The sequence below is a fragment of the Pseudomonas sp. ACN8 genome (assembly GCF_002303925.1).
In the GTDB taxonomy this organism is placed as follows: Bacteria; Pseudomonadota; Gammaproteobacteria; order Pseudomonadales; family Pseudomonadaceae; genus Aquipseudomonas.
On record NZ_MRCS01000045.1, the window covers coordinates 1 to 54,245 of the forward strand.

General features: G+C 60.4%; 47 protein-coding genes. 26 read left to right on the forward strand and 21 right to left on the reverse strand.

What is annotated here, in order from left to right; translation table 11 throughout:
• Positions 1–138: 138 nt before the first annotated feature.
• The 5 genes from BSF44_RS22575 to BSF44_RS22595 all read right to left on the reverse strand — a co-directional run bounded on the left by BSF44_RS22575 (position 139) and on the right by BSF44_RS22595 (position 5,142).
• A complete protein-coding gene (locus tag BSF44_RS22575) occupies positions 139–840 on the reverse strand; it encodes an ABC transporter ATP-binding protein (RefSeq protein WP_095945384.1) in 702 nt (233 codons plus the stop codon).
• The gene (gene livG / locus BSF44_RS22580) at positions 841–1,608 is read right to left on the reverse strand and encodes a high-affinity branched-chain amino acid ABC transporter ATP-binding protein LivG (protein WP_095945385.1); all 768 of its coding nucleotides are present in this window, start codon (positions 1,606–1,608) and stop codon (positions 841–843) included. It lies immediately after the preceding gene.
• Positions 1,605–2,861: a high-affinity branched-chain amino acid ABC transporter permease LivM gene (locus BSF44_RS22585; RefSeq protein WP_008052917.1), complete on the reverse strand. Its 1,257-nt coding sequence runs from the start codon at positions 2,859–2,861 to the stop codon at positions 1,605–1,607. Before BSF44_RS22585 ends, livG begins: the two co-directional genes overlap by 4 nt.
• Positions 2,858–3,781 (reverse strand): high-affinity branched-chain amino acid ABC transporter permease LivH, encoded by a 924-nt coding sequence (livH, locus tag BSF44_RS22590; protein WP_008052916.1) that lies wholly within the window; start codon positions 3,779–3,781, stop codon positions 2,858–2,860. The genes BSF44_RS22585 and livH overlap by 4 nt, the downstream gene beginning before the upstream one ends.
• Before the next feature lie 233 nt (positions 3,782–4,014).
• A complete protein-coding gene (locus tag BSF44_RS22595; RefSeq protein ID WP_095945386.1) occupies positions 4,015–5,142 on the reverse strand; it encodes a branched-chain amino acid ABC transporter substrate-binding protein in 1,128 nt (375 codons plus the stop codon).
• Between the two features lie 350 nt (positions 5,143–5,492).
• On the opposite strand from BSF44_RS22595, the gene BSF44_RS22600 reads away from it, so the two are divergent.
• The gene (locus BSF44_RS22600) at positions 5,493–5,798 is read left to right on the forward strand and encodes a DUF2288 domain-containing protein (protein WP_095945387.1); all 306 of its coding nucleotides are present in this window, start codon (positions 5,493–5,495) and stop codon (positions 5,796–5,798) included.
• Between the two features lie 295 nt (positions 5,799–6,093).
• Here the strand turns inward: BSF44_RS22600 and BSF44_RS22605 are convergent, their stop codons facing one another.
• Entirely contained in the window at positions 6,094–8,289 is a 2,196-nt protein-coding gene (locus BSF44_RS22605) for a hypothetical protein (RefSeq protein ID WP_057716101.1), read from the reverse strand.
• Between the two features lie 196 nt (positions 8,290–8,485).
• On the opposite strand from BSF44_RS22605, the gene BSF44_RS22610 reads away from it, so the two are divergent.
• Positions 8,486–9,382, forward strand: a complete 897-nt coding sequence (locus BSF44_RS22610) for an NAD(P)-dependent oxidoreductase (protein WP_095945388.1) — start codon at positions 8,486–8,488, stop codon at positions 9,380–9,382.
• On the opposite strand, the gene BSF44_RS22615 is transcribed toward BSF44_RS22610, so the two are convergent.
• Positions 9,339–11,555, reverse strand: coding sequence for a bifunctional diguanylate cyclase/phosphodiesterase (locus tag BSF44_RS22615; protein WP_305887007.1), 2,217 nt, complete (start codon positions 11,553–11,555; stop codon positions 9,339–9,341). The genes BSF44_RS22610 and BSF44_RS22615 overlap by 44 nt on opposite strands.
• A 147-nt stretch (positions 11,556–11,702) precedes the next feature.
• Positions 11,703–12,068 (reverse strand): YkgJ family cysteine cluster protein, encoded by a 366-nt coding sequence (locus BSF44_RS22620; RefSeq protein WP_095945390.1) that lies wholly within the window; start codon positions 12,066–12,068, stop codon positions 11,703–11,705.
• 268 nt (positions 12,069–12,336) lie between these two features.
• Here BSF44_RS22620 and BSF44_RS22625 point away from each other — a divergent pair, with 268 nt between their 5' ends.
• Entirely contained in the window at positions 12,337–13,686 is a 1,350-nt protein-coding gene (locus BSF44_RS22625; protein ID WP_095945391.1) for an MFS transporter, read from the forward strand.
• A 168-nt stretch (positions 13,687–13,854) separates the two neighbouring features.
• Here BSF44_RS22625 and rapA read toward each other — a convergent pair whose 3' ends face one another.
• Positions 13,855–16,701 (reverse strand): RNA polymerase-associated protein RapA, encoded by a 2,847-nt coding sequence (gene rapA, locus BSF44_RS22630; RefSeq protein ID WP_095945392.1) that lies wholly within the window; start codon positions 16,699–16,701, stop codon positions 13,855–13,857.
• Positions 16,702–16,917: 216 nt separating this feature from the next.
• Between rapA and BSF44_RS22635 the strand changes: the two genes are divergently transcribed.
• The 3 genes from BSF44_RS22635 to ccoM all read left to right on the forward strand — a co-directional run bounded on the left by BSF44_RS22635 (position 16,918) and on the right by ccoM (position 17,774).
• Positions 16,918–17,259 (forward strand): aspartate-semialdehyde dehydrogenase, encoded by a 342-nt coding sequence (locus BSF44_RS22635; RefSeq protein WP_095945393.1) that lies wholly within the window; start codon positions 16,918–16,920, stop codon positions 17,257–17,259.
• Positions 17,260–17,358: 99 nt separating this feature from the next.
• Positions 17,359–17,520, forward strand: a complete 162-nt coding sequence (locus BSF44_RS30405) for a hypothetical protein (RefSeq protein WP_095945394.1) — start codon at positions 17,359–17,361, stop codon at positions 17,518–17,520.
• Positions 17,521–17,663: 143 nt separating this feature from the next.
• Positions 17,664–17,774: a cytochrome c oxidase subunit CcoM gene (gene ccoM / locus BSF44_RS30945; protein ID WP_007976669.1), complete on the forward strand. Its 111-nt coding sequence runs from the start codon at positions 17,664–17,666 to the stop codon at positions 17,772–17,774.
• Between the two features lie 276 nt (positions 17,775–18,050).
• On the opposite strand, the gene BSF44_RS22645 is transcribed toward ccoM, so the two are convergent.
• Positions 18,051–19,526, reverse strand: coding sequence for an inorganic phosphate transporter (locus BSF44_RS22645; protein WP_095945395.1), 1,476 nt, complete (start codon positions 19,524–19,526; stop codon positions 18,051–18,053).
• Between the two features lie 376 nt (positions 19,527–19,902).
• On the reverse strand, positions 19,903–20,103 hold the full coding sequence (locus BSF44_RS22650) for a hypothetical protein (protein WP_007986337.1): 201 nt from the start codon (positions 20,101–20,103) through the stop codon (positions 19,903–19,905).
• A 692-nt stretch (positions 20,104–20,795) separates the two neighbouring features.
• Here BSF44_RS22650 and pcaR point away from each other — a divergent pair.
• The 11 genes from pcaR (at position 20,796) to pcaC (ending at position 31,639) form a co-directional block, all read left to right on the forward strand.
• On the forward strand, positions 20,796–21,638 hold the full coding sequence (gene pcaR, locus BSF44_RS22655; RefSeq protein WP_095945396.1) for a pca regulon transcriptional regulator PcaR: 843 nt from the start codon (positions 20,796–20,798) through the stop codon (positions 21,636–21,638).
• A gap of 123 nt (positions 21,639–21,761) precedes the next feature.
• Entirely contained in the window at positions 21,762–23,108 is a 1,347-nt protein-coding gene (locus BSF44_RS22660) for an MFS transporter (protein WP_095945397.1), read from the forward strand.
• Between the two features lie 267 nt (positions 23,109–23,375).
• Positions 23,376–24,233 carry a CoA transferase subunit A gene (locus BSF44_RS22665; protein WP_008054173.1) on the forward strand — a complete coding sequence of 286 codons (858 nt, stop codon included), beginning with the start codon at positions 23,376–23,378 and terminating at the stop codon, positions 24,231–24,233.
• Positions 24,233–25,012, forward strand: coding sequence for a CoA-transferase subunit beta (locus BSF44_RS22670; protein WP_095945398.1), 780 nt, complete (start codon positions 24,233–24,235; stop codon positions 25,010–25,012). The genes BSF44_RS22665 and BSF44_RS22670 overlap by 1 nt, the downstream gene beginning before the upstream one ends.
• The gene (gene pcaF, locus BSF44_RS22675) at positions 25,009–26,214 is read left to right on the forward strand and encodes a 3-oxoadipyl-CoA thiolase (RefSeq protein ID WP_172435386.1); all 1,206 of its coding nucleotides are present in this window, start codon (positions 25,009–25,011) and stop codon (positions 26,212–26,214) included. The genes BSF44_RS22670 and pcaF overlap by 4 nt, the downstream gene beginning before the upstream one ends.
• A gap of 37 nt (positions 26,215–26,251) precedes the next feature.
• Complete coding sequence (gene pcaH, locus BSF44_RS22680; protein ID WP_095945400.1) at positions 26,252–26,956, forward strand: protocatechuate 3,4-dioxygenase subunit beta; 705 nt, start codon at positions 26,252–26,254, stop codon at positions 26,954–26,956.
• Between the two features lies 1 nt (position 26,957).
• Positions 26,958–27,524: a protocatechuate 3,4-dioxygenase subunit alpha gene (gene pcaG, locus BSF44_RS22685; RefSeq protein ID WP_095945401.1), complete on the forward strand. Its 567-nt coding sequence runs from the start codon at positions 26,958–26,960 to the stop codon at positions 27,522–27,524.
• A 193-nt stretch (positions 27,525–27,717) separates the two neighbouring features.
• The gene (locus BSF44_RS22690) at positions 27,718–29,022 is read left to right on the forward strand and encodes an MFS family transporter (protein ID WP_095945402.1); all 1,305 of its coding nucleotides are present in this window, start codon (positions 27,718–27,720) and stop codon (positions 29,020–29,022) included.
• Between the two features lie 45 nt (positions 29,023–29,067).
• The gene (locus BSF44_RS22695; protein ID WP_095945403.1) at positions 29,068–30,432 is read left to right on the forward strand and encodes a 3-carboxy-cis,cis-muconate cycloisomerase; all 1,365 of its coding nucleotides are present in this window, start codon (positions 29,068–29,070) and stop codon (positions 30,430–30,432) included.
• 12 nt (positions 30,433–30,444) lie between these two features.
• Positions 30,445–31,236, forward strand: a complete 792-nt coding sequence (gene pcaD / locus BSF44_RS22700; protein ID WP_095945404.1) for a 3-oxoadipate enol-lactonase — start codon at positions 30,445–30,447, stop codon at positions 31,234–31,236.
• 10 nt (positions 31,237–31,246) lie between these two features.
• Positions 31,247–31,639 (forward strand): 4-carboxymuconolactone decarboxylase, encoded by a 393-nt coding sequence (gene pcaC / locus BSF44_RS22705; RefSeq protein WP_095945405.1) that lies wholly within the window; start codon positions 31,247–31,249, stop codon positions 31,637–31,639.
• Positions 31,640–31,765: 126 nt separating this feature from the next.
• Here the strand turns inward: pcaC and BSF44_RS22710 are convergent, their stop codons facing one another.
• The 4 genes from BSF44_RS22710 to BSF44_RS22730 all read right to left on the reverse strand — a co-directional run bounded on the left by BSF44_RS22710 (position 31,766) and on the right by BSF44_RS22730 (position 39,405).
• Positions 31,766–33,025, reverse strand: coding sequence for an OprD family porin (locus tag BSF44_RS22710; protein ID WP_095945406.1), 1,260 nt, complete (start codon positions 33,023–33,025; stop codon positions 31,766–31,768).
• 597 nt (positions 33,026–33,622) lie between these two features.
• A complete protein-coding gene (emhC, locus tag BSF44_RS22720) occupies positions 33,623–35,083 on the reverse strand; it encodes an efflux RND transporter outer membrane subunit EmhC (RefSeq protein WP_095945407.1) in 1,461 nt (486 codons plus the stop codon).
• The gene (gene emhB / locus BSF44_RS22725; protein WP_095945408.1) at positions 35,083–38,244 is read right to left on the reverse strand and encodes an efflux RND transporter permease subunit EmhB; all 3,162 of its coding nucleotides are present in this window, start codon (positions 38,242–38,244) and stop codon (positions 35,083–35,085) included. Before emhB ends, emhC begins: the two co-directional genes overlap by 1 nt.
• Before the next feature lie 3 nt (positions 38,245–38,247).
• Positions 38,248–39,405, reverse strand: a complete 1,158-nt coding sequence (locus BSF44_RS22730) for an efflux RND transporter periplasmic adaptor subunit (protein ID WP_095945409.1) — start codon at positions 39,403–39,405, stop codon at positions 38,248–38,250.
• Between the two features lie 265 nt (positions 39,406–39,670).
• Here BSF44_RS22730 and emhR point away from each other — a divergent pair, with 265 nt between their 5' ends.
• Positions 39,671–40,303 (forward strand): efflux system transcriptional repressor EmhR, encoded by a 633-nt coding sequence (emhR, locus tag BSF44_RS22735; protein WP_095945410.1) that lies wholly within the window; start codon positions 39,671–39,673, stop codon positions 40,301–40,303.
• Positions 40,304–40,652: 349 nt separating this feature from the next.
• Here the strand turns inward: emhR and BSF44_RS22740 are convergent, their stop codons facing one another.
• Genes BSF44_RS22740 through BSF44_RS22750 form a run of 3 tightly spaced genes read right to left on the reverse strand, consistent with a single transcriptional unit; the run spans position 40,653 to position 43,231 of the window.
• A complete protein-coding gene (locus BSF44_RS22740; RefSeq protein WP_095945411.1) occupies positions 40,653–41,702 on the reverse strand; it encodes an alkene reductase in 1,050 nt (349 codons plus the stop codon).
• 21 nt (positions 41,703–41,723) lie between these two features.
• Positions 41,724–42,893 (reverse strand): MFS transporter, encoded by a 1,170-nt coding sequence (locus BSF44_RS22745; RefSeq protein ID WP_095945412.1) that lies wholly within the window; start codon positions 42,891–42,893, stop codon positions 41,724–41,726.
• Between the two features lie 35 nt (positions 42,894–42,928).
• Positions 42,929–43,231, reverse strand: coding sequence for a helix-turn-helix transcriptional regulator (locus tag BSF44_RS22750; RefSeq protein ID WP_095945413.1), 303 nt, complete (start codon positions 43,229–43,231; stop codon positions 42,929–42,931).
• A gap of 170 nt (positions 43,232–43,401) precedes the next feature.
• Between BSF44_RS22750 and BSF44_RS22755 the strand changes: the two genes are divergently transcribed.
• Positions 43,402–43,980, forward strand: a complete 579-nt coding sequence (locus tag BSF44_RS22755) for an ACP phosphodiesterase (RefSeq protein ID WP_095945414.1) — start codon at positions 43,402–43,404, stop codon at positions 43,978–43,980.
• Between the two features lie 107 nt (positions 43,981–44,087).
• Here the strand turns inward: BSF44_RS22755 and BSF44_RS22760 are convergent, their stop codons facing one another.
• Together BSF44_RS22760 and olsB are read right to left on the reverse strand one after the other, a co-directional pair.
• Complete coding sequence (locus BSF44_RS22760) at positions 44,088–44,879, reverse strand: 1-acyl-sn-glycerol-3-phosphate acyltransferase (RefSeq protein ID WP_095945415.1); 792 nt, start codon at positions 44,877–44,879, stop codon at positions 44,088–44,090.
• Positions 44,879–45,634: an L-ornithine N(alpha)-acyltransferase gene (gene olsB, locus BSF44_RS22765; RefSeq protein ID WP_057400777.1), complete on the reverse strand. Its 756-nt coding sequence runs from the start codon at positions 45,632–45,634 to the stop codon at positions 44,879–44,881. Before olsB ends, BSF44_RS22760 begins: the two co-directional genes overlap by 1 nt.
• 155 nt (positions 45,635–45,789) lie before the next feature.
• On the opposite strand from olsB, the gene BSF44_RS22770 reads away from it, so the two are divergent.
• The 5 genes from BSF44_RS22770 (at position 45,790) to BSF44_RS22790 (ending at position 50,117) form a co-directional block, all read left to right on the forward strand.
• The gene (locus BSF44_RS22770; protein ID WP_090453575.1) at positions 45,790–46,668 is read left to right on the forward strand and encodes an acyl-CoA dehydrogenase family protein; all 879 of its coding nucleotides are present in this window, start codon (positions 45,790–45,792) and stop codon (positions 46,666–46,668) included.
• 155 nt (positions 46,669–46,823) lie between these two features.
• Positions 46,824–47,918: a serine hydrolase gene (locus BSF44_RS22775; protein WP_095945416.1), complete on the forward strand. Its 1,095-nt coding sequence runs from the start codon at positions 46,824–46,826 to the stop codon at positions 47,916–47,918.
• Positions 47,915–48,238, forward strand: coding sequence for an amidase (locus BSF44_RS22780; RefSeq protein WP_095945417.1), 324 nt, complete (start codon positions 47,915–47,917; stop codon positions 48,236–48,238). Before BSF44_RS22775 ends, BSF44_RS22780 begins: the two co-directional genes overlap by 4 nt.
• Before the next feature lie 129 nt (positions 48,239–48,367).
• Positions 48,368–48,958, forward strand: a complete 591-nt coding sequence (locus BSF44_RS22785; protein ID WP_095945418.1) for a YceI family protein — start codon at positions 48,368–48,370, stop codon at positions 48,956–48,958.
• A gap of 1 nt (position 48,959) precedes the next feature.
• Positions 48,960–50,117, forward strand: coding sequence for a phosphatidylserine/phosphatidylglycerophosphate/cardiolipin synthase family protein (locus tag BSF44_RS22790; protein WP_095945419.1), 1,158 nt, complete (start codon positions 48,960–48,962; stop codon positions 50,115–50,117).
• A 141-nt stretch (positions 50,118–50,258) separates the two neighbouring features.
• On the opposite strand, the gene bglX is transcribed toward BSF44_RS22790, so the two are convergent.
• On the reverse strand, positions 50,259–52,550 hold the full coding sequence (gene bglX, locus BSF44_RS22795) for a beta-glucosidase BglX (RefSeq protein ID WP_095945420.1): 2,292 nt from the start codon (positions 52,548–52,550) through the stop codon (positions 50,259–50,261).
• Between the two features lie 263 nt (positions 52,551–52,813).
• On the opposite strand from bglX, the gene BSF44_RS22800 reads away from it, so the two are divergent.
• Together BSF44_RS22800 and BSF44_RS22805 are read left to right on the forward strand one after the other, a co-directional pair.
• Positions 52,814–53,419 carry a LemA family protein gene (locus tag BSF44_RS22800; RefSeq protein WP_095945421.1) on the forward strand — a complete coding sequence of 202 codons (606 nt, stop codon included), beginning with the start codon at positions 52,814–52,816 and terminating at the stop codon, positions 53,417–53,419.
• 37 nt (positions 53,420–53,456) lie between these two features.
• On the forward strand, positions 53,457–54,245 hold a 789-nt coding region (locus tag BSF44_RS22805; RefSeq protein ID WP_256589140.1), incomplete at its 3' end, for a YgcG family protein.

The window sequence follows — 54,245 nt, forward strand, 5'->3', positions numbered from 1 at the left end:
GTGGTTCGACAGGATGGGATTAGTACGTCTCTCATAACCTCAATCTCTCGAACCGCCCGGTGCGGACCCGCATGCCGGGTGGTGTGGCAGGGGAGCGGCCTGTGAAGGCCGTCCCCTATGCCGATTTACCGCAAAGGCTTAGCCACCGAGGTACGCTTCGCGCACTTTCGGGTCGGTCAACAGTGCTTCACCGGTACCTTGCATCACCACCCGGCCGTTCTCCAGAACGTAGGCACGGTCAGCGATTTTCAGCGCCTGGTTGGCGTTCTGCTCGACCAGGAACACCGTCACACCGTCCTTGCGCAGTTGTTCAATGATGTCGAAGATCTGCTGGATGATGATCGGTGCCAGGCCAAGGGAAGGCTCGTCGAGCAGCAACAGTTTAGGCTTGCTCATCAGCGCACGGCCGATGGCGAGCATTTGCTGTTCGCCGCCGGACATGGTGCCGCCACGCTGGGCGAAGCGTTCTTTCAGGCGTGGGAAAAGTCCGAGAACCTTGTCCATCTGTTCCTGATAGTCGCCCTTGGCGGTGAAAAAACCGCCCATGGACAGGTTTTCTTCCACGGTCAGGCGGGAAAACACCCGACGACCTTCCGGCACCACGGCAATGCTCTTGCGCATGATCTGCGAGGATTCCTGGCCGACCAGTTCCTCACCCATATAGCGGATGCTGCCGCTGTGGGCTCGCGGCGAACCGCAAAGCGTCATCAGCAGCGTGGACTTGCCGGCACCGTTGGCACCGATCAGGGTCACGATCTCGCCCTGGCGGACTTCGACGTTGACGCTGTGCAGGGCCTGGATCTTGCCGTAAAAGGTGGAAACGTTTTCGAACTGCAGCATTTACGCTTCCCCCAGGTAGGCTTTGATCACTTCAGGATTGTCGCGGATCTGTTCCGGCGTGCCGTTGGCCAGAGGTGTGCCCTGGTTGATCACGACGATGTGGTCGGAAATGCTCATGACCAGTTTCATGTCGTGTTCGATCAGCAGCACGGTGACGTTGTGCTCTTCACGCAGCATGCTGATCAGCGCCTTGAGGTCTTCGGTTTCCTTCGGGTTCAGGCCCGCGGCCGGTTCGTCGAGCATGAGGATCCGTGGACGGGTCATCATGCAGCGGGCGATTTCCAGGCGACGTTGCTGACCGTAGGCCAGGGTGCCGGCCGGACGGTTGGCGAATGCCGTGAGGTTGACCTTGTCCAGCCAGTACTCGGCGAATTCCATGGCCTCGCGCTCGCTTTTGCGGAACGACGGCGTTTTGAACAGACCGGACAGGAAGTTGGTGTTCAGGTGACGGTGCTGGGCGATCAAGAGGTTCTCGACCGCGGTCATGTCCTTGAACAACCGCACGTTCTGGAAGGTGCGCACCACGCCCTTGAGGGCGATCTTGTGGCCGGGCAGGCCTTCGATGGCCTCGCCGTCGAGCAGGATGCTGCCGCCGCTCGGCTTGTAGAAGCCGGTCAGGCAGTTGAACACGGTGGTCTTGCCGGCGCCGTTGGGGCCGATCAGCGCAACCACTTGTTTCTCTTTCACGCTCAAGGCCACGCCGTTGACCGCCAGCAAGCCGCCGAAGCGCATGCTCAGGTTTTCTACTTTCAGGATCTCGCGGCTCATTTGCGCAGCTCCATGTGAGGACGTTGCATGGGCAGCAGACCCTGAGGGCGCCAGATCATCATCAGCACCATCAAGGCGCCGAACATCAACATGCGGTACTCACTGAACTCACGCATCATTTCCGGCAACAGGATCATCACCGTGGCGGCGAGCACGACACCCAGTTGCGAGCCCATGCCGCCCAGCACCACGATGGCGAGGATGGTCGCCGACTCGATGAAGGTGAAGGACTCCGGTGTCACCAGGCCCTGACGCGCAGCGAAGAAGCTGCCGGCGAAACCGGCGAAGCAGGCACCGAGGGTGAAGGCTGACAGTTTGATGATCGTCGGGTTCAGACCCAGTGCACGGCAAGCGATTTCGTCTTCACGCAGGGCTTCCCAGGCACGGCCCAGAGGCATGCGCAGCAAGCGGTTGATGACGAACAGGGCGAACAGCGCGAGGAACAACGCAACCAGGTAGAGGAAGATCACCTTGTTGATCGAGTTGTATTCCAGGCCGAAGTACTCGTGGAACGTCTGCAGGCCTTCAGCCGCTTTACGTTCGAAGGTCAGGCCGAAGAACGACGGTTTCTCGATGTTGCTGATGCCGTTCGGGCCACCGGTGATGTCGGTCAGGTTACGCAGGAACAGCCGGATGATTTCACCGAAGCCCAAGGTCACGATGGCCAGGTAGTCGCCACGCAAGCGCAGTACCGGGAAACCGAGCAGGAAGCCGAACGTGGCTGCCATCAGGCCGGCAATCGGCAGGCAGATCCAGAAGCTCAGGCCATAGTAATGCGACAGCAGCGCATAACTGTAGGCGCCAACGGCATAGAAACCGACGTAACCCAGGTCGAGCAGGCCGGCCAGGCCAACCACGATGTTCAGGCCGAGGCCGAGCATCACGTAGATCAGCACCAGCGTGGCGATATCCACCGCACCGCGAGAGCCGAAAAACGGCCAGACCAGGGCACCGGCGATCAACGCGATGATGATCCAGCGTTGAGTGGTCGGCAGGGTCAGGAAGTTGCTGGCCTTGGCCGGGATCAGCGGCATGCTTGGCGAAGAGCGCCAGGCCGAGCTGATCTGCTGGTCGAACAGCACACGCAGGAACATCAGCACCGAGCACACCGCGATGGTGATCAGGGTGGCGTCGCTGGTGCCATGAACTTCGAGGTTGATGCCGACGATGGTCAGCTTCAGACCGAGCACCGGGTAGGCCACGGCCCACACCAGCAAAGCGCTGAACAGCGCCTGTTTAAGATTCCTAGTCATACTTTCTCAACCTCCGGACGGCCCAACAGGCCGGTTGGCCGGAACAACAGCACCAGAACCAATAGACCGAAAGCCACGACGTCCTTGTACTGGTCGCCGAAAATGTCGGCACCAAAGGCTTCCGCTACCCCAAGCACGATCCCGCCGAGCATGGCGCCGGGGATGCTGCCGATACCGCCCAGTACTGCTGCGGTGAAGGCCTTGAGGCCGACGAGGAAACCGGCGTTCGGGTTGATCACACCGTACTGCATGCTCAGGAGCACGGCGGCGATGGCCGCCAGTGCAGCACCGATGACGAAGGTCAGGGCGATGATGTTGTTGGTGTTGATACCCAGCAGGTTGGCCATCTTGATGTCTTCGGCGCAGGCGCGACAGGCGCGACCCAGGCGAGAGCGGGAGATGAACAGGGTCAGGCCGAGCATGGCGACCAGGGTCACCACGAACACCACGATTTGCATGTAGGAAATCAGCACTTCATGTGCGCCACCTGGCCCAAAGGCAAAGTTGCCCGGAATCAGGTTGGGGATGGATTTGTCCTTGGAGTCTTGCGCCAGCAGAACGGTGTTCTGCAGGAAGATCGACATGCCGATGGCGGAGATCAGCGGGATCAGACGGTTGCTGCCGCGCAAGGGGCGGTAGGCGATCCGTTCGATGCTGTAGCCGTAGGCACTGGTTACAACGATGGTGGCGAGAAAAGCGGCGGTCATCAACAGCGGCACGCTGTCGAGTCCCAGCATGGCCAGCCCGGCGATGGCGATGAACGCCACGTAGGAGCCAATCATGTACACCTCGCCGTGGGCGAAGTTGATCATTCCAATGATGCCGTAAACCATCGTATAGCCGATGGCGATCAGGGCATACGTGCTGCCAATGGTCAGGCCATTAACCAGCTGTTGGAAGAAGTGATAGATGTCAGGCATTACAGCGCTCCTAAAAACCTGATACGCATTTCACTGGTGGAGTCATTTTCCCGCCCGGGCCCCGTGGATCTGCATCCACTTCGAATCCGGGGTTTGCCAGCGAACCGCTGATGACGGTTTTGAGATTTTCAGGTGGGGAGACTGGCGGATCACGCCAGCGCGGCCCAGATACGTTCGTAAAACAAAGCCCACGGCACGCCGTGGGCTTTGTTGGCAGTCAGTCAGGCAACGCCTTACTGAGGCTTGGCTTCAGTTTTTGGTTTGCCGAAGTGCCACTCGTAAACCACGAACTTGAAGTCTTTCAGGTCGCCTTTCTCGTCGAAGCTCAGATCGCCGGTAGGCGTCTTGAAGGTGCCGGCGTGGATGGCTTCAGCCACTTTGGCGGAGTCTTCGGACTTGGCAGCCTTGATACCGTCGGCGATCACGGTCACAGCCGAGTAGGCCGGGAACACGAACGGACCGCTCGGGTCTTCTTTCTTGGCTTTGAACGCATCAGCCAGGGCAACGTTGGCCGGATCCTGGTCGAAGGATTTCGGCAGGGTCACCAGCAGGCCTTCGGAAGCGTCCTTGGCGATCTGCGAAATGGAGTCGTTACCCACGCCTTCCGGACCCATGAACTTGGCTTTCAGGCCTTTTTCCTGGGATTGACGCAGGATCAGACCCAGTTCCGGGTGGTAGCCGCCGTAGTAGACGAAGTCGACATTGGCTTGCTTGAGCTTGGCAATCATCGAGGAGAAGTCTTTGTCGCCGGCGTTGACGCCTTCGAACACGGCGACTTTCACGCCTTTGCCTTCCAGGGTTTTCTTCACGGCGGTGGCGATGCCTTCACCGTATTGCTGTTTGTCGTGCAGAACAGCAACGATCTTCGGTTTTACGAAATCGGCAATATAGTTACCGGCGGCAGGGCCCTGGGCGCTGTCCAGACCGATGGTGCGGAACACCATTTTGTAACCACGGGCGGTGATGTCCGGGCTGGTGGCAGCCGGGGTGATCATGATCACGCCTTCGTCTTCGTAGATGTCCGAAGCCGGTTGAGTGGAGCTGGAGCACAGGTGACCTACCACGAACTTGACGCCGTCGTTGACGACCTTGTTCGCGACGGCCACAGCTTGTTTCGGATCACAGGCGTCATCGTATTCAACGGCTACGAGTTGCTTGCCGTCTACGCCGCCCTTGGCGTTGATTTGCTCGATGGCCATTTTGGCGCCACTGAACTGCATGTCGCCGTATTGGGCTACAGGGCCGGTTTTAGGGCCGGCGATGCCGATCTTGATGGTGTCAGCTGCGAACGAATGGCTGGCAACCCCGGCCAGAACCATAGCGGCAAACAGTTTGGAAATCTGCTTAGTAGCCTTAGTCATAGTGCTCCACTCTTACTGTTGTAGTTTTTATAGTCCTGGCGCCGAAAGCAGCAGAACCGGGTCAGATATCTGCGACATTCCCCGGAAAAGTCCCTCGGCAACTGTACCGGTACAGTGTAGAGCGCCGATTGTCAGCCTGGGAAGGCGGCGCCGGGGGACAAAACCTGCAAGTGTCGCTTTATTGAAAGTAAAAGACAGAATTGCGGCGGGGTGTTGAGGGGCTTATAGCCATATTCAGTGCATTCCCTGGCTTTCCTGCGCTTTTCATTTCGGTCACTCAATTGCATCCGGGTTTTTCTGCCAGACCACCGACGTTATCATCTACGTCGATTTCTTTTCCGGACAGTCCCATGAATCAAGAACCTAGCACCCTCTATGCCAAGCTGCTTGGTGAAACCGCATCTATTACCTGGAAAGAGCTGGAGCCGTTCTTCGCCAAGGGTGCCCTATTGTGGGTCGATCCTGGCATGGATCTGATCGCTGCCGCCGAGGCCGTGGCCCAGGATGAAGGGGAGAAAGTGGCTGCCTGGCTGGCCGCTGACAAGCTCGGCAAGCTGTCTGAAACACGGGCGCTGGATCTTTTTGAGCGTGATCCGCAGCTGTGGGCCGTGGTTGTTTCGCCGTGGATTCTGATCCAGGAAAGGTCGCAGGCTTAAAGGTTGCACCTCAATGGTGCGCTTCTTTCGGAGGGAAAAGTGTGTAGCCGAGTAGCGTGATGGCATGTTGCCGTAGAGAAAGGCCACAGCTTCACGGTGACGTAAACGTAACGGGAACAGTTGAGAGGGCAACTGAACGTCTGCTCAATTGTTTCTGGATGTTGATTTGCAGTGAATTCAAGGCCGCCATCGCGAGCAGGCTCGCTCCCACAGTTGACCGCGTTCTCTCTGAAAGAATGCGATCCCTGTGGGAGCGAGCCTGCTCGCGATAGGGGCGACGAGTTTTCGCGTCTTGTTAAGCCGTCTTGCCCGTATGGTTATTCAACGAAATAACCTTGGTCTTGCCAATGCGGTGACGGTAGATCTCGCGCAGGTACTTGATCGATTTCTTCACGCAATCCCGGGACAGGCGGATGTCGTTGATCGAGACGAACTTGTCCTTGTCGTTGATCAGCTCGCGGTACTTCTTCTCGTACATCGGCTTGATTGCGTACCAGTTGGTATCGAGGATCTTCGCCGGGTTCTCGAATTCGTTGAGCAACTCATCGATCCGGTCTTCATCGAACTGTTCATTGATGATGAAGTCCAGGATCGAGTTGTCCAGGGTCTCGTCGAAACGGTACGGGTTTTTCGCGAAGCAGCGCTTGATGAAGGCCACGATCAGCGTCAGGAAATCGTCCGACAGGCACGGGCTCTTGGCGATCAGGGTGGTCAGCGACAGGTTGGCCGAAGCACCGATCACCAGCGCGTAGCGCTTGAGCGTGGTGTTGGGGAACAGGCTGTTGAGGTGAGTCTTCAACCGGTTCAAATCCATGTAGGACAGCTTGTAGTCCTTGGGCAAGGAAACGATCGACACCACCGACGAGCAATTCTTGAAGAAGTGCAAGTCATGCAGGGCTGCCGCGTCGTAACCCGAGTTCTTGTACTGCTCCAGCGACGCGCGATAGCGCTTGGACTCAATCGGCAACAGGCTGATGCCTTCGATGGCCTGGGTGACCTTGTTGAAGTGCGGCAGGTCGATCGAACGGAAGAACAGGTCGTCGATGTTCAGGCGCTGTGGCTCTTTCTCGAACACCTTGAATTTGTCGCTGCTCGGTGCCGGGGTTTCCGGCACCACGGACTCGGCGTAGGCAATCGCCACCGGACCGGCCAGGCTCATGAACAGGTCGTTGGCGTCCAGGCGGATGGTTTCGCCGATGTCGATGCCGGCACGACGGAAATAGTTCTGGTCGTAGTCGGTGGTCACCGCCTGGGCCGTCAGGATGTTGAAGATCTGCTGCGAGATGTATTGGTTGGCATGCTTTTCCATGGCATTGACATCAATGTTCTGGATATTGCCGTCATCGTTCTCTTCGGCGTAACGCATGATGTCGTTGGAGATCAGCATCATCGCGTTCCATGGGCGGATGCGGCCCATGACGCTGGCTTCGCTGCTGTCTTCGTTGGCGAAGTTGTAGGAGAAGTCCCACTCTTCCGACAGGTATTTGCACAGCAGGCGGCCGGCGTTGATGTGCAGGGCCTCGGACATTTCACTGCGGTGATCGGAAATGTTCGGCAGCACACAGATGCCGCTGGTGAAGATCGGTTCGAAGACGAAGGAGTGGCCGCTCTTGCTGTCATGCTCGTCCATCGGCTTGGTGTCGAACGTCTTGTTCATGTACGAATGCTGCTGGGCCAGGCCGAATTCCGAGGCCATGCCCGAACCGGTGCCGCCGCCGGCACTGAAGATCGAGAAATACAGACGCGACTGGTTGGCCTTGATGCCGCAGCTGTCGATCAGGTACGAGTGAATCATTTTCCAGTCAGGGCTGGAGAAACGCTGGGTGTCCTTGTTCAGGATAATCTTGGCCAGGTACTGGCCAAGGATCGGCGCGTTACCGGCGCCACCGGCGTGGACTTCCGACAGGTCCATGATTTTCATCTTGCTGTAGTCGCGCAGGAAGCCGCTTTTTTCGCCCTTGCGCGAGAAGCGGATGCGTCCGGCGATGTCCTTGTCCAGGTCGCCGAGCATCACCAGTGGTTCGACCAGAAACACCGGCTTGGTGTTTTTGTTCTGGCCAAGGCGCAGGTTGTTGCGGATCCACTGGGCCGGGCTGTAGCCCTTTTCGGCAAAACGCTTGTCCGGCGACAGGCGATCTTCGTTGTTGAATTCGTTGAGGTAGAACTTACGGGCGTTGTACACCAGTTCCGCCACGTCCAGCGCAATGTTCGAGCCGCAGCGGCCCAGGCCGATCAGGCACACCGACGGGAACTCTTGATCGCTGTGCTGTTCGCTGTCGCCTTCCAGGTGCGGTGCGCGCGGGAACACCATGTCGCGCAAGCCGTCGAGGTTGTCGAGGATGCGGTCGGTGTTGGTTTCGGTGAAATAGAGGTATTGCTGTGTCGCCAACGGGCGCGATTGAATCAATGGCTTCGGTGATGACGGGCTGTTGGCCGCGGGGCTCAACGTCAGATCGGTGACCGCAGTGGCCGGGTTGTTTTTAGAAGTCATTGTTCGCCATCTACCTGGGCTGATTGGTTGGCCGACTCACTGTCGTCGAACCGTCACGGAATACAATCGCGTCTTTTTTCAGCGCGTACTTGGACCATGCCTTGGTCTTTAGCCTGAGCATTGCTCGGAGTGAATCCTTTCCTGAGTCATGTTGAATCGGCCAATATTCGGTGATCTTTAATCAAAAGGAGGCAAAATGATGTCAACGCTACCTTCGCTAGGGTTTGCCGGGATCGGCCTGATGGGGCTGCCGATGTGCCGACGCCTGCTGGCCGCGGGTTATCAGCTGGCGGTATGGAATCGCAATCCGGACAAGTGCAAGGCGCTGGTGGAGGCCGGCGCACGCCAGGTCGCCAGCCCGGCCGAACTGTGCCAGCACGCAGACGTGGTCATGCTGTGCCTGGCGGATACGTCGGTCGTACGCGAGGTTGTGTTTGGTCCGGCAGGCATTGCGGAAGGAGCAAAAAAGGGTCAGTTGCTGGTGGACTTCTCCAGCCTGGAGCCCAACGCCACGCGGGAAATGGCCGCGAATCTCGCCGCTGAAACCGGCATGGGCTGGCTCGACACACCGGTGTCCGGTGGCGTGGTCGGTGCCGAGGCTGGAAGCCTGGCAATCATGGTCGGCGGTGAAGTACAGGATCTGGAGCGGGTCCGGCCTGTGCTGTTGAACCTGGGGCAGCGTGTGACGCACATGGGCGGCGTCGGGGCAGGCCAGGTGACCAAGGCGTGCAATCAGATGATCGTTGCCTGCAATGCATTGGTGATTGCCGAAGTGGTCGCGCTGGCGGAACGTTCCGGGGTTGATGCCAGCCTGATCGCCGAAGCGCTGGCCGGCGGCTTTGCCGATTCGAAACCGTTGCAGTTCCTGGCCCCGCAGATGGCTGAAAACCGTTTCGAACCGGTCAAGTGGCACGTACGCACGTTGCTCAAGGATCTGGATGCAGCGGTGAAGTTTTCCCGTGAGCAAGGCTCGGCGACACCGATCAGCGGTCTGGCCGCGCAGTTGATGCGCCTGCATGGGAGTCAGGGTTTCCTTGAAAAGGACCCGTCTACATTAGTGCAGATGTACCGTGAGCCAGACTCAGCGTCGTGACGGTGCAGGCGTGCTTGCGCTGGTTGATTTCGTTCAGCACCGGAAGCAATTCGGCCAGCGGCACCGGCCGGCTGAGCAGATAGCCCTGAACGAAGTCACAGCCGTGGTTTTCCAGAAATTGGTATTGCTCGAAGGTTTCGACTCCTTCGGTGACCACTTGAAGGTGCAGGGTATGGGCCATGACGATGATCGCTTGGACGATTTCCATGTCCTGGGTCGCCTTGGGTATGTCCTGGATGAACGAACGGTCGATTTTCAGCGTGTTGAGCGGCAAGCGCTTGAGGTAGGCCAGGGATGAATAGCCGGTGCCGAAGTCATCGATCGACAGCGAAACGCCGAGGGCGCGGATCTGCCGCATCAGCACCAGGGTGTTGGCGATATTGCCCATCAAGGCGTTTTCGGTGACCTCCAGTTCCAGACGGTGGGGCTCCACACCGGAGGCCCGCAATGCGTACTCGATTTCATCGGCCAGTTCTTCGCGCGCCAGGTTCAGGGGCGAGCAGTTCACGGCGATCTTCAGGTCTTCACAGCCTTGGCGCGACAACTCGCCCAAGTCCTCGCAGGCCTTGCGCAACACCCAGTTGTCCAGCTCGGCGATCAGGCCGTTGGCCTCGGCGATGGCGATAAAACGATCCGGCACGAGGAAACCGTGGACCGGGTGTTGCCAGCGGATCAAGGCTTCGAGCTTGCTGACCTGACCGGTCTTGAGGTCATAGATCGGCTGGTAATAGAGTATCAGGCCAGTGTCTTCACGCAGGGCGTGGCGCAACTCTTCTTCCAGTTGCAGCTCGAGTGTGGCGCGGGTTTTCAGGTTGGCGCTGAAAAAGTTCAGCCCGTTGCGACCGCCGCCCTTGGACTGATACAGCGCCAGGTCGGCGTTCTTCAACAGCTCCTCACAGGTCTTGCCGTCTTCCGGGAACAGGCTGATGCCGATGCTGGTGGTCATGACCATGCGCCTGCCGCCCAACTCGATGGGCTCCTTCATTTTCAGCATGATGCGTTGGGCCATATTGCGCGCCTCTTCACGATCACGCAGGTCAATGAGCAGGCAGAACTCGTCGCCACCGAAGCGCGCGACCACATCCTCGTGACTGCGAACCGAGCTCTTGATGTGCCCGGCCAGCACTTTGAGCAGTTCGTCACCGGCATCGTGGCCAAGGCTGTCGTTGATCCGCTTGAAATGGTCGATGTCCAGGAACATGACCGCGAGCATCCCGCCTTTGTTGGATTTCTCGATGAGTTTTTCGGCGAAGATCTGGTTGAACCCCCGGCGGTTGAGCAGGTTGGTCAGCGCGTCGTAGTGCGCCACCTGTTGCAGCGACATGCGCGCCTGGTCCAGTTGGCTGAGCAGGGAGTTGACCCGTTGCAGGTCGTGGTCCTTGCGTTGCAGTTTCTTGTCCGCCAACGCCGCGCTGATGCTGCTACCGATGATCAGCAGGGTCATGACCGCCACGGTCAGTGCCAGTTGCAGTTGGCTGTTTTCGCCGGTTTGCGCTGGCAGGCTGTCGCTGGGCAGCACCAGGTTGAAGGCGGCCATGGCCGTGAGGTGCATACTGAGGATGCCAGTCCCGAGTAACAGGCTGGCGCTGTATTTGAAGAGCTGATGCAGCATGCCGGCGCCATCGCGCAGATACCATGCCAGCAGCAAGGCGGCCAGCGCGGCCCCGATCGCGATCGCGATGGAAAGGGCGAACAGGCCCGGATGGTAGTAGACCGTGGCATTGGAGTGCATGGCCGTCATGCCCACGTAATGCATGGTCGCGATACCCAGGCCGATCCCGATCGATGCCTTGAGACACCGCTGCAAACTCAAATCAGGGAGGCTGAGGGTATGCATTGCCAGCCACGCGGCGAGCAGCGCGATGATCAGCGAGAACAGCGTGACAGGCAGTTGGTAGTGAAGATCGACAGGCGCCTGGAAGGCCAGCATCCCGACGAAGTGCATGGCCCAGATACCGCCGGCCAGGCATCCGCTGCCCACCCAGCGCCAGAGTGTCTTGGACGCGGATTTTTCAGCGTGAGCAACCCGTTCGGCCATGTCCAGTGTCGCGAAACTGCCGACACAGGCAACCAGATAAGCCAGCAGCACCAGAAAAGGGTCATGTGTGCAATTGAGTATGACCTGCCCGCTCTCTGGTAGCTCGGTAATGAAATGCAAACCAAGCCACTCCATAGCATGCCCCATCGTTATCCCTCAGGCCGTTGCAATGAGCGCCGGCGAATGCCTTGGAGTATAGAGGGCATGGATGGAGCGCAAGCCGTAGTGGCACATTGGTGCCAAACATTTTGACATTAGCCTGATAGCGATTAGTGCTAATGCTCAGGCGATTTGCTTCTTAGGCATCTCGAACGCGGGTTGCAGGGCCGGCAAGCCAAAAGCGGCACGGGCCGCGTCGCAATCGGGATTGGCCAGGCCATCGACCCAGGAAGCGTCGAATTCCCGGCAGGTACTGGAGCGCTTTTCGTAAATCGAGCATTGCACCGTACTGCCTACGTCTCCGACCAGGCTGGTGCAACGCACGGGTTTACAGCCGGTGCCGAGCATCGCGACCCGACTGGGGCTGATCTGCTCGACAAGCTCATCGGGTACCGTCCCCCCGGACGAGGCGCATTCACCCCAGAAAAATGACACGCGAAAATGAGAACAGCAGGCACCGCAATTCAGACACGGACTGGCTTCGGACATGGGCGATTATCTAAGGAGGAGTGGAGACACAGGGGGGGAAACAAGGCCGCTATTCTAGGCTTCGCCAACGGCTTGGGAAGGGGGGCTCAAAGGTATTTTTCATCGGTCGGACGGACTGCGAAATACCGGCCCTGTGAAAGCTCCTACAGGTTGCGTCCCATGGGTTGGTATCAGCCTGGCGAATAATGAAAGACAGGTGCGGTCGGCCTGTCTAGATTGCAAAGTCCGGGGGCAGTGACGCCCCAAAAACAATAAAAGAGACGGACCCATGCAGAACTCGACCCAAGCGGCCAATGCCTGGCGCATTCTGTTCCTGTTGTTCCTGGCCAACCTGTTCAATTTTTTCGACCGCACCATCCCGGCCATCATCATCGAGCCTATTCGCATGGAATGGCACCTCAGTGATTTCCAGTTGGGGATCATCGGGACGGCATTCACCATCGTCTACGCCATTGCCGGCTTGCCGCTGGGGCGCATGGCCGATACCGGTTCGAGGAGCAAACTGATGGGCTGGGGGCTGGCGGTGTGGAGCGGGTTGACCGCCGTCAATGGCATGGTGGGCAGTTTCTGGAGCTTCCTGATCGTGCGCATGGGCATCGGCATTGGCGAGGCCAGCTACGCGCCAGCCGCCAACTCGCTGATCGGCGACTTGTTTCCGGCTCACCGCCGGGCGCGGGCCATGGGGATCTTCATGTTGGGGCTGCCATTGGGGTTGTTGCTGGCGTTCTTCACCATTGGCGCGATGGTCAAGGCCTTCGATAGCTGGCGCGCGCCGTTCTTTATCGCGGCGGTGCCCGGGCTGATCCTGGCGATCTTCATGTTTTTCATCAAGGAACCCAAGCGCGGCGCCGCCGAGAGCGTTCAGGTCTCGCAGGAAAAGATCGATCGGCCGATCCGGCGGGTACTGGCTGTGCCAACCTTCCTGTGGCTGGTGATGGCCGGCCTGTGTTTCAACTTCGCCACCTATGCCTGCAACTCGTTTCTGGTGCCGATGCTGCAACGCTACTTCCTCATGCCGTTGCAGGATGCCGCGGTCGCCACCGGGGTTATTGTCGGTGTGACCGGGTTGGTCGGCCTGACCCTCGGAGGCTGGATTGCGGACAAGATTCACCAGCGGGTCGCCAACGGGAGGCTGTTGTTTGCCGCCTTCAGCCTGGTCATTTCGACGGTTTGTACTGCTTGGGCGTTGCATTCCGGGCGAATCGAGATCGGTGTTTTCGTCGCCGTGTTCGGTCTCGGTTGGCTGTTCGCCTACAACTTCTATACCTGCGTTTATACGGCGATTCAGGATGTAGTCGAGCCGCGTCTGCGGGCGACTGCCATGGCGTTGTTCTTCGCCGGGTTGTATCTGTTGGGCGGTGGTCTTGGGCCGGTAGTGGTCGGCGCGTTGTCCGATCACTTCGCCCACACGGCGATGCTCGCGGCGGGTGCCGAACAGATGACTGAAGCGTTCAAGGCCGTCGGTCTGCACGATGCGATGTACCTGATTCCGGTGGCACTGTTGTTCACCGTGGTGTTTCTGTTCCTGGCTTCGCGGTGTTTCGTGCGCGATACCAAGCGGATGAAGGCAGGGTTGGTTGGCGTGGTCGAGCCAGAGGTTGCAGCGGCGACTGCATGATTGCTATCGCCAGCAGGCTGGCTCCCACATTGGATCTCCAGTGTGAACACAACCCCTGTGGGAGCTAGCCTGCTAGCGATGAGGCCATCGGCATCACCACAAAAGTCAGATAAAAAGAAGGCCCGCATCACTGCGGGCCTTCTTATTAAGCAGGGTGGAGCAGGGGACTTAACCCGCCACCAACACCCGAATCGCTTCCAGTCGCAGCGCAGCCTTGTCGAGCATGGCCAGACCTTGCTCGCGTTGTTTGCGCAGGGCCACCAGTTCGCTGTCGCGCACGGTCGGGTTGACCGCTTGCAAGGCGGTCAGGCGCGCCAGTTCTTCGTCGGTATCGGCGGCCAGGCGACGCTGCGCCTCGGCGACGCGTTCTGTGTGGCGCGGCAGGATCTTCGCTTCTCCGGCGTTGATCCGTGGCGTCAGTTGGTCACGCTGGGCCTGGATGAACTTGTTGGCGCTGGCACGCGGTACGCTTTCGAGCTGGTCGTTCAAGGTCTCGAACGACACGCGGGCCGACAGGTCGTTGCCGTTGGTGTCCAGCAGGCAGCGCAGGGCGGCCGGCGGCAGGTAGCGGCCCAGTTGCAGCGAGCGCGGAGCAACCACTTCGCTGACATACAGCAGTTCCAGCAACACGGTGCCAGGTTTCAGCGCCTTGTTCTTGATCAACGCCACGGCGGTGTTGCCCATGGAACCGGACAGCACCAGGTCCATGCCGCCCTGAACCATCGGGTGTTCCCAAGTGATGAACTGCATGTCTTCGCGAGACAGCGCCTGGTTACGGTCGTAAGTGATGGTCACGCCTTCGTCGTCGCCCAGCGGGAAGCTGGCGTCGAGCATTTTTTCGCTCGGCTTGAGGATCAGCGCGTTTTCCGAATGGTCTTCGCTATCGATGCCGAAGGCGTCGAACAGGGTTTCCATGTAGATCGGCAAGGCGAACTGATCGTCTTGTTCAAGGATTTCTTCAACCAACGCGTCGCCTTCACCCGCGCCACCGGAGTTCAGCTCCAGCAAACGGTCACGGCCGGTGTGTAACTCAGCCTCAAGACGCTCACGCTCGGTGCGGGCTTCGTCGATCAGCGCTTGCCACTCGCCATCGTCGGCTTCTTCGAGCAGCGGCAGCAGGCGCGGGCCGAACTGGTGCTGCAAGGCGTTGCCGGTCGGGCAGGTATTGAGGAATGCGTTCAGCGCTTCGTGGTACCACTGGAACAGGCGCTCTTGCGGGCTGGTTTCCAGGTACGGTACGTGCAGCTCGATGATGTGCTTCTGGCCGATCCGGTCCAGACGACCGATGCGTTGTTCCAGCAGGTCCGGGTGGGACGGCAGGTCGAACAGCACCAGGTGATGGGAGAACTGGAAATTGCGGCCTTCACTGCCGATTTCCGAGCAGATCAGCACTTGCGCGCCAAACTCTTCGTCGGCGAAGTAGGCGGCGGCGCGGTCACGCTCGAGGATGTTCATGCCTTCGTGGAACACCGTGGCCGGGATGCCGGAACGCACGCGCAGGGCGTCTTCCAGGTCCATGGCGGTTTCGGCGTGGGCGCAGATCACCAGTACTTTGGTGCGCTTGAGCATCTTCAGCTGGTCGATCAGCCACTCGACGCGCGGGTCGAACTTCCACCAGCGTTCTTCTTCGCTGGCGTCCGGTTGGGCCTGGAAGCTGACTTCCGGGTACAACTCGGCGTGATCGCCCAACGGCAGTTCGAGGTATTCGTCCGGGCACGGCAGCGGGTACGGGTGCAGCTTGCGCTCCGGGAACCCCTGCACGGCGGCGCGGGTGTTACGGAACAGCACGCGGCCGGTGCCGTGGCGGTCCAGCAGCTCGCGCACCAGGCGCGCGCTGGCTTCGGTGTCGCCATCGTTGACGGCGGCCAGCAGGGCTTCGCCTTCGTTGCCGAGGAAGCCGTGAATGGTCTTGTGGGCTTGCGGCGACAGGCGCCCCTTGTCCAGTAATTCCTGAACGGCTTCAGCCACGGGGCGATAGTTTTCGCTCTCGGCGCGGAAGGCTTGCAGGTCGTGGAAGCGGTTCGGGTCGAGCAGGCGCAGACGGGCGAAGTGGCTGTCCTGGCCCAGTTGTTCCGGGGTGGCGGTCAACAGCAACACGCCGGGAATGGTTTCGGCGAGTTGCTCGACCAGGGAATACTCGGGGCTGACCTGATCTTCGTGCCACACCAGGTGGTGAGCTTCGTCGACCACCATCAAGTCCCAGCCCGCCGCGAACAGCGCGTCCTGGGCTTTTTCGTCGTCCACCAGCCATTCAAGCGCGACCAGCGCGAGCTGGGTGTCTTCGAAGGGGTTGCTGGCATCGCTTTCGATGAAGCGCTCTTCGTCGAACAGCGCGACCTGCAGGTTGAAGCGGCGGCGCATCTCTACCAGCCACTGGTGCTGCAGGTTCTCCGGAACCAGGATCAGCACGCGGTTGGCGCGGCCCGAGAGCAACTGGCGATGGATCACCAAACCGGCTTCGATGGTTTTGCCCAGGCCCACTTCGTCCGCCAGCAGAACCCGCGGTGCAATGCGGTCGGCGACTTCGCGGGCGATGTGCAACTGGTGCGCGATCGGTTGCGCACGCACGCCGCCCAGGCCCCAGAGTGCGGATTGCAACTGGCGACTGGTGTGTTCGAGCGTGTTGTAACGCAGGGAGAACCAGGCCAGCGGGTCGATCTGCCCGGCGAACAAGCGGTCGCTGGCCAGACGGAACTGGATGAAGTTCGACAGCTGGGTTTCCGGCAGGGTGACCACTTCGTTCTGCCCGTTGAGGCCGTGGTAAACCAGCAGGCCATCGACGTCGTCGACTTCGCGAACGGTCAGCTTCCAGCCTTCGAAGTGAGTGATGGAGTCACCGGGCGAAAACCGCACGCGGGTGAGGGGCGCATTCCTTAGCGCGTACTGGCGAGTCTCGCCAGTGGCCGGATAGAGCACGGTCAACAAGCGGCCGTCCTGTGCCAGAACGGTGCCTAAACCCAGCTCGGCTTCGCTGTCACTGATCCAGCGTTGCCCCGGTTGATACTGCTGCGCCATGCTGCCTGACTCCCACCTGAAAAAGCGGGCTATCTTAACGGAATGAGGGCTTCAGGGCCAAAGGACTCTCAGAAAAACTCACAGTCATACGTTAGCCCACCTGTGAATGACGCGCCGCCCGGTGCACTAATGAGTGCCAAATGAGTCACAGTTTGCGACCGATGGCTCAAGTCGCCATCCCCGCAGCCGACAGCCTGCTGACAGGAGACTGAAAACATGCTGCCACCGATGCTCCCCTTGAGTGCCGTGCCGATCACTTCACAGACCGACCCGATCCGCCAGCGTCCGGATATTCCTCCGGTGGTGCCGGTGCAGGAAAGCTCCAGTGAAAGCACCATCGACCTGCAAAAGCGCAATCCCGAAGAGGACGGGTTGGTGCTGCGCGAGGAGCAGCGCCGCAAGCAGGAGCAGGAACGACGTCGCCGCGAGGCTGATGATGACGCCGAGTCTCACCTGGCGATTCCCGGGGATGAGCTCAATGCCGACAACACCGTGCCGGTGGCGCCACTGATGACAGATCAGCCACGGCAGGGGCTGTGGGTCGATATCGAGATTTGAGCGCAGGCTGGTCAGCACGGCCGTCAGGCCGCATTATTGGCGCAGGGTTGCCGAACGCTACGGCGGCTGACACTCATTTCAAGCGATGCACTGACCGCCATGAGCCAAGACGACAAACTGATTGACCTCAATGCTGAACGCGCCAAGCGTGTTCATGACCTCAATGACAAGCGACTCAATGAAGTTCGCCAGGCGTTCGAGCAGGCCATGCCGTTGGGCAAAGCCAAAAAAAAGCCGAAGAGCAAACCGAAAAAGCGCTGAAATCCCCCGCATTCATTGATGCGGGTCAAACTTCTCCCTTCCTCTTGCCCAGTCTCGGGCGACATTGATCCCGGTCAATATTCTCTCCTGTCCGTTTGGTTAACTTAGCCCTATCGCAACAGGGCAGGTACAGGAGACGCGTCATGTTTTTCGACAACGTGGTGATCGCCGGGGTGCTGACTGTCAGCCTCATGTTTGTATTTTTTGCAGGGTTCGGACTTTTTATCTGGAAAGATTCGCACAAGCGGAAATAACCGTAGTTCTTTCTGGATGTAATGAGCACGCAAGGCATTTTGGGCAACTTCGGTTGCCCTTTTTTTTGCCTGCGAAAAACTATCGGTAAACACGTAACCCTGTAGGAGCGAGCTCTGCTCGCGATGGACGCCAACGATGACGCGGGCTGCCTGAATGTACGCGTTGTCCTTGCGGTCATCGCGAGCAGAGCTCGCTCCTACAGTGATTTTTTGCGATTGGCAGCAATAAAAAGGCGCGTTCCTTGCGGAGCGCGCCTTTTTGGGTTTGGCTGCTTATCAGCTGCCAAGGGCCTTCGAGGCCAGCCAGAACAACCCGGCCGACAGGGCCACGGTGGCTGGCAGGGTCAATACCCAGGCCAGCAGGATGGTTCTGACGGTGCCGCTTTGCAGGCCGCTTTTGTTGGCGACCATGGTGCCCGCCACGCCGGAGGACAGCACGTGGGTGGTGGAAACCGGCAGGCTGAAGATGTTGGCCATGCCAATCAGGGTGGCGGTGGTGATCTGCGCCGACATGCCCTGGGAGTAGGTCATGCCTTGCTTGCCGATCTTCTCGCCAATGGTCAGTACCACGCGTTTCCAGCCGACCATGGTGCCCAGGCCCAAGGCCAGTGCAACCGCCAGGATCACCCAGAAAGGAGCGTATTCGGTGGTGGTGGTCAGGTCCTTGCGCAACTTGTCCAGGTCAGCCTTTTCACGGGCCCCGAGCGTTGGCAACTTGCTGACTTTCTTCGCCGTGTCGTCCAGGCAGAGCAGGTAGCGACGTACTTCGATGCGGCTTTCCGACGGCAGCGAGTGGTAGTCGGCTACACCCTTGAGGGTGCCGAGCAGGGCAGTGATGGTCGGTTCGGTCTGTTGCGGGTTGCAACGGAATTTCTCCGGCAGATCGCCTTCCACGCTCTTGCCCAGGGCCAGGAACTCACCCAGGGTTTCAGAGTTACGCTGGTAGAACTGGCTCAGGTGCAGCGTGGCGTCGCGAGTCCGCTCGATCTGATAGGTCGTACTGTTCAGGTCGAGGACGAACTGCGCTGGCACGATACCGATCAGGACCAGCATGATCAGGCCGATACCTTTCTGGCCATCGTTGGAGCCGTGCACGAAACTCACGGCCATGGCCGAGATCACCAGTACCAGGCGATTCCAGAATGGCGGGTGTTTCTTGTCGTCGATCTTGCGGCGCTGTTCCGGCGTCTTGTGCATCTTCGACAGCGGACGCCACCATTTAAGGCCGATCAGGATCAACGCGGCGATCAGGAAGCCGGCCATTGGCGAGAACACCAGCGAGGCGCCGATATCGATCGCTTTCTGCCAGTTCACACCGTCAGCCAGTGGAATATCGTTGATCAGGGCGTTGGCCAGGCCGACACCGAGGATCGAACCGATCAGCGTGTGGGAGCTGGACGCGGGAATACCGAAGTACCAGGTGCCCAGGTTCCAGGTAATGGCGGCGGCGAGCAACGAGAACACCATGGCCAGCCCGTGACCGGTGTTCACATTGATCAGCAGTTCCACCGGCAGCAGGTGGACGATGGCATACGCCACGCCGACCCCGCCCAGCAGTACGCCGAGGAAGTTGAACACACCGGAGAAAAACACCGCCAGATGAGGCGGCATGGCTTTGGTGTAGATAACGGTCGCCACCGCGTTAGCGGTGTCATGAAAGCCGTTGATGAACTCGAAGGCGAGGACAAAGGCCAGGGCGAGCAAGAGGCTCACAAGCACCCAAGCATCCAGTCCGCTGAATAAATCGATCATGAAGGTTTTCTGACCCGGTCATAAGGGGGCGCGATTATGCCAGAAAAGACTGCTAATCAATGCACTAGCTGCTCATCGGTAACATTCTTCAACGAATTTTTTTGCCGCAGCACCTGAAAACCCACGGTTTTGCTGTGTTTTTTAAGTCATTGATTTAATTAAAAAAAGAGGCTGTCATAAAACCTTCACGGCCCGGTAAGAGGGGCTTGAATGGCTGTGAGAAAAATCTGAGAAATAGGTCAGATACCGGAAATCTGCCGGATTCGGCGACGGTGATGGCCGCTGCCCGCTCGTAGCGGGCGCGAAAGGCAGCATCAATACATCCCGCTTTTAACGGGTGCAGAGGCAGGCCTTTGTAAGGATCAGGCCGAAGCAGTCACGGCTCTTCGGCTTTGAGTTCCTTTTCCATTTTTTGAAGTTCCTGCTGGAAAACCTGATCCTGAACGGTGGCGCGTTTACGCCAGGGTTTGCGTTCCGGTTCGGGTTGAGCGGCGTAAGTGGTGACTTCTCCGCCGTAAACTTCCTTGTAACGTTGTTCCTGGCGCTCTAGTTCCGCGCGCAGTTCGTCTTTCGTCACAGTGCTACCTGATTGAGTGGGGATAAATTCTGGTGAAAACGCGCTGCATCAAATCGGTTGATCACATTCGTCGAATGGGCAATGCCCGTCAAGGCATCGTTTTTGGCAACAACGTGATCAATACTTCCATGTCACAGGCGGCCACGGCACCAGAGATAAACAGCTGACGTAGCTTCAGTTTCCTGTTTCGGCAAGCGCATCGGCAAGGCTGTGCAATGCGGATCTGGCGCTTGCAGCGGGCAACGGTGATGGAACATCGCATTGCCGGGCAGCGGGTTCGGCAAGTAAAAAACCGAAGCGCTACTGAATTGTATTATAGCGGCCGATTTGAAGAACACTATCTCCAAAGAGTTAAAAGTTGTTCTTGGTGTGTGACCGTTTTGTTGCTCGATACTTTGCGATTAACTAGAACGTCGACTGATACCAGATCGCCGCGATGCCTTTCTGACGCCATTAAGTCAGGCAAGTTACGGCAATTGGATTGCCCCTTAAGTCCTGTGTCGAGTCGGCGTAAACATGAGGGGCGCAAATCAGCGAAAACCGGACATCAGCGCACCGGAGGGGATTTACACGACAGATTGCGATTATCGGTCGAGCGTTCGATAATCGCACGGAGTTGACGGGGCGGGCTTGAGCGTCAGGCGCCAGCCCTTTGTAATAGTCGCCGATCCGAATGGGTAAAAGGACCTTGTATGAACGATCAATTGCGCAATTCCTTCGCTTCAGTGGCTCCTCCCATCGTGGCCTCGCCAGCCAAACGGATCCAGGCACTGACCGGCGACCCGGATTTCATGACGTCCCTGGCTCGTGGCCTGGCCGTGGTGCAAGCGTTCCAGGAGCGCAAACGGCACCTGACCATCGCTCAGATCAGCCACCGCACGGAAATTCCCCGCGCCGCCGTGCGCCGTTGCCTGCACACCCTGATCAAGCTCGGCTACGCCACCACCGACGGCCGCACCTATTCGTTGCTGCCCAAAGTGCTGACCCTCGGCCATGCCTATGTGTCCTCGACGCCGCTGGCGGTTTCCGCCCAGCCGTACCTGGACCGTATGAGCGAGCAACTGCACGAGGCCTGCAATATGGCCACGCTGGAGGGTGATGACATTCTGTACATCGCCCGCTCCGCAACCACCCAGCGCCTGATTTCGGTGGACCTGTCGGTGGGCGGGCGCTTGCCGGCCTATTGCACGTCGATGGGGCGGATTCTGCTGGCCGCGCTGGATGACACGTCGCTGGGCGAATACCTCGATCACGCCGAATTGCAGGCCAAGACCAGCCGTACGATCCACACCCCCGAGGCATTGCTCGAATGCCTGCAAGAGGTGCGACAGCAAGGCTGGTGCATAGTCGATCAGGAACTCGAGCAAGGGCTGCGTTCGATTGCTGTCCCGGTGTACGACGCTTCCGGCCAGGTGGTTGCGGCCCTCAATGTCAGCACCCACGCCGGGCGAGTCAGCCGCAATGAACTGGAACAGCGTTTTCTGCCCGGCCTGCTGAGTGCCAGTCGCGACCTGAGCACCCAGCTGTTCACTTAAGGTGTTCGATAAACGCACAGAGTCGCGCTGGGTGAATTGACGCTGTTTCCTCCGGATCATTACTGTCGCGGCTTCGTCAGCATCTGCTGACACTGTTCGACTGTGATCCGTGGAATAAAAATAATGAACCAGCCTCAGTCTGCTGTAGGAAACTGCCTCGACGTGCAGTCCTTCATCAATGCCCAACCCATTTCGCGCTATCAGTGGCGCGTGGTGATCCTGTGTTTCCTGATTGTCTTCCTCGATGGCCTCGACACTGCGGCCATGGGCTTCATCGCCCCGGCCCTGTCCCAGGACTGGGGTATCGACCGCGCCAGTCTCGGTCCGGTAATGAGTGCGGCGTTGATCGGCATGGTCTTCGGCGCACTGGGCTCCGGTCCTCTGGCTGACCGCTTCGGGCGAAAAGTCGTACTGGTCGGTGCGGTGCTGTTGTTCGGCGCCTTCAGCCTGGCCTCGGCCTACAGCAGCAATGTCGATCAGTTGCTGGTGTTGCGCTTCCTGACCGGCCTGGGTCTGGGTGCCGGCATGCCGAACGCCACGACCTTGCTGTCGGAGTACACCCCGGAGCGCAAGAAGTCCCTGCTGGTGACCAGCATGTTCTGCGGCTTCAACCTCGGCATGGCCGGCGGTGGATTTATCTCGGCCAAGCTCATTCCGGCCTTTGGCTGGCATAGCCTGCTGCTGATCGGTGGGATTCTGCCGTTGATCCTCGCCGTCGTTTTGCTGCTCTGGCTACCGGAGTCGGCGCGTTACCTTGTGGTGCGCAACCGCGGTACGGACAAAGTGCGCAAGGCACTGGCGCCGATTGACCCGACGGTGGTGGCCCAGGCGTCGAGCTTCAGCGTCCCGGAACAGAAAACCGTGAAGGCGCGCAATGTGTTCGCGGTGATTTTCTCCGGCACCTACAGCACCGGCACCTTGCTGCTGTGGCTGACCTACTTCATGGGCCTGGTGATCGTCTACCTGCTGACCAGCTGGCTGCCGACCCTGATGCGTGACAGTGGCGCGAGCATGGAGCAGGCGGCCTTCATCGGCGCGCTGTTCCAGTTGGGTGGCGTGCTGAGTGCGGTGGGCGTGGGCTGGGCAATGGACCGGTTCAATCCGCACAAGGTCATCGGTACTTTCTACCTGCTGGCCGGGGTGTTTGCCTACGCGGTAGGGCAGAGCCTGGGCAACATCACAATCCTGGCGACCCTGGTACTGGTGGCCGGGATGTGTGTCAACGGTGCTCAATCGGCGATGCCGTCACTGGCGGCGCGGTTCTATCCGACTCAAGGGCGGGCCACCGGGGTGTCGTGGATGCTCGGCATCGGCCGCTTCGGCGCCATCCTTGGTGCCTGGATGGGCGCGACGCTGCTGGGGCTGGGCTGGAACTTCGAGCAAGTGCTGACGGCGCTGGTGATTCCGGCGGCACTGGCGACGACAGCGGTGGTGATCAAGGGCATGGTCAGTCATGCGGATGCGACCTGAGGCAACCAGCCAGATTCCTTAGTGAATGTGCGGGTCTCTTCGCGAGCAGGCTCGCTCCCACCGGTGATCGCATTCCTCTGTGGGAGCGAGCCTGCTCGCGAAGCTTTTGGGGATCGGTAGCCAAGTAACAATATGTTCGATAATCGAACGCTTAGTCGATTATCGGATTGTTTGGCGTTTTGCACGGGCTTAATCTTCAGTCATTCCGGCGCTGCGCATCGGCGCCTTCTTCCACTGTCGGTTAACAATAAACGGGAGCCTGCCCCAATGGCTGAAATCCTTTCGCTGCACGACGCGGTGAAGCAATTCGTAAACGACGGCGATACGGTCGCGCTCGAAGGCTTTACTCACCTGATCCCGACGGCGGCGGGTCACGAAATCATTCGCCAGGGCAAGAAAGACCTGACCCTGGTGCGGATGACCCCTGACTTGATCTACGACCAGTTGATCGGTGCCGGTTGTGCCCGCAAGCTGATTTTCTCCTGGGGTGGTAACCCTGGCGTAGGTTCTCTGCACCGTCTGCGTGACGCCGTCGAGAAACAGTGGCCCCACGCGCTGGAGATCGAAGAACACAGCCACGCCGACCTGGCCAACGCCTACGTTGCCGGTGCTTCCGGCCTGCCGTTCGCGGTACTGCGTGCTTACGCCGGTTCCGACCTGCCGAAGGTCAACCCGCTGATCAAATCGGTTACCTGCCCGTTCACAGGCGAAGTGTTGGCCGCCGTGCCTTCAGTGCGCCCGGACATTACCGTGATTCACGCGCAGAAAGCCGACCGCAAGGGCAACGTGCTGCTCTGGGGCATCCTCGGCGTGCAGAAAGAAGCCGCACTGGCCGCCAAGCGTTGCATCGTCACCGTTGAGGAAATCGTCGACGACCTCAATGCACCGATGAACTCCTGTGTATTGCCAACCTGGGCCCTGAGCGCGGTTTGCCACGTACCTGGCGGCGCGCATCCGTCCTACGCCCATGGTTACAACGAGCGCGACAACCGCTTCTACCAGGCCTGGGACCCGATTGCCCGCGACCGTGAAACCTTCACCGCGTGGATCAACGAATACATCCACGGCAGCGCTGACTTCAGCGAGTTCCAGGCCAAACTGGCCGCCGCTTCGGAGGCGAAGTAATGACTTACACCACCAATGAAATGATGACCGTCGCTGCCGCTCGCCGTCTGAAGAACGGTTCGGTGTGCTTCGTCGGTATCGGCCTGCCGTCGAAAGCGGCCAACCTGGCGCGCCTGACTTCTTCGCCTGATGTCGTCCTGATCTACGAATCGGGTCCGATCGGTGCCAAGCCAAGTGTATTGCCACTGTCGATCGGTGACGGTGAGTTGGCGGAAACCGCCGACACCGTGGTCCCGACCGGCGAGATTTTCCGCTACTGGCTGCAGGGCGGACGCATTGACGTCGGTTTCCTCGGCGCGGCGCAGGTCGACCGTTTCGGCAACATCAACACCACCGTCGTGGGTGATTACCACGCGCCGAAAGTCCGTCTGCCGGGTGCCGGTGGCGCGCCGGAGATTGCCGGTTCCGCCAAGAGTGTATTGATTATCCTCAAGCAGTCGTCGCGCTCCTTTGTCGACAAACTCGACTTCATTACCTCGGTCGGTCACGGTGAGGGTGGCGATTCGCGCAAGCGTCTTGGCCTGCCAGGCGCCGGTCCGGTAGGGATCATCACCGACCTGTGCATCATGGAACCGGAGGAGGGCACCCACGAATTCGTGGTCACCGCACTGCACCCGGGCGTGACCCGCGAGCAAGTGGTCGCCGCCACCGGTTGGGCGATTCGTTTTGCCGACAACGTTGAGCAAACCGCTGAGCCAACAGAAGTCGAACTGACCGCATTGCGTGATCTCGAAGCCCGCACTGCTGCCGCCCACGGCCAAGCCCCCGGAGAAGCGTGATGCGTGACGTTTATATCTGCGACGCGATTCGTACCCCCATCGGCCGTTTCGGCGGTGGCCTGTCGACGGTTCGCGCCGACGACCTGGCCGCCGTGCCGATCAAGGCCTTGATGGAGCGTAACCCCTCGATGGACTGGAACGCGGTGGACGAGGTGTTCCTCGGCTGCGCCAACCAGGCCGGTGAAGACAACCGCAACGTTGCACGTATGGCGCTGTTGCTGGCCGGTCTGCCGGAAACCATTCCTGGCGTGACCCTCAACCGCCTCTGCGCGTCGGGCATGGATGCCATCGGCACCGCGTTCCGCGCCATCGCCAGCGGCGAAATGGAGCTGACGATCGCCGGCGGCGTCGAGTCGATGTCCCGCGCACCGTTCGTGATGGGCAAGGCTGACGCGGCGTTTTCGCGCAACATGAAGCTCGAAGACACCACCATCGGCTGGCGCTTCATCAACCCGTTGATGAAAGCCCAGTACGGCGTGGATGCGATGCCGCAGACCGCTGACAACGTGGCCGACGATTACAAGGTGTCCCGCGCCGATCAGGACGCGTTCGCCCTGCGCAGTCAACAACGCACGGCCGCCGCGCAAGCTGCCGGGTACTTCGCCGAAGAAATCGTTGAAGTGCGCATTGCCCACAAGAAGGGTGAAATCGTGGTCAGCCAGGACGAGCATCCTCGCGCCGACACCACCCTGGAAGCCCTGACCAAACTCAAACCGGTCAACGGTCCCGACAAAACCGTCACCGCCGGCAATGCCTCCGGTGTGAACGACGGTGCTGCCGCGTTGATCCTGGCTTCGGCCGAAGCGGTGAAGAAACACGGTCTGACTGCCCGCGCCAAAGTGCTCGGCATGGCCAGCGCCGGTGTTGCTCCGCGTGTAATGGGCATCGGCCCGGTGCCGGCGGTGCGTAAACTGATCGAACGCCTCGGTGTGGCGGTCAGCGATTTCGACGTGATCGAACTCAACGAAGCCTTCGCAAGCCAGGGCCTGGCGGTGCTGCGTGAACTGGGGATCGCCGACGACGCGGTCCAGGTCAACCCGAACGGTGGCGCCATTGCCTTGGGCCATCCATTGGGCATGAGCGGCGCACGACTGGTGTTGACCGCATTGCATCAGCTGGAAAAAACCGGCGGCAAGAAAGGTCTGGCGACCATGTGCGTTGGTGTTGGCCAAGGTCTGGCTTTGGCGATCGAACGGGTCTGACCCACCCTGTCGGCTAATAAGAACTGAGGAAAGTGTAATGACTGACAAGCCTGGTTACCGTCGCCCGCAGGAGGGCACTCAGCCGGAGTACCTGCACCCGACCTATCAATCCACCAACCTGCGCTCGCCGTCGAAACCGTTGGTATTGCTGCCCCATTCGTTGTCGGAAATTACCGGTCCGACCATCGGCGCCGAGCGTGTCAACGAGAAGGACAGCGACCTGACCGCCCAGCACGAGGGGCAGCCACAGGGTGAGCGCATCATCATCCACGGCCGCGTGCTGGATGAAAACGGTCTGCCGGTGCCGGGGATTCTGGTGGAGATCTGGCAGGCCAACGCCGCTGGTCGCTACGCTCATGCCCGCGACCTGCACGATGCACCGCTGGACCCGAATTTCACCGGCACTGGCCGCACCGTGACCGACGCCGATGGCTGGTATCAGTTCCAGACCATCAAACCCGGTGCGTACCCGTGGGGTAACCACCACAACGCTTGGCGCCCGGCGCACATTCACTTCTCGTTGTTCGGGCCGAGCATCCTCACGCGCCTTGTGACGCAGATGTATTTCCCGGGCGACCCGCTGCTGGCGTACGACCCGATCTACAACTGCGTGCCCGATACCAGCGCCAAGGAGCGCTTGATCGCCAGCTTCGACCTGGAAAAAACCATCCCTTCCTATGCCCTCGGTTATCGTTGGGACATCGTTTTGCGCGGCCGCGACGCCACGCCGATGGAGAAATAAGATGACGCTGACTGCGACCACGTCCCACACCGTCGGGCCGTACTACCACATCGGCCTGACCTGGCTGAACCGCGAAAACCTGACCGTCGAGCAAACCCTGGGCGAACGCGTGGCGATCACCGGGCAAGTGGTCGACGGCAATGGCGACATCGTCAACGACGCGATGCTGGAAGTCTGGCAGGCCAACGCCGCCGGCAAGTATGACCACCCGGAAGACGACCAGGACAAACCCCTGGACCCGAATTTCGAAGGCTTTGGCCGGGTGCCGGTGGATGCCGAAGGGCGTTTCCGTTTCACCACCATCAAGCCCGGTACGGTCGAGGGGCTCAAAGGCACGACCCAGGCACCGCACCTGGTGGTGCTGGTGTTTGCCCGTGGCCTGGTCAAGCACTTGCTGACGCGGATTTACTTTGATGGCGAAGTCGCCAACGTCAACGATCCGTTGCTGGAGTGCGTGCCGGCCGAGCGCCGCAGTACGCTGCTGGCCAGGCAGGATGCGTCGGGTGTGTACCAGTGGAACGTGATTCTGCAGGGTACCGATGCCGAGACGGTGTTCTTCGATTATTGAGTGAACACTGTTCACCTGTAGGAGCGAGCCTGCTCGCGATGGCGTCGGTACATTCACCGTCGATGTCGTCTGACACACTGCTATCGCGAGCAGGCTCGCTCCTACAGGGGGTACGAATCGCGGATGTATCTGTGGAACGGGAGTGTTGCAAAGTGTGTCTAGACTCTCTCTGTCCCCATTGAGTGAAAAAACAATGACAACACCCACAGCACCTATAGCTCTTTATACCGGCGAAGAACGCAACAAGCGGATCTTCGCCATTGTCGGTGCCTCGTCCGGCAACCTGGTCGAATGGTTCGACTTCTACGTCTACGCCTTCTGTGCGATCTATTTCGCGCCGGCCTTTTTCCCGTCCGATAACCCTACGGTACAGTTGGTCAACACCGCTGGCGTATTCGCCGCCGGGTTCCTGATGCGACCGATTGGTGGCTGGATTTTCGGACGGCTGGCGGACAAGCACGGACGCAAGAATTCGATGTTGATCTCGATTCTGATGATGTGCTTCGGCTCGCTGCTGATCGCCTGCCTGCCGACCTACAACAGCATCGGGGTCTGGGCGCCGATCCTGCTGCTGTTCGCCCGTTTGCTGCAAGGCTTGTCGGTGGGCGGTGAGTACGGCACGACCGCGACCTACATGAGCGAAGTGGCGCTCAAGGGCCAGCGCGGATTCTTCGCCTCGTTCCAGTACGTGACCCTGATCGGCGGCCAGTTGCTCGCGGTGTCGCTGGTGGTGATCCTGCAACAGTTCCTCACCGAAGATGACCTGCGTGCCTACGGTTGGCGGATTCCCTTTGTGGTGGGGGCCATGGCAGCGCTGGTTTCGCTGTATCTGCGCCGTTCGCTGAAAGAAACCACCAGCAAGGAAATGCGCGAAAACAAGGATGCCGGCAGCATCAGCGCCCTGTTTCGCGACCATAAAGCCGCGTTCATCACCGTACTCGGTTACACCGCCGGCGGTTCGCTGATTTTCTACACCTTCACCACGTACATGCAGAAGTACCTGGTGAACACCGCCGGCATGCCGGCCAAGACCGCCAGCTACATCATGACCGGCGCGCTGTTCCTCTATATGTGCATGCAGCCGGTTTTCGGCATGCTCGCCGACAAGATCGGCCGGCGTAACTCGATGCTCTGGTTCGGCGCCCTCGGCACGCTGTGCACCGTGCCTATCCTGTTGAGCCTGAAAAGCGTGACCAGTCCGTTTCTGGCCTTCGTGCTGATTACCCTGGCGCTGTCGATCGTCAGTTTCTACACCTCGATCAGCGGTCTGGTGAAAGCCGAGATGTTCCCGCCTGAGGTGCGTGCACTGGGTGTCGGCCTGGCATACGCGGTGGCGAATGCGATCTTCGGGGGTTCGGCGGAGTATGTGGCCTTGAGCCTCAAGGCCGTGGGCATGGAAAACTCCTTTTACTGGTACGTGACGGTAATGATGGCGATCGCGTTCCTGTTCAGCCTGCGTCTGCCGAAACAGGCGAAGTATCTGCATCACGATCTTTGATCTTCACACGCGGGCCGCAAAGGCCCGCGTCTTCAGGAACTGTTTATGAACCAGCGACCGGGCAATCAATTGTTCGATGCCTATTTCACGGCCCGCGATATGCGTGAGGTGTTCTGCGATCAGGGCCGGGTCCAGGCCATGCTCGATTTTGAAGCGGCACTGGCCCGGGCCGAAGCGCAGGCAGGGTTGATTCCGTCGAGTGTTGTCGCGCCGATTGAAGCGGCTTGCCGCGCCGGGCTTTATGACTTTGCAGCGTTGGGCGAGGCGATTGCCACGGCGGGTAATTCGGCCATTCCGTTGGTCAAGGCGCTGGGCAAACAGATCGCGGCCACCGATGCCGAAGCCGAGCGCTATGTGCATCTGGGCGCGACCAGCCAGGACGTGATGGACAGCGGCCTGGTGCTGCAACTACGCCGCGCTCTGGAACTGATCGAAGGCGACCTGGCACAACTGGGACAGACCCTCGCGTCCCAGGCCCGGCGCTACGCGACCACGCCATTGGCCGGACGTACCTGGCTGCAGCATGCGACACCGGTCACCCTCGGCATGAAGATCGCCGGTTGGCTGGGGGCGGTGACCCGCAGTCGCCAACGCTTGGCCGAACTCAAGCCACGCCTGTTGGTGCTGCAATTCGGCGGTGCTTCCGGAACCCTTGCGGCCCTTGGCGAACAGGCCATGCCGATTGCCCAGGCGCTGGCCGGAGAACTGCAACTGACCTTGCCCGATCAGCCGTGGCACACCCAGCGCGATCGCGTGGTGGAGTTCGGCGCCGTGCTCGGCCTGATCGCCGGCAGTCTCGGCAAACTCGGTCGCGATATCAGCCTGTTGATGCAAACCGAGGCCGCCGAAGTGTTCGAACCTTCGGCGCCGGGCAAGGGCGGTTCCTCGACCATGCCGCACAAACGCAATCCGGTGGGCGCGGCGGTGTTGATCGGCGCGGCGACGCGTGTACCTGGTTTGCTCTCGACGCTGTTCAGCGCCATGCCCCAGGAACACGAGCGCAGTCTCGGTCTATGGCATGCCGAGTGGGAAACCCTGCCGGAGATTTGCTGCCTGGTGTCCGGCAGCCTGCAGCAAGCATTGTTGATCGCCAAAGGGCTGGAGGTGGATGCCGAGCGCATGGCTCGCAATCTCGATTTGACCCAGGGCCTGGTGCTCGCTGAAGCGGTGAGCATCGTTCTCGCGCAACGGGTCGGACGCGATGCCGCGCACCATCTGTTGGAACAATGCTGCAAACGTGCCGTGGCCGAACAGCGTCACCTGCGCGTGGTCCTCGGCGACGAACCGCAAGTGACCGCCGAGCTTTCGGCGGCTGAACTCGATCATCTGCTGGACCCCGCTCACTATCTCGGTCAGGCCAAAACCTGGGTCGAGCGCGCGGTGGCTGAACATTCTGCATTGACTGCCTGAAGGAGACTTGCTGTGGCATTTGTACAACTCGCCGAGGGCGAACTGCATTACCAACTCGATGGGCCGGTCGACGCGCCGGTGCTGGTGCTGTCCAACTCCCTGGGCACTGACCTGCACATGTGGGACGCGCAGATTCCGGCGTTCACCAAGCATTTTCGCGTTCTGCGTTTCGACACCCGTGGTCACGGCCAATCGCTGGTGACGACTGGCCCGTACAGCATCGAGCAACTGGGCCGCGACGTGCTGGCGCTGCTGGATGCGTTGCACATCGAGCGCGCGCATTTCTGCGGATTGTCCATGGGCGGGTTGATCGGCCAGTGGCTGGGCATCAATGCCGGCGATCGCCTGAACAAGCTGATCGTGTGCAACACCGCAGCGAAAATCGGCGATCCGTCGGTGTGGAACCCGCGCATTGAAATGGTGCTGCGCGATGGTCAGGCGGCCATGGTTGCCCTGCGCGATGCGTCGATTGCCCGCTGGTTCACCCCGGATTTCTCCGAAACCAACCCGGCGGCGGCCAAGCAGATTACCGACATGCTCGCGGCCACTTCTCCAGAAGGCTATGCGGCCAACTGCGCGGCGGTGCGTGACGCCGATTTCCGCGATCAGTTGTCTGCGATCAAGGTGCCGTTGCTGGTCATCGCTGGCACCGAAGACGCCGTGACGCCACCGTCCGGCGGGCATTTCATTCAGGAACATGTGCCGGGCGCCGAGTACGCCGAGTTCTATGCCGCGCATTTGTCCAACGTCCAGGCCGGTAATGCGTTCAGCGAGCGCGTGCTGGCGTTTCTGTCGGCTGATTGAGGGTATTGCCGTGGATGAGAAACAACGTTACGACGAGGGGATGGAAGTCCGTCGCGCGGTCCTCGGCGACGCCCACGTCGACCGCAGCCTGACTACCCTGACCGAGTTCAACTCGGAGTTCCAGGAGATGATCACCCGCCACGCCTGGGGTGACATCTGGACCCGCCCGGGCCTGCCGCGCCACACCCGCAGCCTGATCACCATCGCCATGCTGATCGGCATGAACCGCGAGGGCGAACTCAGACTGCACCTGCGCGCCGCCGCCAACAACGGCGTCAGCCGTGGCGAGATCAAGGAAGTGATCATGCAGAGTGCAATCTACTGCGGGATTCCGGCGGCCAATGCGACATTCCACCTGGCGGAGTCGGTGTGGGATGAGTTGGGGGTTGAGTCGCGGGGGTAGCCCCGGCGATTTGCGGTGACTTGCTGACGTCATCGCGAGCAGGCTCGCTCCCACAGTTGTCCGGGTTGCCAAGGCGGACACGGTCTAATGTGGGAGCGAGCCTGCTCGCGATGGCGGTGGTGAGGTTTACAGCAAGCTGATCGGATAGCTGATGATCACCCGGTTCTCATCGAACTCATTGTTGCTGTAGTCGCGGCGCATGGTCGAATTGCGCCATTTCAGGTTCAGGTCTTTCAGCGCACCGCTCTGCACGGTGTAGCCCAGTTCACTTTCGCGCCCCCATTCCTTGCCATCGGTGATGCTGCCGGTGTGCACATTGTCACCGCTGATGTAGCGGTTCATCAGGGTCAGGCCCGGTACACCCACGGCGGCGAAGTTGTAGTCGTGGCGTACTTGCCAGGATTTCTCCCGGGCATTGTCATAGCTGGAGTTGTAGCTGTCGTTGGCCAGGGTACCGCCGCTGGTGCCGTTGACCCGCATCCAGGCATTGTCACCAGTGAGTTTTTGCAGGCCGACGTAGAAGGTGTTGCCGCCGTATTTGGCCGAGAACAAACCGTACATTGTCTTGTTGTCCAACTCGCCGGCCCGGGCGCTGCCGTCATCCTTGCCGTAGAAGAAACCCAGGTTGGCGCCCAGGGTCCAGTTGCCGATCGGCTGGCTGTGGATCAGATTGATGAATTGCTGGCTGTAGATGTCCTTGAGCTCGGCGTTCCACAGTCCGATCTGGGTGCGCTTGTCATTGAACACGTACTCGCCGCCCTGAAAGTTGAAACGATCGGAGGTGAATGCGGCTTTGCCGGTCATCGACATGTCGTCCATGCTGCTGTCGTCGCGCGGGCTGTTCTGGCGGAACTGGCCGCCGTAGAGCGTCAGGCCTGCGATTTCCTTCGAGGTGATCTGGCCGCCTCGGAAGGTTTGCGGCAACGAGCGACCATCGTCGGAACGCAGGATTGGCAGCACCGGCATCCATTCGCCGACTTTGACTTCGGTCTGCGACAGCTTGGCCTTGAACGCCACGTTGGTACGGCCAAAATTGTCTGCCGGGCGACCGTCATGATCCAGCGGCAGCAGTTGTGTACCACCGGTGCCTTTGCCGCCGTCGAGCTTCACCGAATACAAACCGAGCACATCCATGCCGAACCCGACGGTGCCCTGGGTGAACCCGGACTTGGCGTCGAGGATAAAACTCTGCGTCCACTCTTCAGCCTTGCCCTGGGCCTTGGTCGGGTTGGTGAAGTTGCGGTTGATGTAGAAATTGCGCAGGTTCAGGTTGACCTTGGCCCCTTCGACAAAACCCGACTCCTCGGCGCTGGCGGGCAGGGCCGCGCTGGCCAGGGCGGCGGCGATCAGGCTGGGAACGAAATACTGCGCGGTGGAAGACGTCATGAGCTCGGGTCTCTCTAATTCTTGGGGATGAAGCGGGGTGATGCCGCAACCCGGGGTTGCAGACGAATATTCGAAATCAGCACAAAACGAAGCGGGTCAGCCGGAGAGGGCAGGGCGCGGGGGCATGGTGTCGAACCTGTTGTTATTGGTTTTGTGGTTCGGATGGTGCGTGGAATGTACTGGATGGTTCAATCGTAAAAAGCGGGTTTTGGGCGATTATCGAACGTAAGATTGATCGGGACTTTTCGGTGCATTGGCCGGCCCCATCGCCAGCAGGGCTGGCTCCCACAGGTGACCGTGTTCCTTCAGGAGAAATGCGGTCGATGTGGGAGCCAGCCCTGCTGGCGATGAGGCCTTAACCCACAATACAAATTTTCAGGCAGGCAACAAAAAGCCCACCAATCGGTTAATGCTGTTCACTTAAGCGAATGTGGTCCTCTGTAGGAGCGAGCTTGCTCGCGATGGTCGTTAACGATAACGCGTATTTACTGGCTAAACGCGGCGTTCTTGAGTCCATCGCGAGCAAGCTCGCTCCTACAACTTCCTTAACTGAACAGCATTACACCAATCGGTGGGCTTCGTGTTTTCACAACGCTATCAGAACAACTTCATCTTCGGCGCTTCTTCTTTCAACGGCTCGTTCTTCGCCGTCTGTTCGTTCCAGCCACCACCCAGGGCCTTGTACAGGTTGACCTGGCTGACCAGCTGCGCCAGACGGTCGGTGATCAGCACCTGTTGCGCACTGAACAGCTGACGCTGGGCATCGAGGAAGGTCAGGTTGCTGTCGACACCGATGCGGTAACGACGCTCGGCCAGGCGGTAGTAGTCCTGGTTGGCACTGACGAAGTCTTTCTGTGCCTGCAACTGCTGGACGTAGGTCTGGCGCGCGGCCAGGCCGTCGGCGACTTCCTGGAAGGCCGTTTGAATGGACTTCTCGTAGTTCGCCACGCCGATGTCTTTCTGGATTTTCGAGTAATCCAGGCTGGCACGCAGGCTACCGGCGTTGAAGATCGGCAGGTTGATCTGCGGCTGGAACAACCAGGTGCCCGAACCACCCTTGAACAAACCGGACAGGTCCGGGCTCAGGGTGCCGGCATTGGCCGTGAGGCTGATGCTCGGGAAGAACGCAGCCCGCGCCGCGCCGATGTTGGCGTTGGCGGCCTTCAGGTTGTACTCGGCCTGAAGGATGTCCGGACGACGATGCAGCAAGTCCGACGGCAGGCCGGGTGGAACGTCGCTGAGCAGGTCGTCGTCAAGCGGTTTGGCCGTTTGCAGATTGGCCGGAATACCGGTGCCGAGCAGCAGCACCAGGCTGTTCTCGTCCTGGGCGACCTGACGGGTGTACTTGGCCAGTTGCGCACGGGCGTTTTCCACCGAGGTGCGCGACTGCGCCAGGTCCAGGGCCGAGGCGACGCCGACTTCGTTGCTGCGGGCGGTGAGCTTGTAGCTCTCCTCGAAGGCGGCCAGGGTGTCCTGGGTCAGCTTGTACAGTTCCTTGTCGGCCTGCCAGGTCAGGTAGGCATTGGCCACACTGGCCACCAGGCTGATTTGCGTGCTGCGGCGGCCTTCTTCGGTGGCGAAGTACTTCTGCAACGCTTCTTCGTTCAGGCTGCGAACCCGACCGAACAGGTCGAGTTCATACGCACTGACGCCAAGAGTGGCCGAGTAGGAACTGGTGATGCCGGCTTCGCCGGTCTGCGAGGCGTCAGCCGGAAGCCGCTGACGGCTGCCGCTGCCGTTGGCCGAGACGGCCGGGAACAGATCTGCACGGGAGATGCGGTATTGAGCCGCGAACGCGTCGATGTTCAGGGCCGCGACACGCAGGTCACGGTTGTTTTCCAGGGCTACCTGGATCAGCTGTTGCAGCGCCGGGTCATGGAAAAACTGCTTCCAGCCCTGCTCGGCAGCCGCTTGCGCCGGAGCCTGGGCCGGTGAATACGCCAGGCCCTGCGGGTACTGGCCCGCCACCGGCGCTTCGGGCTGCTGATAATCAGGTATCAGCGAACAGCCACCGAGCACGAAGGCGGCGACTGCCAGGGAGAGTAGCGACTTGCTCATTAGCCAGCCTCTTTAGGAGTTTCAGTAGCGTCATCCTGGTCGGCGATTTTGCGCTGGCCTATGGACGACACGGTGACGAAGAACAGCGGGACCCAGAAGATCGCCAGCACAGTGGCCGTGATCATACCGCCGATCACGCCGGTACCGATTGCATGCTGGCTACCGGAACCTGCGCCGGTGGATATCGCCAGTGGTACCACACCGAGGACGAAGGCGAGCGAGGTCATGATGATCGGTCGCAGACGCATGCGGCAAGCCTCGATCGCCGCATCGCGCAGGCTACGCCCTTGTTCATGCAGTTCCTTGGCAAATTCGACAATCAGAATGGCGTTTTTCGCCGCCAGACCGATAGTCGTCAACAAGCCTACCTGGAAGTACACGTCGTTGGACAAACCACGCAGGCTGGTGGCCATCAGTGCACCAATGATCCCCAACGGTACCACCAACATCACCGCGATCGGAATCGACCAGCTTTCATACAACGCCGCCAGGCACAGGAACACCATCAGCAGCGACAGGGCGTACAGCGCCGGCGCTTGCGAGCCGGACAGACGCTCTTCGTACGACAGGCCGGTCCAGGAAATACCGACGCCCGCCGGCAGTTTCTTGGCGATGGCTTCGACTTCGAGCATGGCTTCACCGGTGGAATAGCCGGGCGCCGGGGCGCCGAGGATTTCCATCGCTTCCACGCCGTTGTAACGGGCCAGTTTCGGCGAACCGTAAATCCACTCGCCCTTGGCGAACGCCGAGAACGGAACCATGGTGCCGACGCTATTGCGCACGTACCACTTCTGCAGGTCTTCAGGGCCCATTCGAGCGCCTGGCTGGCCTTGCACGTACACCTTCTTCACGCGACCACGGTCGATGAAGTCGTTGACGTAGCTACTGCCCAGGGCAATCGACAGGGTGTTGTTGATGTCGGCGATGGTAATGCCCAGGGCACTGGCCTTCTCGTCATCGATTTCCAGCTGGTATTGCGGTTCGTCGTTCAGGCCGTTCGGACGCACCTGAGACAGAATTTTGCTTTGTGCGGCCATGCCGAGGAACTGGTTGCGCGCTTGCATCAGTTTTTCGTGGCCGATACCGGCACGGTCCTGCAGGAACACGTCGAAACCGGTGGCGTTACCCAGTTCTAGTACCGCCGGTGGCGCGAAGGCGAACACCATGGCATCGCGGAAGGTGAAGAAGTGTTGCTGGGCACGGGCCGCCACCTTGAACACGTTGTTGTCGGCGTTACGTTCGTCCCACGGGCGCAGCATGATGAACGCCATGCCCGAGCTCTGGCCACGGCCGGCGAAGTTGAAGCCGGTCACGGTAAACACGGAGTTCACCGCATCGCCTTCACCGCCATCCTTGCCAGGGCGAAGCAGGAATTCACGCATTTCGTCCACGACCACCTGGGTGCGTTGCGACGTCGAACCGGCCGGGGTCTGCACCTGGGCGAACAGTACACCCTGGTCTTCTTCCGGCAGGAACGCCGTTGGAATGCGGGTGAACAGCCAGATCATGCCCACCACGATCAGCAGGTACGCCAACAGGTACGGGATCTTGCGCTGCAGAATATTGCCGACACCGCGTTCGTAGCTGCGAACGCCGCGGTCGAAATTGCGGTTGAACCAGCCAAAGAAACCGCGTTTCGGGGTGCCGTGCTCGCCTTTCGGAATCGGCTTGAGCATGGTGGCGCAGAGCGCCGGGGTGAAGATCAGCGCGACCAGTACCGACAGGGCCATGGCCGAGACGATGGTGATCGAGAACTGCTTGTAAATCACACCGGTGGAGCCGCTGAAGAACGCCATGGGCAGCAGAACCGCCGACAGCACCAGGGCGATACCAACCAGCGCGCCCTGGATCTGGCCCATGGACTTCTTGGTGGCTTCCTTGGGTGACAGGCCTTCTTCGCTCATCACCCGTTCGACGTTTTCCACCACGACGATGGCGTCGTCCACCAGCAAGCCGATGGCCAGCACCATGCCGAACATGGTCAGGGTGTTGATGCTGAAACCCGCTGCCGCGAGGATGCCGAACGTACCGAGCAATACCACCGGCACGGTCATCGTGGTGATGATGGTGGCGCGGAAGTTTTGCAGGAACAGGAACATCACCAGGAACACCAGCGCGACCGCTTCGACCAGGGTGTGAACCACGCCCCTGATCGATTCGGTCACCACCGGGGTGGTGTCGTACGGGAACACCACTTCCATCCCTTCAGGGAAGAACGGCTTGAGGCTGTCGATGGTCGTGCGCAGGGCCTTGGCGGTATCCAGAGCGTTGGCACCGGTGGCCAGCTTCACCGCCAGACCGGAAGCCGGCGCGCCGTTGAACTGGGCGTTGATGCTGTAGTTCTCGCCACCCAGACCGACTTCGGCGACATCTTTGAGGCGAACCTGGGAACCGTCCTTGTTGACCTTGAGCAGGATCTTGTCGAATTGCTCGGCGGTCTGCAGGCGGGTCTTGCCGATGATCGTCGCGTTCAGCTGGGTGTCGGGCAGGGCAGGCAGGCCGCCGAGCTGGCCGGATGACACCTGGACGTTTTGCGCGGCGATAGCGGTTTTGACGTCGATCGGGGTCAGGTTGTAGTTGTTCAACTTGGCCGGGTCGAGCCAGATGCGCATGGCGTACTGGGAACCGAACACCTGGAAGTCGCCGACACCGGCGGTCCGCGAGATCGGGTCCTGCATGTTCGACACGATGTAGTTGGACAGGTCGTCCTTGGTCATGCTGCCGTCACGCGACACCACGCCGATCACCAACAGGAAGTTCTTCACCGCCTTGGTCACACGGATACCCTGTTGCTGCACTTCTTGCGGCAGCAGCGGGGTGGCCAGGTTCAGCTTGTTCTGGACCTGAACCTGCGCGGTGTCGGAGTTGGTGCCTTGCTCGAAGGTCGCGGTAATGGTCATGGTGCCGTCGGAGTTACTTTCCGACGAGACATAACGCAGGTTGTCGATACCGTTGAGCTGTTGCTCGATCACCTGAACCACGGTGTCCTGAACCGTTTGTGCCGAAGCACCCGGGTAGGTCACGGAGATGGCGATCGCTGGAGGTGCAATGCTCGGGTACTGGTTGATCGGCAACCTGAGGATCGATAGTGCCCCGACCAACATGATCACCAGGGCAATTACCCAGGCGAAAATCGGACGGTCGATAAAAAATTTCGACATGGTTTACTCCCCTTCGCCGCCGGAGGCTTTATTAGCTGCCTGGGCGGGGGCCGGGTTCTTTGCGGCTACGTTGGTCGCTTCACTGGCCTTGACTTCGATGCCGGGTTTGACGAATTGCAGACCTTCGGTGATCAGGCGATCGCCGGCCTTCAGGCCGTCTTCGATCAGCCATTGATTGCCGACAGTGCGGTTGGCCTTGAGTTGACGCAGTTCAACCTTGTTGTCCGGGCCGACAACCAGTGCGGTTGGCGTCCCCTTGAGGTCGCGGGTCACGCCTTGCTGCGGGGCCAGGATCGCCGCGCTGTTCACACCGGCCAGCAACTTGGCGTGCACGAACATGCCAGGCAGAAGAGTGTGATCAGGGTTCGGGAAAATGGCGCGCAGGGTGACGGAACCGGTGGTCTGGTCAACCGAGATTTCGGAGAACTCCAGCTTGCCGTCCAGCTTGTACTCGCTGCCGTCTTCGAGGGTCAGCTTGACCGAGGCCGCGTTGTCGCCGGCCTTTTGCAGGCGACCGCTTTCGAGCTCACGGCGCAGTTGCAGCAGCTCGACCGAGGACTGCGTCACGTCGACGTAGATCGGGTCGATTTGCTGGATCACCGCCATCGCGTCGACCTGGGCATTGCTCACCAGCGCGCCTTCGGTCACCGAGGAGCGGCCGATGCGGCCGGTCAGCGGGGCATAGACCTTGGTGTAGCGCACGTTGATCTGTGCGGTCTGCAGCGCCGCCTCCGATTGCAGGCGGTTGGCCACGGCGGTGTCGTATTCCTGACGGCTTACGGCCTGCTCGTCGACCAGTTGCTTGTAGCGGTCGGAAATCGACTTGGTCGAACGCAGATTGGCTTCGGCGCTGGCGAGCGTTGCTTCATAGATCGACGGGTCGATCTGATAGAGCTGCTGGCCGGCCTTGACGTCGCTGCCTTCCTTGAACAGGCGCTTGAGAATGATGCCGTTGACCTGCGGGCGGACTTCGGCAATGCGGAACGCGCTGGTGCGGCCGGGTAGATCGGAAGTCAGGGTGAAAGCTTGCGGTTGCAGAGTCACGACGCCGACCTGAGGCGGTGGGGCGGCCGGTGCTGCCTCTTCCTTTTTGCATCCGCTGAGCAGCGATGCCAGGGCGACGGCGGCGACCAGAGCGGTAACAGCTGGCTTGAATTGCATGAAAATCCTCGGGTCAGGCGCGCAAGGTGCGCACTAGAAAGGTGGAAGGTTGAAAAATGTTTGCCGAGTGGATAAGTAGCTTGCTAAGGAATATACTTACGTACATGGCTGTTTGTAAATACCCAGGCTATGTACCCACGCCGTTACACAAGCCTTTGAAAGGTTGGAATTGTAGGCCGGGGACGAACCCCCAGAACGTTCGCCCCACTTTTATTCAGCCGATGTTCAGGCATCGCTGAAGTACCCTGATTGAGGTTGTACTGCCATGGTCCGTCGTACCAAAGAGGAAGCTCAGGAAACCCGCGCGCAAATTCTCGTGGCGGCCGAAAAGGCCTTTTACGAGCGGGGCGTGGCGCGCACGACCCTGGCGGACATCGCGACCCTGGCCGGCGTCACTCGAGGGGCCATCTACTGGCATTTCAGCAACAAGGCGGATCTGGTGCAGGCCATGCTCGACACCTTGCATGAGCCACTGGAAGAAATGGCCAAGGCCAGCGAAAGCGAAGACGAACTCGATCCCCTGGGCTGCATGCGCAAACTGTTGATTCATTTGTTTCATCAAATTGCGCTGGACCCGAAAACCCGACGCATCAATGAGATTCTTTTTCATAAGTGCGAATTCACCGATGAAATGTGCGACCTGCGCCAACAACGGGTGTCCGCCAGCCTTGAATGCAATGTGCGGATCGGCCTGGCCCTGAGTAATGCCGTGAATCGTGGCCAGTTGCCGGAAAACCTCGACACCGCCCGCGCCGCAGTCAGCTTGCATGCTTACATTGATGGCATCCTGTACCAGTGGTTGCTGGCCCCCGACAGTTTTGAATTGCACACCGAAGCCGAGCGTTGGGTCGATACCGGGCTGGATCTGTTGCGCTTCAGCCCCAGCTTGCGCAAGTAAAGCAAAATGCGTAATCGGTGCCTTGTGTGTCAACCGTTGACGCCGAAGATGAACAGTTCTTCACGCGCCCTTCGACAATGGGGTGCTTTTATATACTTACACTCGGCAGGTTGACAGGTAGCAAGCTCAGTAATTTGTAGGGAATTTGTGTCGAGTCCGTGAGAGCCCATCTATTGCCCCTGTAGGAGCGAGCCTGCTCGCGATGGCGGTCTGTCATTCAGCATCATCGTTGAATGTTAATCCGCTATCGCGAGCAGGCTCGCTCCTACAGTGGATTGTGTTAACCGTCCAGATACTAAAAAGCCCCGGCTCTTTCGAGTCGGGGCTTTTGCGTTTCAACGGTTGCTGATTACAGCGATGGGTAGTCGATGTAACCAACCGGGCCCTTGGCGTAGAACAGTTCCGGGCGCGCTTCGTTCAGCGGCGCGTCGGCCTGCAAGCGTGCCGGCAGGTCAGGGTTGGCAATGAAAGGTACGCCGAAGGCGACTGCATCGGCCTTGCCACTGGCGAGCAACGCGTTGGCGCTGTCCTTGGTGAAACGCTCGTTGGCAATGTAAGGGCCGCCGAAGGCTTCCTTGAGCTGTGGGCCGAGGCTGTCGGCACCCTCTTTCTCCCGCGAGCAGATGAAGGCAATGCCACGCTGGCCCAGTTCGCGAGCGACGTAGGTGAAGGTCTCTGCCAGGTTGTCGTCGCCCATGTCATGCAAGTCGGCGCGTGGCGACAGGTGCACGCCCACACGGCCGGCGCCCCAGATTTCGATGGCGGCATCGGTCACTTCCAGCAGCAGGCGGGCACGGTTCTCCAGGGCGCCGCCGTAGTTGTCGGTGCGCTGGTTGGTGCTGCTTTGCAGGAACTGGTCGAGCAGGTAACCGTTGGCGGCATGGATCTCCACACCGTCGAAGCCGGCAGCCTTGGCGTTCTCGGCACCGACGCGGTAAGCGTCGACGATGTCAGCGATTTCAGCGGTTTCCAGGGCGCGCGGCACCGGGAAGTCGGCCAGCGGACGCACCAGGCTGACATGGCCCTTTGGCTGGATGGCGCTCGGGGCGACCGGGGCTTCATCGTTCAGGTACAAACCGTGGGAAATGCGCCCCACGTGCCACAGTTGCAGGAAGATCTTGCCGCCCGCGCCGTGGATCGCCTTGGTCACGTTGGACCAGCCACGCACCTGATCGTTGGACCAGATACCCGGGGTGTCCGGGTAGCCGACACCCATCGGCGTCACCGAAGTGGCTTCGCTGAGGATCAGGCCGGCGGAGGCACGTTGCACGTAGTACTCGGCCATCAGCGCGTTGGGCACGCGACCTTCGTCGGCGCGGCAGCGGGTCAGTGGCGCCATGATGATGCGGTTGGCCAACTCGAGGTCGCCCAGTTTGATCGGATCGAAAATAGTCGTCATTTAAAGGCTCTCTTTTGGAGATCAGTTAGAAGTGGCAGGGGCCAGATCGGGATTGCCGCTCTGACGGAAGGTAATCAGGGTCGCCAGCAAGGCGAGTACCGCCAGTACGGCTGCCGCGAGGGGCACGCTGGTCAGGCCGAAGCCGTGGGCTATCACGCTGCCGCCGACCCAGGCACCCAAGGCGTTGCCGATGTTGAAAGCGCCGATGTTCAGGGTCGACACCAGGTTCGGTGCGGCCTTGCCGAAGGTCACCACGTTCACTTGCAGCGCCGGTACGGCGGCGAAGCACGCGGTGGCCCAGAGGAACAGGGTGATTTCGGTGGGGATCAGCGCGACGCTGGTCCAGGTCAGCAAGGTGGACACCACGGCCATGGTGATGAACACACCGATCAGCGTCGCGGCCATGCCTTTGTCGGCCAACTTGCCGCCGATAATGTTGCCGACCGTCAGGCCCAGGCCGATGAGCATCAGGGTCCAGGTCACGCCACGGGGCGAGACACCGGTGACTTCGCCCAGCAGCGGCGCAACGTAGGTGAACAGGGTGAACACCGAGGCGGCGAACAGCGCGGTCATGCTCAGGGACAGCCAGATGCCGCCGCCCTTGAGTGCGGCCAGTTCGGCGCGCATGTCGAGTTTTTCTTCATCACGCTTGGCCGGAAGGAAGCGGATCAAACCGATCAATGCGATTACACCGATCACGGTCACGGCCCAGAAGGTCGAACGCCAGCCGGCTTCCTGACCGAGGGCGGTGCCCAGCGGTACGCCGAGGACGTTGGCCAGGGTCAGGCCGGTGAACATCAGGGCCACGGCCGAAGCGCGTTTGTTCGCAGGCACCAGGCCGGCGGCTACCACTGAACCGATACCGAAGAAGGCGCCATGGCACAGGGCGGTAACCACACGGGCGAACATCAGCACGTTGTAGTCGCCGGCCACTGCGCAGAGCAGGTTGCCGATAATGAAGATGCCCATCAACGCCACCAGGGCTGCCTTGCGCGGCAGTTTGGCGGTGGCCAGCGCCATGAACGGCGCGCCGATGGCCACGCCCAGGGCGTAACCGGTCACCAGCCAGCCGGCACCGGGAATCGACACACCGAGGTCAGCCGCCACGTTGGGCAGCAGGCCCATGATGACGAACTCCGTGGTGCCGATGGCGAAGGCGCTCAAGGCCAGGATGAGTAGCGAGAGGGGCATTGTTTCATTCCTTTTCGGCTGGCTGACGTAAAGGGTCAGAGCTCTTGGCTGAAGGTTTTGAGGAATTCCTGGATGGTTTCCTCGTTGCGTTTGAAGAAGTGCCACTGGCCGACTTTGCGGCTGCTGATCAGGCCGGCGCGTTGCAGGGTCGCCAGGTGTGCGGACACCGTGGACTGCGACAGGCCGCAACGTTGATCGATCTGCCCGGCACAAACGCCGTGCTCGTTACTGTGGGACTGGTCGGGAAATTCGACGGTCGGGTCCTTGAGCCAGTGCAGGATGTCTCGCCGTACTGGGTGTGCCAGGGCTTTTATTATTTCGTCGAGATTGATGGTCATGATGTGGGCTCGTGATGTTTAAAACGCTATATCGCGATGAGGCGAACTTTAAATCGGTATTTCGCGATATACAAATATGATTTGGCTCTGACCAGCTCACATTTCGGTATATCGAGTTATAACGATATGATGAGTGTAACAAGACAAGGGGGCAGTGCTAAGCTGCGCCCATGAACTATCTCGCACATCTTCACCTCGGTGGCCAGCGTCCCGGCCAGTTGCTCGGCAGTCTGTATGGCGATTTCGTCAAGGGACGGCTGCAAGGGCAATTCGCTCCGGAAATCGAGGGGGCTATCCAGTTGCACCGCAGCATCGACGTGTACACCGATCGCCATCCGCTGGTGGACGTCGCACTGTCGCGTTTCTCCCTGACCCGTCGTCGCTACGCGGGGATCGTGCTCGACGTGTTTTTCGACCATTGTCTGGCCCGGGACTGGACGCTGTATGCCGACCGGCCTCTGGCGTTGTTCACCTCGGACGTTTACCGGGTGCTGTCCAGCGAACGACAACTGCCGGAGCGGCTGGCGAAGATTGCGCCGCACATGGTGGCCAATGACTGGTTGGGTTCGTATCAGGAGTTCGAAGTGTTGGAGCAGGTATTGCGCGGGATCTCGCGGCGCCTGACCCGGCCGGAAGAGCTGGCGGCGGCGATGCAGGAGTTGCGGCGGTTGTATGAGCCGTTGAGCGAAGACTTTCGGTTGTTCTATCCGCAGCTTCAGGATTTTGCCCGGAACTATCGAACACCATAAACCACTGTAGGAGCGAGCCTGCTCGCGATTGCGATCTGTCATTCAGCATCATCGTTGAATGTTAATCCGCTATCGCGAGCAGGCTCGCTCCTACAGGAGGCATGTGTTTACGCTGCAATGGCAGGGCGCATCGGGGCTCGTTGCGGTTCGACAATTTCGCCGAATAACACCTTCTGCACCGCCTGTTGCGCCTCGAACGCCAGGGCCGCGCGTTCCCGGCCTTCGCAAGCGATTGGCTTGAGCAGATGAATCTCGACACCGCCACGGTCATTGGCAAACAACCGCATCAGATGCGACAGCAAATCATCGTCGCCAATAAATGGAGCCAGCGCGCAAGGCTCGCCGTTACGCACATAACGAATCGCCACCGGCTGCATGGCCACTTCGGAGTCGATGGCGGCGGACAGCAGGCGGCCGTGGAAAGTACGCAGCGAACGGCCATCGGTAGTGGTGCCTTCGGGGAACATCAGCAGCGGGTGTGCCTGTTCCAGGTGACGGGTCATCTGCTTGCGGATCAACTGGCTGTCACCCGAGCCACGGCGGATAAACAGGCTGCCGGCTTTGGCCGCCAGCCAGCCGGCTACCGGCCAGGTGCGCACTTCGGCCTTGGACAGGAACGACAGCGGCGTGAGCATGCCCAGCAGCGGGATGTCGGTCCAGGACACGTGGTTGCTGACCCAGAGCATCGGTGCCTTCGGCAACTCGCCGTGGACAGTCACGTCGAAGGGCAGGGCATTGCTCAGGCGGGCCATGAAAAACCGCGACCAGCGTTGCCGGCGCGCCATCGAATGGGCCATGCCCAAGCGCTCGAACAGCCCGAACACACTGGCCATGCCCAAGCCCAGCGTCACTACCATCAGCACTCGCGCGATTCGCGCGTACACCCGCAACCGGCCCATTACACAGCCGCCTTGAAGTGTTTGGCATAACGCGGGCAGAGTTCGTCGCGCTTGAGCAGGATGAACACGTCGGCGACCTGGAAGTCTTCGTCCCAGCATGGCTCGCCGCAGATCTTCGCGCCCAGGCGCATGTAGGCCTTGAGCAGCGGTGGCATTTCGGCGATCACGTTCGACGGAATGTCGAGGCTCGGCAGCGGGTTTTTCGGCTCGGCGCGCAGATGTTCGGTGCACAGGTAGCGTTCGCGCAGACGCTGCATGATCGCGTGGGCCTGCACGCCGCCATCCTGCATCGGAATGCTCGCACAACCCATCAGGTAGCTGTAGCCGCCCTGGTTCAGGACTTCGGCCAGTTCGCCCCAGAGCACGGCGATGGTGCCGCCATTGCGGTAGGCCGGGTCGACACAGGTGCGACCGATTTCCAGGATCGGGCCTTGCAGGTGCACCAGACCGTGGAGGCTGAATTCTTCTTCGCTGTAGAATTTGCCCAGGCTGCTGGCAGCCGTGTGGTCGAGTAAACGGGTGGTTGCCACCAGGCGACCGGTATTCAAGTCACGCACGCCGATGTGGGCGCAGTGAACGTCGTAGTCATCCATGTCCAGACCCAGTTCAGCGCCTTTGAGCCTGGCGTTGAATTCGCCGCTGAACACGTTGAAGCGCAAGGCCTGGGCTTCCTGCAAAGCCTCGGCGCCCACCAGGCGTTCGGCTTGCAGGCGGCGTTCGTTGCCGGTGTCGCTGATGCGGGCGATCTGAGTCATGGCGAATCTCCGTGCGGGCTGCTCACCCGTCTTTGGGCTACAGCGAATCGACTTTCTTTGTCTAGCCGTGTTGTGCAAAGTCAGGCTATGTAGCCCCGGTGTCATCGCCATTAAGCTTTGGTGATGCTTATATGACAGCCTTCGAGGAGACTCTTATGCCCTGGCAAACCCTGTTGAACCGCCGTGATCGCTTGCCCGCCAACCCGGATCTGGCGGAAGGTTTCGCGACCTTGTTGCAGCAGTTGGGAACGGTCACTCCGTTTGAATTGGCGGTGCTTGGCGGGCGGTTGATGGCGACACCGGGGCAAGCGTTTCTGGTGGGGTATCAGGCGGCCTTGCGCATGCTCTGGCCGAGCGCGCCACTGAGCCTGGGCGCGTTGTGCGCCACCGAGCAGCGCAGCCTGCGCCCGGCCGATATGCAAACCCGACTGAGCGATTTGCGCCTGAGCGGACGCAAGGATTTCGTCACCGCCGGCAATGCCGCCGACTGGCTGCTGGTGGCGGCGCGCAGCGAGGAGCCCGGCGCCGATCCACGCTTGAGCCTGGCGGTGATCTATCGCGATGAGCCGGGTGTGCGGGTGGAAAAGCTGGCGCCGCTCCCGTTGATGCCGGACATCAGCCATGGCCGGTTGTTTCTGGATAACGCGCTGTGCGAGTTGCTCGCAGGGGATGGTTGGGACGCTTACGTCAAACCGTTCCGAACTTTGGAAGACATCTATGTGCTGAGCGCCATGACAGCGTGGTTGTATGGCGTCGGCCAGGAATGCGATTGGCCGCAAGGCTTGCAATTGCGGTTGCTGGGGTTACTGGCGGGGTGCGCGGAAACCAGCCGCCAGCCACCCACCCATCCGGCCGGGCATGTGTTGCTTGGCGGGTTGTTTGCGCAGTTCGAAGGGCTCAAGACTGAAGTGAATGAGGCGCTGGCCGGAGGGCCTCAAGAGTGGGCGGCGATGTGGCAACGGGATCAGGCGGTGATGGATTTGGCTGCAGGGGCGCGGGGCAAGCGGTTGGCCAAGGCATTGGCGGCGTATTGATGGGCCTCATCGCGAGCAGGCTCGCTCCTACATTTGGAATGCATTCCCCTGTAGGAGTGAGCCTGCTCGCGATAGCAATCTTTCAGGCAATACAAATTTCAGAACTGTCATCAACCTCGGCTAGGCTCAGCAGGTTCAATCTCCGAGCCCCCGCCATGTCCAAAGGCTTGTCCCTGACTTTCCTGCTGTTGCTCAGCCTCACGGCCCAGGCCGAAAACTGGCCCGCCGAGCAATGGCCGACCGCCCCGACGCCGACCGGACCGGCGCTTCAAGCCCTGGAGGCTTACGCCTTTCCATCCCGCGATGACAGCACTCGCCAGGGCATCCGCACCGATGCTTTGTTGGTAATCCGCGACGGCCAGTTGATCTACGAACGCTACGTCGGCCCGACGACGGCCGAGACGCCGCACCTGACCTGGTCGATCAGCAAGAGCCTGATGGCGACGGTCCTCGGTGTGGCCTACGGTGAAGGCTTGTTCAAGCTTGGCGACCCTGTCGCGAAGTTTTATCCGCCCCTGCAAAAACACCCCGACATGACCATGGCCGACCTGCTGCACTGGGCCTCGGGTCTGGATTGGCAGGAAGACTACGAATACGCACCGCTGAAGTCTTCGGTGGTGGCCATGCTCTACACCCGCGGTCACCACGACATGGCCGCGTTCACCGCAGCCCATGATTCATACGCGACGCCGGGCCAGGCATTTCGCTACTCCAGCGGTGACAGCAACCTGTTGTCGGCCGCATTGAAAACCATCGTCGGTCCCAGCCGCTATCCGGACTATCCGTGGATTGCGCTGTTCGAGCCGCTGGGCATTCGCCATGCCGTGTGGGAAACCGATGCCACCGGCACTTTCGTCGCGTCGTCCTATGCCTACCTCACGGCACGGGATCTGGCCCGGATCGGTCTGTTGATGGCCCGCGAGGGGCGCTGGGGCGACAGGCAACTGCTGCCCAAGGACTGGGTGGCGTTCAACCGCGAGCCGTTCGTTCACTATCACACGCACCAGGACGATGCCGTCCCCGGCGGCCAGTGGTGGCTCAATCGGGCCGTTGAGGGCGCGGCACGACCCTGGCCCGATGCTCCCGCCGACACCTTCGCCGCACTGGGGCATTGGGGGCAGGCGATGTATGTGATCCCCAGTGAACAGCTGGTGATCGTGCGCTACGGCGATGACCGCGACGGTACTTACCGGCACAACCAACTGCTCCAGCTCGCACTCAAGGCCTTTGCCGGAAAGGTGCAGCCATGAGCGGTTTCATTCGCCGTCGACCGGTCAGCTCCCTGTTGCTGATCCCGCTGATCGCCTTGCTTGGCTGGATCTGGCACGAGCGGGTGGCGCTGTGGGCGTTCCCCGACATCATCAGCGCCTACACCGCCAAGGAATACTGTTCGTGCCGCTACGTGATGAACAATGACCTCGAGTACTGCCACGGTTATGTGAAACAGTGGCTGCCCGCCAGCGCCTTTGTCGATGATCCGGCCGGCAAGCGTGTCACGGTCAGCGGCATGGGTCGCAGCAACAGTGCGGTGTGGATCGGCGAACGCCAGGGCTGTCGCTTGCAGCCCTGACTGCGATGAAATTGTGAGGCCGGGCGAGGGCTCCCTCGCCACAAAGGCAGGTTTGGAGTAATAGACGGCTTGCAATGCGCTGAAGGCCAGTTAAGGTTCAGCACAGGTTTATCTGCCCTACGAGTCTCTATGTTCAAGCGCTCCACCTTCCAGACCATCACTTTCCTGCTGCTGGCCAGCGCCGCATTGTCGGCCCGCGCCGACTGGTACCTCGACGGCGAGTCTTCGCGCCTGTCGTTTGTCAGCACCAAGAATGCCAATGTTTCCGAAGTGCAGCGCTTCCTGGTGCTGCACGGCAAGGTCGACCCAGAGGGGCTGGCGCAGGTGGAAGTCGAGCTGGAATCGATCAACAGCGGCGTACCCCTGCGCGATGAACGCATGCGTAAGGAGCTGTTCCAGATCGACCGGTTTCCCGACGCCTTGATCACCACGAAAATCGATCTGCGCCCGATCAATGATCTCGCTCCCGGCGCACAGCTGGAATTGCGCCTGCCACTGACCGTCGACCTGCATGGCAAGCAACACGAATACAACGCACAGCTACTGGCGACCCGTCTCGATGACCGGCGCTTTCAGGTGGTGACCCTCGAACCGCTGGTGATCAACGCCGAAGATTTCGATTTGGCTCCCGGGCTGGAAGCGTTGCGCAAAATGGCCGGTCTGTCGGCGATCAGTTTTTCAGTGCCGGTGAGTGCGGTGCTGATTTTCACGGCGCGCTGATATGGCCGGAGCGATTTTTCCGTGGCGTGAAGGCAACCACTTTGAACTGCTGGTCGATGGCCCGCAGTTTTTTCCGCGCATGCTGGTGGCGATTGCCCGGGCTGAAGAACAGGTCGAACTGGAGCTGTATCTGGTGGAGGCGGGCGCCTGCGCCGAAGCCATGGTCCAGGCCTTGGTGCAGGCCGCCGAGCGCGGTGTGCGGGTGCGTTGTCTGTTCGATGATTACGGCAGCCTCGCTTTCACCCTGACCTTGCGCCAGCGGCTGATGTCTGCCGGTGTGGAGCTGCGTTTTTACAATCGCCTGAGCTGGCGACGCTGGGTCGGCAACTTCTACCGCGATCACCGCAAGCTGTTACTGGTGGACCAGAGCCTGGCCGTGGTCGGCGGCACCGGTGTCACTGATGAGTTCTGGACACCGGGCGAAGACGTCAGCGAATGGCATGAAGTGATGGTGGAAATCACCGGTCCGCTGGTGCTCGACTGGCAACTGCTGTTCGATCGTCAGTGGATTGCCAACCGCCATCGACGTGCCTGGCGACCGGCCTCGCATTTCGGTCTGCCGCGCCTGCCACGGGTGCCGTCGATAGGCGAGGGTATGGGCCGGGTGGCCTATGCCGATGCCCGTCAACACCGGGACATTCTGCAGTCGCTGGTGCGCGCCCTGAACAGCGGTCAGCGACGGATCTGGCTGGCCACGCCGTACTTTTTGCCGACCTGGAAAGTCCGCCGCTCCCTGCGCCGGGCAGCTGCCCGGGGCGTTGATGTGCGGTTGCTGCTGACCGGGCCCCGAACCGATCACCCATCCGTGCGCTATGCCGGCCATCGCTACTACCCGCGACTGCTCAGGGCCGGCGTGACGATTTACGAATACCAGCCGTGTTTCCTGCACTTGAAAATGGTCCTGATCGATGACTGGGTGAGCATCGGCTCGTGCAATTTCGATCACTGGAACCTGCGCTTCAATCTGGAAGCCAACCTGGAAGCGCTGGACCCCGGATTGACCCGAGCGGTAGCCGCGAGTTTCGAACGGGACTTCGGGTTGAGTGAGCAAGTCAGTCTGGAAGAGTGGAAGCGTCGGCCACTGTGGCGGCGGATCAAGCAGCGGGTGTGGGGATGGGTGGATCGGGTGGTGGTGAATCTGCTGGATCGACGGGGTTGAACGGGATTTTTCAAACACCCTGAAACCACCGTAGGAGCGAGCCTGCTCGCGATGAGGCCATAACATTCAACATCATTGTTGACTGTCAGGCCGCCATCGCGAGCAGGCTCGCTCCTACAAGTTTTTGCGTTGTTTCAGGTATTACAGCAACTCAAAACTCTGCTGCGTCACGTCCTCTGAATCCAGGCCGATCTGTACGTTGAACTTGCCCGGTTCCGCCGCGTACTTGAGCTGGGTGTTGTAGAACTTCAGGTCGTCCTCGGTGATGGTGAAGTGCACGACTTTCTGTTCGCCGGCCTTGATCATCACTTTCTGGAAGTTCTTCAGTTCCTTGATCGGGCGGATCATCGAGCCTGCCACGTCCTGGATGTACAACTGCACCACGGTTTCGCCGTCGCGCTTGCCGGTGTTTTTCACCGTGACGCTGGCGTCGAGCTTGCCGGTCTTGTTCAGTGTGGTCGACGACAGGGCCATGTCGCTCAGGCTGAACTCGGTGTAGCTCAGGCCGTAACCGAACGGATACAGGGGACCGGTGGTGTCATCGAAGTACTGCGAGGTGTAGTTGCCCGGCTTGCCCGGAGTGAACGGCCGGCCAATGGTCAGGTGGTTGTAGTAGGTCGGAATCTGGCCGACCGAACGCGGGATGCTGATCGGTAGTTTGCCCGACGGGTTGTAGTCGCCGAACAGCACATCGGCGATGGCGTTGCCGCCCTCGGTGCCGGTGAACCAGGTTTCCAGGATCGCGTCGGCCTGTTCTTTCTCTTCGAGGATCGTCAGCGGACGGCCGTTCATCAACACCAGTACCAGCGGTTTGCCGGTGGCTTTCAAGGCTCGGATCAGCTCGCGCTGGTTTTCCGGGATGTTCAGGTCGGTGCGGCTCGACGATTCGTGGGACATGCCACGGGATTCACCGACGGCGGCAACGACCACATCGGCATCCTTGGCCGCTTTCACCGCTTCGTCGATCAGCACCTTCGCCGGGCGCGGGTCATCCACCACTTCCGGGGCGTCGAAGTTGAGGAAGTTCAGGTAGCCGAGGATTTTCGGGTCGCTGGTGATGTTGGCGCCACGGGCGTAGATCAGTGTCGATTTGCCGCCCAGCGCGTTGGTCATGCCGTCGAACAGGGTCACCGACTGGGCTGGCTTACCGGCGGCAGCCCAACTGCCCATCATGTCGATGGGCGCCTTGGCCAGCGGACCGACCAGGGCGATTTTCGCGGTTTTCTTCAGTGGCAGGGTTTCGTTGCGGTTTTTCAGCAGCACCTGGCTGCGGCGTGCCACATCACGGGCCTCGGCGCGATGCAGGCGACTGTCGGCGTAGGTGTCGACCGGATCATCCTCGGCCTTGCCGATGCGCAGGTACGGGTCCTTGAACAGGCCCATGTCGTACTTGGCGCCGAGCACCGCACGCACGGCATTGTCGATGTCGCTCTGCTGGATATCGCCGGACTTCAGCAGCCCTGGCAGCTCTTTGCCGTACAGGGTGTCGTTCATGCTCATGTGGATACCGGCCTTGATCGCCAGCTTCGCCGCTTCGCGACCGTCGGCGGCAACGCCGTGCTTGATCAGCTCGAAAATCGCTCCGTGGTCGCTGACCGCCAGGCCCTTGAAGCCCCACTCCTTGCGCAGCAGGTCATTCATCAGCCAGGTGTTGGCAGTGGCGGGCACGCCGTTGATCGAGTTCAGCGCAACCATCACGCCGCCCGCGCCGGCCTCAATCGCCGCGTGGTAGGGCGGCAGGTAGTCCTGGTACATCTTGACCGGGCTCATGTCGACCACGTTGTAGTCGCGGCCACCCTCGACCGCGCCGTACAGGGCGAAGTGCTTGACGCTGGCCATGATGCTGTCGGCCGCGTTCGCGCCTGTGCCCTGGAACGCCTTGACCATCACGCCGGCAATGCGCGACACCAGGTAGGTGTCTTCGCCGAAGCCTTCGGAGGTACGGCCCCAGCGCGGATCGCGGGAGATGTCGACCATCGGCGCGAAGGTGATGTCGAGGCTGTCAGCCGCGGCTTCCTTGGCGGCAATGCGCCCGGACAGGCCGATGGCGTCCATGTCCCAGCTCGAGGCCAGGGCCAGCGGGATCGGGAAAATGGTGCGGTGGCCGTGGATCACGTCGTAGGCGAAGAACATCGGGATCTTCAGGCGGCTGCGCATGGCCGCGTCCTGCATCGGGCGGTTTTCCGGGCGGGTGATCGAGTTGAACGTACCGCCGATGTTGCCGGCCGCGATCTCCTTGCGGATCATTTCGCGCGGCATTTCCGGGCCGATGCTGATCAGGCGCAGCTGGCCGATTTTTTCATCGAGGGTCATTTGCTTCATCAGGTTGCTGACGAAGGCTTCCTTGTTCTCCAGGGGTGCGGGCGTCGTGGCGGCCAATACGTTATGACTGGCCAGGCTGACGAACAGGCCCAGCAAACACAGCTTCTTCATGAATAGTTTTCTCAAGGGCCCAAACGGCGATGTACACGCCGGCCAGCCAAAATTTAGGGAGCGTCTATTGTTGTTCGGGTGCCGGCTCAAAAGACCAGAGCCAAAAAACCACAGCCAGATGGCGGATGCGTTTTCGCGCAGGGCCTCTTTTTAGCCCATCGGCCCGCTGCAATCCAGAGGCGCGGGCGATTATGCCCCAAGAGCCGGCCCAGAAGGTTTCGCGGTCGGTTTTTTCATGAAATGTACAAGGGAGCATCATCCTGATGAATGTAAGTCCAACCTACCGTTCGCGTTTGCAGGTCGTCACGCTGCTGATGCTGGCCTCGTTGCTGACCGCCTGCGGCATCAACAACATCCCCACCCTCGACGAGCAGGCCAAGGCCGCCTGGGGCCAGGTGCAGAACCAGTATCAGCGGCGCGCCGACCTGATTCCCAACCTGGTGGAAACCGTCAAGGGCTATGCGGCCCACGAGCAGGAAACCCTGACCGCCGTCATCGAGGCCCGGGCCAAGGCTACGTCGATCCAGGTGGATGCCTCGACCCTCGACAACCCGGAAAAGCTCAAGCAGTACCAACAGGCCCAGGACCAGCTCAGCGGCGCATTGAGCCGTTTGATGGTGGTTTCCGAGCGTTATCCGGATCTCAAGGCCAACCAGAATTTCCTCGCCTTGCAATCGCAGCTTGAAGGCACTGAGAACCGCATCAGCGTGGCCCGGCGCGATTTCATCCTCGCGGTGCAGAAATACAACACCGAGATCCGCACGTTCCCCGGTCGCCTGTGGCACACCGTGATGTACAGCGACCTGCCGATGCGCGAGACCTTCGAAGCCACGCCGGGTTCGGAAAAGGCCCCCGAGGTCAAGTTCTGAACAGCGGTAATCGGCGTCGCCATACAAGAGGTTGCCCATGCGCGTCCTGAAAACAGGCCTGTTGCTGTTGTTGTGGGTGGTGACGATCGCTGCCCGGGCCGAGCTGAACTTTCCGGCGCTGACCGGGCGGGTGGTCGACAACGCGCAGATGATCGAGCCATCGGTGCGCCAACAGCTCACCCAACAACTTCAGGCCCATGAACAAGCCACCGGCGAGCAGCTTGTGGTCGTGACTTTGCCGGATTTGCAAGGTACTGACATCGCCGACTTCGGTTACCAACTCGGCCGCCACTGGGGCATTGGGCAGAAGGACAAGAACAACGGCGCCTTGCTGATCATCGCCCGGGACGAGCGCCGGCTGCGCATCGAAGTCGGCTATGGTCTGGAGGATCGACTGACCGATGCCCAGAGTTCGGTGATCATCAATCAGGTCATCACCCCGTCATTCAAGACCGGCAACTTCAGTAAGGGCATCAGTGACGGTGTGGCGGCGATGCTGGTGGTGCTGGGCGGCAATCCCCTGGACGAACCCTCCACGGCGTATGAATCCAGAGGCGATCCGGGGGACGATTTCATCGCACGGCATCCCGGTTTGTTCGTGTTTTTGGTGATGTTGCTCATCCTGGCTGTTTTTGTGTGCCAGATGCTCGGTATCCTCCCTGCTGGCCGGGGCGGTTCCGGTGGATCCGGGGGTGGCTTTGGCGGTGGTGACTTTCGGCAGGCGGAACACCAGGCACAGCACGATGAAGATGGCCCACTGCACCAGCAGCAGGCTGTGCAGGGTCAGCCAACCGGTGAAGTAATGCACGATGCCCGGTACCAGCAG

Excerpts from the sequence above, each read along its gene's own strand:
- BSF44_RS22575 (WP_095945384.1), bottom strand. The coding sequence starts at position 840 with ATGCTGCAGTTCGAAAACGTTTCCACCTTTTACGGCAAGATCCAGGCC.
- livG (WP_095945385.1), bottom strand. The coding sequence starts at position 1,608 with ATGAGCCGCGAGATCCTGAAAGTAGAAAACCTGAGCATGCGCTTCGGC.
- BSF44_RS22585 (WP_008052917.1), bottom strand. The coding sequence starts at position 2,861 with ATGACTAGGAATCTTAAACAGGCGCTGTTCAGCGCTTTGCTGGTGTGG.
- livH (WP_008052916.1), bottom strand. The coding sequence starts at position 3,781 with ATGCCTGACATCTATCACTTCTTCCAACAGCTGGTTAATGGCCTGACC.
- BSF44_RS22595 (WP_095945386.1), bottom strand. The coding sequence starts at position 5,142 with ATGACTAAGGCTACTAAGCAGATTTCCAAACTGTTTGCCGCTATGGTT.
- BSF44_RS22600 (WP_095945387.1), top strand. The coding sequence starts at position 5,493 with ATGAATCAAGAACCTAGCACCCTCTATGCCAAGCTGCTTGGTGAAACC.
- BSF44_RS22605 (WP_057716101.1), bottom strand. The coding sequence starts at position 8,289 with ATGACTTCTAAAAACAACCCGGCCACTGCGGTCACCGATCTGACGTTG.
- BSF44_RS22610 (WP_095945388.1), top strand. The coding sequence starts at position 8,486 with ATGATGTCAACGCTACCTTCGCTAGGGTTTGCCGGGATCGGCCTGATG.
- BSF44_RS22615 (WP_305887007.1), bottom strand. The coding sequence starts at position 11,555 with ATGGAGTGGCTTGGTTTGCATTTCATTACCGAGCTACCAGAGAGCGGG.
- BSF44_RS22620 (WP_095945390.1), bottom strand. The coding sequence starts at position 12,068 with ATGTCCGAAGCCAGTCCGTGTCTGAATTGCGGTGCCTGCTGTTCTCAT.
- BSF44_RS22625 (WP_095945391.1), top strand. The coding sequence starts at position 12,337 with ATGCAGAACTCGACCCAAGCGGCCAATGCCTGGCGCATTCTGTTCCTG.
- rapA (WP_095945392.1), bottom strand. The coding sequence starts at position 16,701 with ATGGCGCAGCAGTATCAACCGGGGCAACGCTGGATCAGTGACAGCGAA.
- BSF44_RS22635 (WP_095945393.1), top strand. The coding sequence starts at position 16,918 with ATGCTGCCACCGATGCTCCCCTTGAGTGCCGTGCCGATCACTTCACAG.
- BSF44_RS30405 (WP_095945394.1), top strand. The coding sequence starts at position 17,359 with ATGAGCCAAGACGACAAACTGATTGACCTCAATGCTGAACGCGCCAAG.
- ccoM (WP_007976669.1), top strand. The coding sequence starts at position 17,664 with ATGTTTTTCGACAACGTGGTGATCGCCGGGGTGCTGACTGTCAGCCTC.
- BSF44_RS22645 (WP_095945395.1), bottom strand. The coding sequence starts at position 19,526 with ATGATCGATTTATTCAGCGGACTGGATGCTTGGGTGCTTGTGAGCCTC.
- pcaR (WP_095945396.1), top strand. The coding sequence starts at position 20,796 with ATGAACGATCAATTGCGCAATTCCTTCGCTTCAGTGGCTCCTCCCATC.
- BSF44_RS22660 (WP_095945397.1), top strand. The coding sequence starts at position 21,762 with ATGAACCAGCCTCAGTCTGCTGTAGGAAACTGCCTCGACGTGCAGTCC.
- BSF44_RS22665 (WP_008054173.1), top strand. The coding sequence starts at position 23,376 with ATGGCTGAAATCCTTTCGCTGCACGACGCGGTGAAGCAATTCGTAAAC.
- BSF44_RS22670 (WP_095945398.1), top strand. The coding sequence starts at position 24,233 with ATGACTTACACCACCAATGAAATGATGACCGTCGCTGCCGCTCGCCGT.
- pcaH (WP_095945400.1), top strand. The coding sequence starts at position 26,252 with ATGACTGACAAGCCTGGTTACCGTCGCCCGCAGGAGGGCACTCAGCCG.
- pcaG (WP_095945401.1), top strand. The coding sequence starts at position 26,958 with ATGACGCTGACTGCGACCACGTCCCACACCGTCGGGCCGTACTACCAC.
- BSF44_RS22690 (WP_095945402.1), top strand. The coding sequence starts at position 27,718 with ATGACAACACCCACAGCACCTATAGCTCTTTATACCGGCGAAGAACGC.
- BSF44_RS22695 (WP_095945403.1), top strand. The coding sequence starts at position 29,068 with ATGAACCAGCGACCGGGCAATCAATTGTTCGATGCCTATTTCACGGCC.
- BSF44_RS22710 (WP_095945406.1), bottom strand. The coding sequence starts at position 33,025 with ATGACGTCTTCCACCGCGCAGTATTTCGTTCCCAGCCTGATCGCCGCC.
- emhC (WP_095945407.1), bottom strand. The coding sequence starts at position 35,083 with ATGAGCAAGTCGCTACTCTCCCTGGCAGTCGCCGCCTTCGTGCTCGGT.
- emhB (WP_095945408.1), bottom strand. The coding sequence starts at position 38,244 with ATGTCGAAATTTTTTATCGACCGTCCGATTTTCGCCTGGGTAATTGCC.
- BSF44_RS22730 (WP_095945409.1), bottom strand. The coding sequence starts at position 39,405 with ATGCAATTCAAGCCAGCTGTTACCGCTCTGGTCGCCGCCGTCGCCCTG.
- emhR (WP_095945410.1), top strand. The coding sequence starts at position 39,671 with ATGGTCCGTCGTACCAAAGAGGAAGCTCAGGAAACCCGCGCGCAAATT.
- BSF44_RS22740 (WP_095945411.1), bottom strand. The coding sequence starts at position 41,702 with ATGACGACTATTTTCGATCCGATCAAACTGGGCGACCTCGAGTTGGCC.
- BSF44_RS22745 (WP_095945412.1), bottom strand. The coding sequence starts at position 42,893 with ATGCCCCTCTCGCTACTCATCCTGGCCTTGAGCGCCTTCGCCATCGGC.
- BSF44_RS22750 (WP_095945413.1), bottom strand. The coding sequence starts at position 43,231 with ATGACCATCAATCTCGACGAAATAATAAAAGCCCTGGCACACCCAGTA.
- BSF44_RS22755 (WP_095945414.1), top strand. The coding sequence starts at position 43,402 with ATGAACTATCTCGCACATCTTCACCTCGGTGGCCAGCGTCCCGGCCAG.
- BSF44_RS22760 (WP_095945415.1), bottom strand. The coding sequence starts at position 44,879 with ATGGGCCGGTTGCGGGTGTACGCGCGAATCGCGCGAGTGCTGATGGTA.
- olsB (WP_057400777.1), bottom strand. The coding sequence starts at position 45,634 with ATGACTCAGATCGCCCGCATCAGCGACACCGGCAACGAACGCCGCCTG.
- BSF44_RS22770 (WP_090453575.1), top strand. The coding sequence starts at position 45,790 with ATGCCCTGGCAAACCCTGTTGAACCGCCGTGATCGCTTGCCCGCCAAC.
- BSF44_RS22775 (WP_095945416.1), top strand. The coding sequence starts at position 46,824 with ATGTCCAAAGGCTTGTCCCTGACTTTCCTGCTGTTGCTCAGCCTCACG.
- BSF44_RS22780 (WP_095945417.1), top strand. The coding sequence starts at position 47,915 with ATGAGCGGTTTCATTCGCCGTCGACCGGTCAGCTCCCTGTTGCTGATC.
- BSF44_RS22785 (WP_095945418.1), top strand. The coding sequence starts at position 48,368 with ATGTTCAAGCGCTCCACCTTCCAGACCATCACTTTCCTGCTGCTGGCC.
- BSF44_RS22790 (WP_095945419.1), top strand. The coding sequence starts at position 48,960 with ATGGCCGGAGCGATTTTTCCGTGGCGTGAAGGCAACCACTTTGAACTG.
- bglX (WP_095945420.1), bottom strand. The coding sequence starts at position 52,550 with ATGAAGAAGCTGTGTTTGCTGGGCCTGTTCGTCAGCCTGGCCAGTCAT.
- BSF44_RS22800 (WP_095945421.1), top strand. The coding sequence starts at position 52,814 with ATGAATGTAAGTCCAACCTACCGTTCGCGTTTGCAGGTCGTCACGCTG.